The organism is Acanthopleuribacter pedis (assembly GCF_017377855.1).
GTDB lineage: Bacteria > Acidobacteriota > Holophagae > Acanthopleuribacterales > Acanthopleuribacteraceae > Acanthopleuribacter > Acanthopleuribacter pedis.
Genome location: NZ_JAFREP010000020.1, coordinates 173,015 through 230,685, shown reverse-complemented (window position 1 = coordinate 230,685; position 57,671 = coordinate 173,015). Strand labels below are relative to the sequence as shown.

General features: G+C 58.2%; 37 protein-coding genes and 1 pseudogene (1 of these 38 cut by a window edge). 13 read left to right on the top strand and 25 right to left on the bottom strand.

The features are described from left to right. The 6 genes from J3U88_RS21100 to J3U88_RS21075 all read right to left on the bottom strand — a co-directional run. Nucleotides 1-2,403: the 5' portion of a hypothetical protein gene (locus tag J3U88_RS21100; RefSeq protein WP_207860961.1), read on the bottom strand. The gene continues 477 nt to the left of window position 1, outside the view; only the first 2,403 of its 2,880 coding nucleotides appear in the window; the start codon lies at nucleotides 2,401-2,403; the stop codon falls past the left edge of the window. 412 nt (nucleotides 2,404-2,815) lie between these two features. Next, nucleotides 2,816-3,313 (bottom strand): 2-thiouracil desulfurase family protein, encoded by a 498-nt coding sequence (locus J3U88_RS21095; RefSeq protein WP_207860960.1) that lies wholly within the window; start codon nucleotides 3,311-3,313, stop codon nucleotides 2,816-2,818. Nucleotides 3,314-3,666: 353 nt separating this feature from the next. Further along, nucleotides 3,667-4,767, bottom strand: coding sequence for a 6-bladed beta-propeller (locus J3U88_RS21090; protein ID WP_207860959.1), 1,101 nt, complete (start codon nucleotides 4,765-4,767; stop codon nucleotides 3,667-3,669). 333 nt (nucleotides 4,768-5,100) lie between these two features. Further along, nucleotides 5,101-6,606: an outer membrane protein assembly factor BamB family protein gene (locus J3U88_RS21085; protein ID WP_207860958.1), complete on the bottom strand. Its 1,506-nt coding sequence runs from the start codon at nucleotides 6,604-6,606 to the stop codon at nucleotides 5,101-5,103. 173 nt (nucleotides 6,607-6,779) lie between these two features. Then, nucleotides 6,780-8,177: a class II fumarate hydratase gene (locus tag J3U88_RS21080; protein WP_207860957.1), complete on the bottom strand. Its 1,398-nt coding sequence runs from the start codon at nucleotides 8,175-8,177 to the stop codon at nucleotides 6,780-6,782. A gap of 1,221 nt (nucleotides 8,178-9,398) precedes the next feature. Continuing rightward, nucleotides 9,399-10,355 carry a histone deacetylase family protein gene (locus J3U88_RS21075; protein WP_207860956.1) on the bottom strand — a complete coding sequence of 319 codons (957 nt, stop codon included), beginning with the start codon at nucleotides 10,353-10,355 and terminating at the stop codon, nucleotides 9,399-9,401. A 747-nt stretch (nucleotides 10,356-11,102) separates the two neighbouring features. Here J3U88_RS21075 and J3U88_RS34725 point away from each other — a divergent pair. Beyond that, a complete protein-coding gene (locus J3U88_RS34725; protein WP_207860955.1) occupies nucleotides 11,103-16,013 on the top strand; it encodes an SUMF1/EgtB/PvdO family nonheme iron enzyme in 4,911 nt (1,636 codons plus the stop codon). A 274-nt stretch (nucleotides 16,014-16,287) separates the two neighbouring features. Beyond that, nucleotides 16,288-16,659 (top strand): YccF domain-containing protein, encoded by a 372-nt coding sequence (locus tag J3U88_RS21065; RefSeq protein ID WP_207860954.1) that lies wholly within the window; start codon nucleotides 16,288-16,290, stop codon nucleotides 16,657-16,659. 6 nt (nucleotides 16,660-16,665) lie between these two features. On the opposite strand, the gene J3U88_RS21060 is transcribed toward J3U88_RS21065, so the two are convergent. The 8 genes from J3U88_RS21060 to J3U88_RS21025 all read right to left on the bottom strand — a co-directional run bounded on the left by J3U88_RS21060 (nucleotide 16,666) and on the right by J3U88_RS21025 (nucleotide 25,107). Further along, nucleotides 16,666-17,544 carry a DUF72 domain-containing protein gene (locus J3U88_RS21060; protein ID WP_207860953.1) on the bottom strand — a complete coding sequence of 293 codons (879 nt, stop codon included), beginning with the start codon at nucleotides 17,542-17,544 and terminating at the stop codon, nucleotides 16,666-16,668. Further along, nucleotides 17,545-18,594 (bottom strand): tRNA (adenosine(37)-N6)-threonylcarbamoyltransferase complex transferase subunit TsaD, encoded by a 1,050-nt coding sequence (gene tsaD / locus J3U88_RS21055; protein ID WP_207860952.1) that lies wholly within the window; start codon nucleotides 18,592-18,594, stop codon nucleotides 17,545-17,547. Between the two features lie 188 nt (nucleotides 18,595-18,782). Continuing rightward, nucleotides 18,783-19,247: an acyl-CoA thioesterase gene (locus tag J3U88_RS21050; RefSeq protein ID WP_207860951.1), complete on the bottom strand. Its 465-nt coding sequence runs from the start codon at nucleotides 19,245-19,247 to the stop codon at nucleotides 18,783-18,785. Beyond that, on the bottom strand, nucleotides 19,244-19,663 hold the full coding sequence (locus tag J3U88_RS21045) for an MmcQ/YjbR family DNA-binding protein (RefSeq protein ID WP_207860950.1): 420 nt from the start codon (nucleotides 19,661-19,663) through the stop codon (nucleotides 19,244-19,246). The genes J3U88_RS21050 and J3U88_RS21045 overlap by 4 nt, the downstream gene beginning before the upstream one ends. Nucleotides 19,664-19,683: 20 nt before the next feature. Further along, nucleotides 19,684-20,796 carry a potassium channel family protein gene (locus tag J3U88_RS21040; RefSeq protein WP_207860949.1) on the bottom strand — a complete coding sequence of 371 codons (1,113 nt, stop codon included), beginning with the start codon at nucleotides 20,794-20,796 and terminating at the stop codon, nucleotides 19,684-19,686. 89 nt (nucleotides 20,797-20,885) lie between these two features. Beyond that, nucleotides 20,886-23,273, bottom strand: coding sequence for a penicillin-binding protein 1C (gene pbpC, locus J3U88_RS21035; protein ID WP_207860948.1), 2,388 nt, complete (start codon nucleotides 23,271-23,273; stop codon nucleotides 20,886-20,888). A gap of 89 nt (nucleotides 23,274-23,362) precedes the next feature. Further along, nucleotides 23,363-24,220: a cupin-like domain-containing protein gene (locus J3U88_RS21030; protein ID WP_207860947.1), complete on the bottom strand. Its 858-nt coding sequence runs from the start codon at nucleotides 24,218-24,220 to the stop codon at nucleotides 23,363-23,365. 2 nt (nucleotides 24,221-24,222) lie between these two features. Continuing rightward, entirely contained in the window at nucleotides 24,223-25,107 is an 885-nt protein-coding gene (locus J3U88_RS21025; RefSeq protein WP_207860946.1) for an alpha/beta fold hydrolase, read from the bottom strand. 321 nt (nucleotides 25,108-25,428) lie between these two features. Here J3U88_RS21025 and J3U88_RS21020 point away from each other — a divergent pair, with 321 nt between their 5' ends. Genes J3U88_RS21020 through J3U88_RS21010 form a run of 3 tightly spaced genes read left to right on the top strand, consistent with a single transcriptional unit; the run spans nucleotide 25,429 to nucleotide 27,632 of the window. Beyond that, complete coding sequence (locus J3U88_RS21020; RefSeq protein WP_207860945.1) at nucleotides 25,429-25,977, top strand: RNA polymerase sigma factor; 549 nt, start codon at nucleotides 25,429-25,431, stop codon at nucleotides 25,975-25,977. After that, nucleotides 25,970-26,662: a hypothetical protein gene (locus J3U88_RS21015; RefSeq protein ID WP_207860944.1), complete on the top strand. Its 693-nt coding sequence runs from the start codon at nucleotides 25,970-25,972 to the stop codon at nucleotides 26,660-26,662. The genes J3U88_RS21020 and J3U88_RS21015 overlap by 8 nt, the downstream gene beginning before the upstream one ends. A 22-nt stretch (nucleotides 26,663-26,684) precedes the next feature. Continuing rightward, on the top strand, nucleotides 26,685-27,632 hold the full coding sequence (locus J3U88_RS21010; protein ID WP_207860943.1) for a hypothetical protein: 948 nt from the start codon (nucleotides 26,685-26,687) through the stop codon (nucleotides 27,630-27,632). Nucleotides 27,633-28,043: 411 nt separating this feature from the next. On the opposite strand, the gene J3U88_RS21005 is transcribed toward J3U88_RS21010, so the two are convergent. Continuing rightward, a complete protein-coding gene (locus J3U88_RS21005; RefSeq protein ID WP_207860942.1) occupies nucleotides 28,044-29,786 on the bottom strand; it encodes a DNA polymerase in 1,743 nt (580 codons plus the stop codon). A gap of 253 nt (nucleotides 29,787-30,039) precedes the next feature. Here J3U88_RS21005 and J3U88_RS21000 point away from each other — a divergent pair, with 253 nt between their 5' ends. Beyond that, nucleotides 30,040-32,523: a PDC sensor domain-containing protein gene (locus J3U88_RS21000; RefSeq protein ID WP_207860941.1), complete on the top strand. Its 2,484-nt coding sequence runs from the start codon at nucleotides 30,040-30,042 to the stop codon at nucleotides 32,521-32,523. A gap of 64 nt (nucleotides 32,524-32,587) precedes the next feature. On the opposite strand, the gene J3U88_RS20995 is transcribed toward J3U88_RS21000, so the two are convergent. After that, on the bottom strand, nucleotides 32,588-33,880 hold the full coding sequence (locus tag J3U88_RS20995; RefSeq protein WP_207860940.1) for an amidohydrolase family protein: 1,293 nt from the start codon (nucleotides 33,878-33,880) through the stop codon (nucleotides 32,588-32,590). Between the two features lie 500 nt (nucleotides 33,881-34,380). Here J3U88_RS20995 and J3U88_RS20990 point away from each other — a divergent pair, with 500 nt between their 5' ends. The 4 genes and pseudogenes from J3U88_RS20990 to J3U88_RS35380 form a co-directional block, all read left to right on the top strand. After that, entirely contained in the window at nucleotides 34,381-35,541 is a 1,161-nt protein-coding gene (locus tag J3U88_RS20990) for a hypothetical protein (protein WP_207860939.1), read from the top strand. A gap of 60 nt (nucleotides 35,542-35,601) precedes the next feature. Further along, on the top strand, nucleotides 35,602-36,696 hold the full coding sequence (locus J3U88_RS20985; protein WP_207860938.1) for an Ig-like domain-containing domain: 1,095 nt from the start codon (nucleotides 35,602-35,604) through the stop codon (nucleotides 36,694-36,696). Between the two features lie 123 nt (nucleotides 36,697-36,819). After that, nucleotides 36,820-40,044, top strand: coding sequence for a diguanylate cyclase (locus tag J3U88_RS20980; RefSeq protein WP_207860937.1), 3,225 nt, complete (start codon nucleotides 36,820-36,822; stop codon nucleotides 40,042-40,044). Between the two features lie 101 nt (nucleotides 40,045-40,145). Next, a pseudogene (locus J3U88_RS35380) lies at nucleotides 40,146-40,217 on the top strand (pentapeptide repeat-containing protein); the annotation flags it as partial. Nucleotides 40,218-40,310: 93 nt separating this feature from the next. Here the strand turns inward: J3U88_RS35380 and J3U88_RS20975 are convergent. From J3U88_RS20975 to J3U88_RS20965, 3 genes are read right to left on the bottom strand one after another with little or no spacing between them, the layout of a single operon-like run. Continuing rightward, nucleotides 40,311-41,528, bottom strand: coding sequence for an ATP-grasp domain-containing protein (locus J3U88_RS20975; protein WP_207860936.1), 1,218 nt, complete (start codon nucleotides 41,526-41,528; stop codon nucleotides 40,311-40,313). A gap of 4 nt (nucleotides 41,529-41,532) precedes the next feature. Further along, complete coding sequence (locus J3U88_RS20970; RefSeq protein WP_207860935.1) at nucleotides 41,533-42,099, bottom strand: HupE/UreJ family protein; 567 nt, start codon at nucleotides 42,097-42,099, stop codon at nucleotides 41,533-41,535. 8 nt (nucleotides 42,100-42,107) lie between these two features. Further along, the gene (locus J3U88_RS20965) at nucleotides 42,108-42,545 is read right to left on the bottom strand and encodes a DUF695 domain-containing protein (protein ID WP_207860934.1); all 438 of its coding nucleotides are present in this window, start codon (nucleotides 42,543-42,545) and stop codon (nucleotides 42,108-42,110) included. A gap of 342 nt (nucleotides 42,546-42,887) precedes the next feature. Between J3U88_RS20965 and J3U88_RS20960 the strand changes: the two genes are divergently transcribed. Next, a complete protein-coding gene (locus tag J3U88_RS20960; RefSeq protein ID WP_207860933.1) occupies nucleotides 42,888-44,018 on the top strand; it encodes an alpha-hydroxy acid oxidase in 1,131 nt (376 codons plus the stop codon). Nucleotides 44,019-44,395: 377 nt separating this feature from the next. On the opposite strand, the gene J3U88_RS20955 is transcribed toward J3U88_RS20960, so the two are convergent. After that, entirely contained in the window at nucleotides 44,396-47,017 is a 2,622-nt protein-coding gene (locus J3U88_RS20955) for a DUF6600 domain-containing protein (RefSeq protein ID WP_207860932.1), read from the bottom strand. A 387-nt stretch (nucleotides 47,018-47,404) separates the two neighbouring features. Then, nucleotides 47,405-47,941: a 2-amino-4-hydroxy-6-hydroxymethyldihydropteridine diphosphokinase gene (gene folK, locus J3U88_RS20950; protein WP_207860931.1), complete on the bottom strand. Its 537-nt coding sequence runs from the start codon at nucleotides 47,939-47,941 to the stop codon at nucleotides 47,405-47,407. A 226-nt stretch (nucleotides 47,942-48,167) separates the two neighbouring features. Here folK and mazG point away from each other — a divergent pair, with 226 nt between their 5' ends. Continuing rightward, a complete protein-coding gene (gene mazG, locus J3U88_RS20945; protein WP_207860930.1) occupies nucleotides 48,168-49,037 on the top strand; it encodes a nucleoside triphosphate pyrophosphohydrolase in 870 nt (289 codons plus the stop codon). 81 nt (nucleotides 49,038-49,118) lie between these two features. Here mazG and J3U88_RS20940 read toward each other — a convergent pair whose 3' ends face one another. Beyond that, nucleotides 49,119-51,233 carry a VWA domain-containing protein gene (locus tag J3U88_RS20940; RefSeq protein WP_207860929.1) on the bottom strand — a complete coding sequence of 705 codons (2,115 nt, stop codon included), beginning with the start codon at nucleotides 51,231-51,233 and terminating at the stop codon, nucleotides 49,119-49,121. A 564-nt stretch (nucleotides 51,234-51,797) separates the two neighbouring features. Between J3U88_RS20940 and J3U88_RS20935 the strand changes: the two genes are divergently transcribed. Further along, a complete protein-coding gene (locus J3U88_RS20935; RefSeq protein WP_207860928.1) occupies nucleotides 51,798-52,211 on the top strand; it encodes an RNA chaperone Hfq in 414 nt (137 codons plus the stop codon). 782 nt (nucleotides 52,212-52,993) lie between these two features. Here J3U88_RS20935 and J3U88_RS20930 read toward each other — a convergent pair. The 3 genes from J3U88_RS20930 to J3U88_RS20920 all read right to left on the bottom strand — a co-directional run bounded on the left by J3U88_RS20930 (nucleotide 52,994) and on the right by J3U88_RS20920 (nucleotide 57,312). Next, a complete protein-coding gene (locus J3U88_RS20930; protein WP_207860927.1) occupies nucleotides 52,994-53,869 on the bottom strand; it encodes a sulfotransferase family protein in 876 nt (291 codons plus the stop codon). A gap of 432 nt (nucleotides 53,870-54,301) precedes the next feature. Further along, complete coding sequence (locus J3U88_RS20925) at nucleotides 54,302-55,687, bottom strand: alkaline phosphatase D family protein (RefSeq protein WP_243436067.1); 1,386 nt, start codon at nucleotides 55,685-55,687, stop codon at nucleotides 54,302-54,304. A gap of 38 nt (nucleotides 55,688-55,725) precedes the next feature. Then, entirely contained in the window at nucleotides 55,726-57,312 is a 1,587-nt protein-coding gene (locus J3U88_RS20920) for a bifunctional metallophosphatase/5'-nucleotidase (protein ID WP_207860925.1), read from the bottom strand. Nucleotides 57,313-57,671: the final 359 nt, after the last annotated feature.

Below are 57,671 nucleotides of genomic sequence, written 5' to 3'. Positions count from 1 at the left end.
GGCGTCCTCGGGGAAGGCGGTCAGCGGTGCGAAGTCCGCGGCGCTGCCGTCGCCGACGGTGATTGCACCTGCCGCCACGGGGTTGGTGACGGCGGCGGTGCTGTAGCTCTGGAAGGCGTTGCCGCCGGCCGCGGCGGCGGCGCCGTCGGGAACATAATCGGTTGCGTCGACGCCGTTGGGCAGCGCGATGCTGTTGCCCACAAAGACGGCGCGCAGTTCGGCGGGATTGCCGAGTGCGGCCAAGGGCAGCGACAGCTCAACGTGGGGATCGGTGCCGACCTGAACGTCGGCCCCGGTGGCCACCCAAGCTTCGTTTTCACGACGGTACAAGCTACCGCTTTGCACCAGGTAATCGGCGCCGATTGCGAAGTTCCCGTAGTTGGTGAAACCGGTTGAAAGGTCGTTGTCGGTATCGAGGTAGAGGTTGAAACCCCAGGTGTTGAAGGTGGTGAAGGACTCGAGTTCGTAGGCGACAAACAGGCGTTCGGCGTCGTGGGCGAAACGCAGGTCGAGCAGGTCGATTTGCGCGCCCGCGACCGGGTGGTCAATGTCGGCGCTGTCACCAATGAACCCGGTGAAGTCGGCCCACTCGGACAGGTCGCCGTCAAGCACGATGCGCCGCGTCGGATGGCTGGGAACGGCGCCGAGGGTTAAGCGCTGCACGTTGGTGTTGGTATCCTCGTGGCCGTGGGCGTCGCGGGCGCGGATCCAGAAATACCAAGTACCGTCGCCCAATTCAGAAACGGTGGTTTGGTAGGGGAAGGCGTTGCGCGGGTTGTGGTTGTAACCCTCGCCGCGATCGATGTCCGCGGCGTCGAGCACGCGTGATTGGGCGGTACTGATGGTGTCGGCGGTGCCGTAATAAAGCACGTATTGAACGGGCAGGGAGGCATCCTGAGCCACATCCCAACGAATGATCGCGGTACCGGCTGCATCACCGGCGACGGCGGCCTGGGCGCCGACGCGGACGGCCTCGTCCACGGCACCGTCACCGGTCAAATACAACCGCGCGGTGCTGTTCCAAACGGGGGCCTCGGTGTCTTGAGCAACCACTTGGTCCAGGGCATTCACCATGGTCAGGTTGACGGTGTTGAGGTTGCCGTCGTCGGCGAGGTAGGTGGTGGCGCCGAAGGCGGCGCGGGTTTGCGCGATGACGGCGTCGGGAACGGCCTCACCGTATGTGGTGGCGCGGCCGGAATCGTATTCAAGGGTGAAGACGGTAAAACCCTCGGGTCGGGCCGCCTCGGCCAGGATTTTGGGCAACTGCACCAAGCGGTTGTCCGTGTAGAACTCGCTTTCGCCCAGGGGCCCTTCGTTGGTGCCGGGTGCGCTGTCGTAGAGGTAACTCTCGAACAAAAAGGCGTTGATGTAAGGGGCGATGGAATCATCGATGGGGAAGGCGCCGGTGGCCGGGCTTTGCAGGCCGGCTTGGAAGTAGAAACCGCCGCGGTTGGCGAAGATCTTGTCGTCCGCGAAGTCGGGATCCTCGGCGATGTTTTTGATGAGGGTTTTCATGGCGGCCTGGGTCCAGGGGTACCAGTTGATGTCCTGATAGGGACCGGCGGTGTCGATGGTGTCGAAGAAAAAGCCGTCCATACCGAAGTTTTGGGTGCGGTCGGTGAGCAGGTTTGCGTCCGCGGGTCGGTCACCGACGATTTGTAACAGACCGGCTTTGGTAACGCGATCCGAGAAGGGGGCGCCGCCGCCGATGCGCATGGTTTTCAGCATTTCCAACCAAAGGTCGTCGGGATAAACCATGTAGCCGAGGAAGTTGGTGTTGAGGTCGGCGACGTTGTCTTCCAGCGGGTTGCAGGTGGCCAAGACCAGGTCGGGATTGGTACAGGTACGGGTGCCGCAGTCGCGTTCGACTTCGAGGTAGGGCGCGGCGCAATCGGTGGTGTTCCAGCGTTGCGTTTCCACGTCGATGTAGTACGAGGCCATGGGGCCGCCGCCCTCGGGGTGGGACGGTACCAGGCGGCCGTCGCGCAAAACCCGCGGGCCGGTGTTGTCCTCGGGGCGAGGGCTGACCCAGGGCGCGGTGCCCAGGGCCAAGAAATCTTCGCCGATGCTGATGTAACCGAACACGTAGGCGACACCGGGATCCGCGCCGCCGTTGCGTGATTCCTTCAGCTTGGCCACGATTTCGGGGGTGAAGTTGGGTTGATTGGGTTGTAAGACGACGACGTCGAAACGGCGTAAGTCGTTGATCAGTGCTTGGTTAACAACCTTGTTGTGCGCGGCGTCGCGGGTGTAGTAGTCATCCCCGTAGTAAACGATGAATTTGCTGTCGGCATCGATATTTGCCAACGGGCCTTTGCCAAGAAGGGGGTGTGAGAACGATAAGAAAAAGGTGGTGACGATCAGATAGGACCAAACCCTGGGAAGGGTGGCGAAGCCATTCATAATGTGGACTCCTCAAAATTGCTCGGTTCGGCTGAACCGGGAACGCATGCAGCGCGGGTGAGGCCGAGTGCGGCGGCTTGGTTGCCGGTTCCGCGGAAGTGCAAAGCGGCGCGGAGCCGTTAGGCCGCAATCCTTACGCCTGTTGCGCGTGAAGCAGAACAGGCGCGGTAGCTGGGCCGATGCCAAGGTCGCCGGTGTAGATGGTGAACCGCGTTTGGATCCGTGCTGAGCATCCCGTTTTTAGAAAACGGGAAAGGAGCGTTTCCGGCGAAAAAACGCTTTAAGGCGGCACGAATTGAAGGGCAAGCTCCGCGCGTTCACTGCTAACACGATCCAAGTTAATGGATGCGCCGATGCAATGTGTTTCTTTTGAGGAGAATGTGGTCAGATTCACGTTCGGCGGGTGAGCCGCCTAACGTTCGCCGTTTAATTCGGCGAAAAAGGCTCCGGCTTCATCGAGCTGGTTCTCGTGGAAGACGCGAATACCGTTTTGTTCAAGCAGGGTCGCGGTGACCCCGGAGCCGGGAATTTGGGTGCCGTTAAAACCGCCGTCGTAAATCATACCGACCCCGCAGGACGGGCTTTTGGCCTTGAGCACGGCCATGGTGACCCCTTCTTTTTTGGCGAGGGCCAAGGCCTGCTCGGCACCGCTGACGAAGGCTGCCGTGACATTGTTGCCGGCGTTGGTTTCAACCACGGCGTCACCGCGCAGCACCGCGGCGCCGTCACCGCCCTGGATCTCGGCCGGGGGACGGGGGATGGGCAAACCGCCCGCGATCTCGGGGCAAAAAGGGACCAAACGGCCTTCGTTTTGCCAGCGGATCAGGTGGGGGTGTCCGTTTAATTTATCGCGACCGTCATGGCGTACTTTTTCGCCAACCAAACAGGATGAAATCAAAATCCGTTGCATGAGGACCTCCAGGTGCAGCGCGCATTATGTCAGATTCAATCCCAAAAGGAAAACCGCACGCGATGGATCGCGTGCGCTCGCGGGTTGGCGGATGGTTAGCATCGGTGACACCCGTTGTTGCAGTTCCATGGTTTTTTCCTTCATCGGGTTTGGCTAGCCCGCATTGCGCCCTGTTGTGAGCAATGCGGGTGAAGTGCATCCACATGTGCTGCACCTTGGGCAGGCCGCGGAGGGGGCGCCGACCCATAATCCAAAAGCCAAAAAACAAAGCCGCCCGTGGTTTCCCACGAACGGCTTTTCGAAGACCCAAAGTTACGTTGTATCAATGCGGCCGACCCGGCCGCCGCCGCACCTTAGCGCGAGATGCTGATCGAACGGGAACGGCTCCAGTCCTCAATCGGGTGGCCTTCCAAAAAGGCTTTGACCTCGGCTTGCGGAACACGGGCCAGACCCGCTTCGTCACCGTCGTAGGTCACCACGTAACCGTGGCTGCCGACAAACCCGGCAATGCGCTGCAGTTCGCGCCAGCTGTAGGGGTTGTCACCCTCGTTGCCGTCGCGGTCCAGGGTAATAGAGTAATCGTTGTCGTCGGGACGACCGCGCCAACGATTGACGACCAAATTGCCCTTGGGATCCGTGCGAATCTCACGGATAATCGGGAAAAAGTCGGGAAAGTTCTTTTTGATTTTACCTTCGCCAATCCCCTCGCGTTTCAGGAATTGCGCCGAGTCGGCGAACTGCTCTTGGGCCCATTCGGTATCGAAGGGAACCGGCTTGGCGTCTTTGCGAATGGTGCCGGTGATCTTGCCGGTAGCGCCGTCGATGACCTTGACTTCAAATTTGCGCGGGTCGGGGACCAGGTAGATGGTGTTGCCGTCGGGGGCGACCGCGAGCATGGGTGCCAGCGACAACGGGCTGTATTGGCCTTCGATTTCCCCGTTGTTGTTATTGATGCGCAGCCCTTGGTTGAACCAAACAACATCGGGCAGTTTGGCCGCGTTCTGTTCCGTGGCGAATTCGTCTTTGCTAAATGCGACCTGACCCGCTTTCCCATGGCCGGGTTCGGTGGTCCAGGTGAACCAACCACCACTGCCGCGAACCATGCGCAGACCACGCGCGGGCAGGGTCACTTGCTTGAGGAAGGTGCCTTCTTTGTCGAAGATGCTGATTTTGCCGCTTAACTCGTCGTAGATGAAGAGGTGGTTGTCGGCGAAGCGGAAGTAGGTGGGGAAGGTGAATTCACCGGGACCCTGTCCCCGCTTGCCGATGTTTTTGATGAGTTTGCCCTCGGCGTCGTAGTACTGAATGCGTGATTCATCAAAGTTGAGAATATAAACAGCGCCGTCCTCGCGAACGGCGATCTCGTCGACGTCCATGCGTTGAAAAATGTCGGTCGTCTCGATGTGAAGGTCGCCGCTAAAAAGGAGCGTGGCTGCTAAAAGGTAACTGATCAAGAGATCCTCGCTTGTGGTGAAAATAGGGCGGGTCAAAACCCCGCGGCCGGTTTGGAAACCACGTTAAATTCCGATGAACGGGTGGCGATATGGGTTCAGTCGTGGCGGCGGGTCAAAAAGTTTGAGCCGGTCCGCATTTTTGCCAAATGGCCGCTCGGGTCGTGGAAACCGCGGGGGTATGGCATTAAACCCGTGTGATTGACATCCGCGCTGCTTAACGCATGCCGGTCGGTGATCTCACAAAAAATTGGGACAAAGAACCAAGCCGCCTTTCTTGCCGGCGCCGAATGCCGGCAAGAAAGGCGGGGTTGGCTTGGGGCGGCGAGGCCGCGCTTATTGGAAACAGACGATTTTGCCTTTTTCGTTGACCGCCAGCACCGCGTTGCTGGTGACGGCCGGGCTGCTTTTAACGGCCGCCCCCGCGAGTGCGTTCGATTTGGCCACCTGTTTGCCGGTGAAGGCGTGCAGCAACAGGAGGTTACCTTCCTGGGTGCCGACCAAACATTTGTCCTTGAACAGGGCGGGCGAGGCGAAGATCGCTTGCTCACTGACCTTGGCCGCGAACATCGGGGCGCCGTCAATCAGGGAGCGGGCCTGCAGGCGACCTTCGTTGTCGCCAAAATAAAGTAGACCGTTGGCGAGGGCCAGGGACGAGGTGGGCGTGTTGTCGAGTTCTTTTTTCCAGATGATGGTGCCGTCGGTGACCTTCTGGGCGACCAACGTTTTGCCAAGCGCGCTGTAGATCACCCCGTTTTCCGCCGCAGGCGTGGGCGTCAGGAAAAAGTCGCGGTTGACGAAGCTCAGCGACATATCGCCGTCGCCGGTGAAGTCGGCTTTACCCGCGGCGGCCGATGCCGGCCAAATCCGTTTGCCGCTGTCCGTATCCAGTGCGACCAGACCGCTTTTTTCCGTCACGAAAATCGCTTTGCCGTCAACCAGGACCGGGGTTGCATTGGCCGCGCCCAGTTCGGGTAAATCGACCTTCCAGTTGACGCGCAGTGGCAGCTTGCCGAAAAACCCTTTTTTGGTTTTGATTGAAAGGACCTGGTGGTCGCGGGTTGTCGCCAAAAACGCTTCTTCCGAGATCAGGGCCAGCGCGACCGCGTAGCTTTCCAGCGAGGTTTCGCCTTTTTGCTTGCCGTTTTTGATCAGGTACCCGTTGAACAGACCCGCGTCGTTGCCCATGAACACATGGCTCGCATTGGCCACCGGGCTGACGGTGGAACCCATGCCCTCCGCTTGCCACAAGAGTTTGCCTTGCTTGAGATCGATTGCGTTGAGCAGGTGGTTGTTGGAGGAAATGTAGAAGCGGTCGCCGTAAATGACCGGCGAGGCTTTGATGCGGTCGGCCAGGTCCAATTCCCAGGCTTTGGTCAAGCTGGTGCGATCCACCGCATCGACCAAGCCGCGCCGAGAACCGTCGCCCTGGAAGGCTTCCCACACGGCGCTCGCCGACGTACTTTTTGGGGTCGGGCTGATCGTCGGCGCATCGGCACCGACCGCCACCGAGTGATGGCTGTAACGGCCGTCTTTGTAGCCCGTCACCACCCAATGGTCGCCTTTCACCTGGAGGTCGCCGCCCGCGGGAACCGGCTCACCGTTGACAAACCACGCCATCTCGCTGTCGGGTGCGGTGAAGGTTGGAGTTTTGGACGCCTTTGGTTTGGCCGGGGACGGCTTCGATTGGGTAGGCTCGCGCGTCGCGGGTTGGCTGTTGGTGGTTGGCTCGGCCGCGGGCGCCTTGCCCTGGAGTCGGTCGAGCGCGCTTGGGTCGACCATGAAAAAATAAGCGGCGGCGCCGGCCACCATCAGCACCAAAATAAGCACAACGTATTTCATAAAGGGCTCCGTCCTCGGCAGTCAAAGATTCCGGCCCGTGATCCAGACGGGCGCGGCCTACACGCAAATCCGAGCATCCTACCACAGTTACGCGATTTACCGTCGTACCGGAAGCCGATGGGCGGCACTGTTTGGGTGCCGCCCCACCCATGGGTGGATCCCTTTTGGGACGCTTAGCTGATAAAACCACCACGGGTCATTTTCATGGGATCCAGGTAGCTCTCCAAGTCCGCATCGCTCAAATCCGTCATTTCCTTGGCGACGTCTTTTAAGGCTCGGCGCTCTTTAAACGCCTTCTTCGCAATGGCTGCACCCAAATCGTAACCAATGACCGGGTTCAAGGCGGTCACCAGAATCGGGTTTTTCTCGACCAAGGATTTAATGTGTTCCTCGTTCACGGTCAACACTTCAACCGAACGTTCTGCCAAGTTGCCACTCACCTTGCCCAAAATCTCAATCGATTGCAGCAAGTTGAACGCAACCACGGGCAACATCACGTTTAACTCGAAGTTACCGGACTGCGCGGCAACGGTGATGGTCGCGTCGTTACCAATCACTTGTGCGCAAACCATCGCCGTCGACTCCTCAATCACCGGATTCACCTTTCCTGGCATAATTGAGCTACCTGGCTGGATCGGCTGGAGTTGTATCTCGCCGAGGCCGTTGTAGGGGCCCGAATTCATCCAACGCAGGTCGTTGGCGATCTTGAGCAGGCTACACGCGTAGGTTTTCAACTGCGCACTGGTTTCGGCCGGGGCGTCGACCGTTGATTGCGCTTCGAAATGGTCGGGGGCTTCGATGAAGCTGTAACCTGTCACCTCGGACATGCGCGCGGCAAACTTGAAACCGAATTCGGTGTGGGTGTTAATGCCGGTTCCCACCGCGGTGCCGCCCTGGGGCAACTCGCTCAGACGGACCATGGTCGACTCAACCCGCTTGCGACCCGCGCGAACCATGGATGCGTAACCACCGAACTGCTGGGCGAAGGTGATCGGCATGGCGTCCATCAAGTGGGTACGGCCCGTTTTCACTACACCGGCCAATGCTTCACCCTTGGAACGGAACGCTTCTTCCAAACGCTTCAGGCCGGGCATCAAGGTTTCGTGGATCGCCAACACCGCGGAAACACGAATCGCGGTGGGTATCACGTCGTTGGAACTCTGACCATAATTGACATGGTCGTTGGGGTGCACATCCACATCTTTTCCGTCGCTTTTGGCCAACTCGGTCGCGCGGTGGGCAATAATTTCGTTGGCGTTCATGTTGGTGCTGGTACCGGAACCTGTCTGGAAAATGTCGATCACGAAATGGCTGTCGTGGGTTCCGTCAATTACCTCTTGGGCTGCTTTACTGATGTAATCGGCAACCTCGCCGTCCAAACAACCCAACTCGGCGTTCACAACGGCCGCCGTTTGTTTAATCAAACCCAGTGCTTTAATGAAATCGCGGTTGAAACGAATCCCGCTGATGGGAAAGTTGTTGTGGGCGCGTTGCGTCTGTGCGCCGTACAGTGCGTCGCGTGGCACCTCGACCTCGCCCATAGAGTCTTTTTCGATTCTCGTTTCGCTCATGATGTGCCTCTTTAATGAAGTGTTGTACAAACAGGAAGCCGCGGAGGGGCGCCTCATTATACATTTAGGAAGCTGGGATGTGCGCAAAGCGGTGCACCGTTGCTTGGTATTCCTTATTTCGCAGGACAAGAGGCTGCAATGAGGATGGCGAGGGTTTGTTGTGCCTTTGCGGGGTGGATGGTGCATGCGGATAAGGCCGTGGCTTCGGCTTTTCGAATGTGCGATGCATGACTGATGCTGTGTAAAACCATTAAAATCAGGCTATTTTGCATGACTGTCACCGGGTCGTCTTCAGCGCGTTGTTTTTGATGGGTTGGGCGTCCCTTTTTGCAGCAAGGCTGGAAACGTGATCTTGGCTTGCGTACTTTACTTCCGCGGCGTCGGGCTTTCTCGGTACAAGCGCAAGAGGCTCTGGATCGAGTCCCATCAACAGGGAAGAAGCCTATTCAGGGTTCCAGCAGAGGCGGAAAACCGCGGGCAGGAACGCGAAGCAAACGGAGGGAAAAACGCACCATGAATGGCTTTTCGCCCCAGGTTCAGCGCGTTGTTTTTGATGGGTTGGGTGTCCCTTTTTGCGTCAAGGCTGGAACGCGACCCTGGGTTCCCTATTTTCTTCCGAGGCCGCGGTCTTTTCAGGCACAAGCGCATCAGACTCTGGATCGAGCCCCATCAACAGGGAAGAAGCCTATTCAGGGTTCCAGCAGAGGCGGAAAACCGCGGGCATAAACGCGAAGCAAACGGAAGGAAAAATGGGAGGGACCCGCCGCTGCGAAGCGGCGGTGGGAGGGGCCGGGTTTTCCTGGAGTGGTCCTTGAGGAATCGGCGTTGGCGCTATCATGAAAGCAGCCGACGGGCATCCTGTGTCGGATATTCAGTAATTCCCCGTCGGCGTAAGCTCGAATCAGCGCCATAAGGCGATTGGTCAAGGATGCGGATGATCCCGTGGGAAAAACGCACCACCAATGGAATTTAGCTTTGTCTCTGTCCCATTCCCTGTCGCCAAAAAATACAAAGAATCCAAACAACAGTCGGCTGGAACCTTACTACCTAAGAAGCGCTGACGCGGTGATTTTAGCTAAACTTCTGGGCTCCAACGGCCTGTAAAAATGCTCACCGCACCCACTGGGTGCGCGTCGTGCGCGACCCCGGCCCGCTTTTTCCAAACCATTTCGCTCCAGATTTTTAGCCAAAATCCCTTGCTCTTATCGCGCTTCTTAGGTATTACCCCTGCATCGCGATCAGGTGTTGCTCTACCGATTTTGCCAGTGCGTCCAGGTCGTAGCCGCCTTCCAGCACCGAAAGGACCCGGCCTTGGGCGTGGGTTTCCGCCGCGCTGCACACCATTTTGGTCATCTCCGCGAATCCTGCTTCCGTGACGTGCATCGAGCCCAGTGGATCGTCGTGGTGCGCATCGAAACCCGCCGAAATAATGAACAGGTCCGGTTTGAACTGGTCGCAAACCGTTTGCAGATCCGCCTCCAACGCGTGCAGGTACTCGCGGTCACCGCTGCCCGCTTTCATCGGCCGGTTCAGCGTGAAACCGTCGCCGTCCTTCAAACCCCGCTCGCTCGCTTTGCCCGTGCCCGGATAAAAGGGAAATTGATGGCAACTATAATAAAAGACGCTGGGGTCCTCGTCGAAAATGTGCTGCGTGCCGTTGCCGTGGTGGACGTCCCAATCGAGGATCAACACCCGTTCCGCCAAACCCTTTTCCTGGGCGTACCGCGCCGCCACCGCCACGTTGTTGAAAATACAGAAACCCATCGCGTGGGAAACTTCCGCGTGGTGGCCCGGGGGGCGCACCCCGCAAAACACCTTCTGGTGGCTGCCCGCCTGCATCAAGTCGAGCCCGATAAGGGTCGCGCCCGCCGCCAGCTTGGCCGCTTTCAGCGAGTCCTCCGAAACCGCGGTATCCCCGTCCAGGTAGCGGCCGCCCGTGCGAATGGTGTTGGTCACGAACTCCACGTAACCCAAAGGGTGGACCCGGGTCAGATCCTCGTCGTCGGCCAAACGGGCGTGATGTTCCGACAAGTCTTGGATTAAACCGGTTTTGGTCAGGCGGCGGTCGATTGCGCCCAAGCGCTGGCTTCGTTCGGGATGGCCCAGGCCGGTGTCGTGCTTTTGGCACTCGGTTGGTGAAATATAAGCGATGGTTTTTACCGAACTTTTGGTCGTCATCCGCGAACTCCCCCGACACGCGGCCCCGAACCGTTGCGCCTCATGCTGCTTGCACGAAACCGACCGCCGCGTTTTGGAAACAGGATTTTTCGAAAATCAAGGCCGGCCACCCATCGGGTGGATCGCGTTTTTGGCGATCAATGCGCCCGCGTTCCCGCACTTGAATTTTCGATCTTCATACTAACCGAAAATCGGGGGAATTGTGAGCTGTTCCACACTTTTTGTGGCCGCCCCGGTGAGGGCGTTGCTCCGCCGCCCGCGCTTCTTTATCATGGGTGTTTTCGCTCTTGACGGTAATTTGACGAACCATGGTTTGGTTTCTGCCGACAGTTCGCCCGCATTTCTCACCAGGAATTCGGCTTCGTAGCAGAATTCCTGGTGAGAAATGCGGGGTAGCCGCTGTTTTCGGTTTTTATGTGGGCAGGGGCTCCCCGTGCTTTCGGGTTAGGCTTCCTGTTTTCACATGCTTCGCGAAATTGTCACCCTGCCGGCCCGATGGTAGAATAAGGGCCTCTTGCAGTAAACCAACCAAGGCGTCCGACCTGTTCGGGGGTTTCGTTGGAGCGGGCGGTTTCCCGAGGTGCTCGGGTGCAACCTGTCACGGTCTCCAATTCACCCCGCCGCGTAGGTTTTTCGCCCCTCGTGCTTTAGTGTCACCGTCCCGGCTCGATAACATAACTAGCTCGGTTCTTCGCCGACCGAACCCGGGAAACAACGCCATTTAATCAATCTTACGTGGGAGCCTACATGATCGGTGCAACGATTGATCAGTTCAAAATTGTACAAATGCTGGGGAACAATGCCGCCGGCGAGACTTTTTTGGCTGTACATGTCTCAGACGGTGCCAAGTTCGTGCTCAAGGGAATCTCACCTCGGCTGCTTGCGGACGAAACCTTTCGGCGCACCCTCAATGACGATGCCGTCGAGGTCATCAAGTTTGAACATCCCAATGTGATTGCACTCATTAATGTGATCGAGGGCGAGGGCCGTACCTTTTTGGTGCGCGAGTATGTCGAGGGCCAAACCCTGGACAGCATGATGCGCACCCACGGCCGCTTCCCGCTGAAACAAAGCGTTGACATTCTCAAAGGTATTCTGAAAGGTATCGGGTACACCCATTCCGAGGGGAACCTTCACCGCTTCCTCAACCCCTCCAATGTGATTGTGACACCCGAGGGCGATGTCCGTGTTTGGGGTTTTGGCTCGGTGCTCCAGCATGCTCGCGAACAGATGTTCACCCCGCTGGAGAAACTTTATTACGGCCGCTACTTCTCAGCCGAGCGCATCCGTCAGCCTGAAACTACCGACATTCGCGCCAATATTTATTCCGCCGGCGCCATCCTCTACGAACTGGTTACCGGGGAACCACCCTTTAAAGGCAACGACTGGCCCCATTTGCAAGAGGCCGTGCAGCGCGATCCACTGGTGCCGCCGAGCGAGCTAAACCCCAGTGTTCCGCCCGAGCTGAATCAAGCGATTCTCCGCGCCCTGGCCAGACAACCGGAGGGGCGCTTCCAAAACGCCATCGAGTTTTATAAAGACATCGCCAAGACCCAAGCCGCTTTGCCCCATGAGGCGTCGGTGGTGGCTATGCCCAGCGGGGTCGACGCTTTTGCCAACGGGTCCGGGGACGATAACGAGGACACGGCCTCCGACCTGGCTTTTAACCTCCCCAGCGAAAAAGACGCCCTCGCCGCCTTTGACGAACCCGGTGACAACTTGGCCGGCTTTGATATGGAACAAACGGTTCGCGCCCAATCTCTAAGCGGGCTTCAAGCCCAAGCGCGGGAGGGCGGTTTGGCGGTGGGTAACGAATGGTCCGGTGAAACGCGGCCCGTCGACGCCTTCGGCAATCCCGAACCGCCCCAAAACGACCCCTTCCAAACCACCAATGATCTCGATCACCTCAACTTCGGTGCGGCCGGCGGTAGTATGGACGACGGTGGCGCCGACTTCGGCCAAATGGGCGAAGCCGATTTTGGGTTGGAAACCTCGGACGGTGGTCAGATGGGCGGGGATAGCTCGATTTCCGCATCCGGGAGTCTCGATTTCGGGGGCGTGGCCGAGGAGAAAAGCGACGACCTGTTCGACGCCGGCGAATTAACCGCCGGGCTGGATTTCGGCGAAGAAGACCTGAGTAGTTTTAGCCTCGGTGATGCCGCCGATTCACAGACTTTTGGAAGTGAACCGGATTCGGACTTGGGCGGGCAGGACTTTGGCTTCGCCTCGGCCTCTGAAGCCGCCGCGGATCCAACTCAGTCACAGGGTGGTGTCGGCGACTTTGGCGGCGGGGACCTCGCCCAACAAGCCGGCGGGAATGAGATTGCCGACAACGGCGGTTTTGATTTCGGCAATGACGGCGCATTTGATTTCGGTGGCGACGCGCCACCTGCCACGGAGAACGCAAGCATGGGTGGGCAAAAAGATTTTGGTGGTGGATCCGGGAACAACGATGGATTCGATTTTGGCAGTGATCAAGCAAAAGACGAACCCTTTGGCGGTGGCCCCACGGATAACCCGGCCGGGTCCGATCCTTTTGGCGGTGATCAAGCCGGTGGTGATCCCTTTGGGGGCGACACCATCGCCGGCGATCCCTTTGGCGGTGACCCTTTTGGCGGAAACCCCGCCGGCGGCAACTCAGGTGGTGACGGCTTCGATTTCGGCGGCGGCAATGAAGCCGGCGGCGGAGACGGGTTTGACTTCGGTGGCGGCAATGAAGCGGCGGGCGGAGACGGATTTGACTTCGGCGGCGGCAATGAAGCGGCCGGTGGTGGCAACGATCTCGGCGGCGATTTTGGCGGTGGCAATGATTTAGGCGGCGACTTCGGCGTCGGCGGCAACGATCCCGTGGGCGGAGACGGATTTGACTTCGGCGGCGGTGGCAACGAGCCGGCGGGCGGAGACGGATTGGATTTCGGCGGCGGCAATGATCTCGGCGGCGATTTTGGCGGTGGCCCCGGCGGCAACGATCTCGGTGGCGATTTCGGTGCCGGTAATTCAGGCGGCTTTGATTTCGGCGCTGACGACGGTGGCAGTTTCGACCTTGGCGGTGACGATGCCGATTTCGGTCTCGGCGGGGGTTCTTCCGTTCCCATGGATTTCGCCAATGATCCCGCCTTTGACCAAACCATCGGCGGTGGTGAACCTCCCGCGATGGACCCCACTCCCGATCCTGCGATTACCCACGGCGGTTCTGATCTCGGTTCGGTTAATAACCAGGTCGGCGGTTTTGATTTTGCCGAGGGCTCGGCCGGCACGGCCGGCGCAGATGGTGATGATCCGTTCGGCTTTGGGAGCGACGCCGGCGGTGGTGACTTTGATTTTGGTGGCGACAACGCTGTTGCCGATTCCTTTGAGTTTGGTAGCGAAGCGGCCGGTGCCGGTGGGGGAGATGCCTTCGATTTCGGTGGTGACCCCGGCGGTGCCGCCGGCAGCTTTGATTTCGGCGCCGAGGAAGCCCCCCCGGCCGACGCGGGCGATTTTTCTTTTGATGACGCGGGCGGCGCATTTGACTTTGATGCGGTTGATGAAAAACCCGCCGCTCCGGCGAGCGCGGCACCTGCCGAAGACTTTAGTGATTTTGGCGAGGGTGGTTTCGATGATCCCTTCGCCGGCGACACCGGCACGGGTGGTTCGGCTGAACGCGTGACCACCGATGACGGCGCCTTTAGCTTTGAAGCCGTTGAGGAAGACGGCGGCGCGGCGCAGGGTTTGGCTGAGAACCTTGCCAAGGCGGAAAAGGACCCCGCGGAAAGCGGCGAGCAAAAGGTCGTCAAGGCGCGTCGTGTCTTTCGGTTTGATCCCAAAATGTTGGCAATTACCGTGGGCCTGGCGGTTGTCGCCGTTGGCGGCATCATCCTCTGGTTGTCCGGCAATGCAAGCAAGAAACGCGAAGAGGCGATGATTGCCGAGGTGCAAAACCTGATCGATACGCGCGAGTACCGTCAGGCCCTGGGCCGTATCGACACCCTGTTGGGCGACGATCCCGGTTCCCGGGTGACGCAACGGTTGCGCTCGTTGCGGGGCAAGGCCGAAACCAAAATTTCCGAACAATCGGCTCAGGTAGCCGAGTTGCTCAGCCGCGCCAATGCCTACCGCGAGGAAGGTAATGGTTTGGTTGACGGCAACAACGACGCGTACGGTACCTATTACCGGGTTCTCGGTCTCGAGCCTCAGAATGGGGTTGCCAAGGGCGCCGCGGACGAAATTCGCCAAGAGGGCTTGAAACGTGTTGACAGCTTGCTGGGGCGCAACGAAGAACTGAACGCGCTGAAAATACTCGCCGCCTTGTTTAACGCCAACAAAGGCGACGTCGAGGTGCGCGACCAGTACAACCAGCTCAAGCAGAAACTTAAGGACGAGCAGTCCGGTGTGTTGCAGGAAAAAATTGAGACGCTCTACGCGCGCAATGATTTCCTAAAAGCCGTGCCTTTTTTAAACGAACTGGAGCAAATTGATCCGGCCTCCAAGTATTTGAAGAAAACCAAACCCTTGGTGTTACAAGGTTTGGTGGCTGCCGGTCAAGACGCGGTTTCTCGCAAGCAATTCGACTTGGCGCGGGATTCCTACGCCGGCGCCCTGTTGCTGGCCCCCGGCGACGCGAAAATCGAGCGGCTCGCCAAAGAGGTCCGCGAGGAAGAGTTGAGCTTGGAGATCACCACGGTCCAGCGCAACCTTGAACGCGCCATCGCCAACAAACAATACGACCGTCAATTCAATTTAGCTAATAAACTCAGTGAGTTAGAGCCAGGGCACCAGTTGGCCACGGATGCGATGGACAGAATCACCAAGGAGATCGCGCGCCTGGAATCCGTGATTGAAGAGAAAAAAGCCGCCGGCCGTTTCAAAGAAGTGGCCGACACCTACGAGGAGATCTACCGAATCAACAGCTCGGAGGCGACGCGGGCGCAGTGGCAAAAATACCGCGCCTGGGCGCCACCCGCGGGGATGTCCTACGTACCGCTTGGCTCTTTCATCATGGGCAACAATCGTTTTAGCGCGACCAAACCCAAGCGTCGGGTTTATCTGGGTTCTTACTACATTGACAAGCACGAGGTGACCAACGGCGAGTTTTTGGCCTTTGTACAGGCCAACCCACAATGGGCACCTGGCCGCATTGCCGCGGACAAACACGACGGCAATTATTTGGCCCACTGGCGCGGCGGCCGTCCCAGCGACGACATGATGAATCGACCCGTGCGTTTTGTGTCCTGGTACGCCGCCGAGGCTTACGCCCGTTGGAAAGGCAAGCGTTTGCCGACCGAGGCCGAATGGGAAAAAGCAGCGACCGGCAACACCAAAGGCCTGAAGTACTGGTGGGGTGACTATTCTGACGCCAAGCAGGCGGTTTACGAGTTTTATCCCGAAAAGCGCCCCGCCAAGGTGGGCTCCTTCCCCGAGAACGGTTACGGGGTTTTTGAAATTCTCGGCAATGTGGAAGAGTGGGTGGCCGACACCTACGATGAAACCTTCTATCGGCGCGCGGGTGAAGAGAATCCGGTGAACATGGATGAAGGTTCCTTGAAAACCTACCGCGGTGGTTCGTTCCGCAGCCGGGGGCGCGACCTGACCGTATTCTCGCGCAATGGCGCCGATCCTCGTACATGCAATGACTTTACCGGCTTCCGCTGTGCCCAGGATGCGCGCGCCATGGAATAAATTCGGCCCTTGTTGCGCGCCCTTGCGCCTTGCAGGGTGGGTCTCTTTTGGCGGGTTGTTTGTAGCCGGCGCCGTTTTTTACGGCTGCCGGCCGGCAACTTTTTCGCGCTTTGTGCCGATAAACCAAATAGCGGCCTCGCCCGTTAGACCGTCCGACTGTTTGTCGGCGGGATCGACAGGCGGATCATAGGAACTGCACCAAGGGTGGTTGGTGCGGTTCGCCGCGCGTCTCTTTTTGAACCGCGGATGTTCAACCCGGCATCAGGAGGAAGCCATGTTGATTTTGCAGTTACTCTACTTTTTAACCATTGGCTGGTGGTTCGGCGGATTGGCCGCCATTTTGGGTTACCTGCTCTGTTCCACCATTATTGGATTACCCTTTGGCGTGGTCCTGCTCAACCGATTACCGACTTTTGTGTTCCTGCGCGAACCCGGTGAGGAAGTGTACAGCGACCACACCCATCCTTCCGAGGAATTGCCGCTTTTGTTGCGCATCGTCTGGTTTTTTGTGATTGGCTGGACGCTGGGCATGGCCGCTTTGGTCGTGGGTTACGCGCTGGTTTTGACCGTGATCTTCTTGCCTTTCGGCTTGTGGGTGCTGAATCGGGTTCCCAAGATGCTGACCCTCAGCATGCACTACGGCTAACCCTTTCTAAAACAAAGACAACTGCTCTTCTTGCGGCGGTTCGCTCTCGACCGGCCATTCCGGCTCGGGTGCGACCGCCGCGAGTTGTTTGCGCAGGATTTGGTGAAAGCGGCGCCCCAATTCCGGGGCGCGTTCGTCGTCGGGCGCTTGGTGCAGGAACACAAACGGCCGTCGCCCCTGCCTGATCCAGGCGGCCACGTGCGCGGCCCAATCCGCGACCACCGCGTCGTCGTTTTCGATGTGGGGATCGCCGACAAAACGCAGGATCGGCGTCGAACCCACCGGGTGCGTTCGGCGCGGCACCGTGGGTTTTTTGCGTTGGGCCGTGGCAATGGCCGCGTCCACATCGCGCAACGCCATCAAACGATGGGTATCAAAAAAGACGCGGCTCACACCTTGACCGATCAACATCTGGTCGAGGGCACGTTCCCAGTCAGGCTGGAACCATTGGGGATGGCGTACTTCCACCGCGTACTCAAAGTCGCGCGGCAGGCGCGAGAGGAAGGTGAACAGCCGTTCGCCGTCGCAAAACGAGGGCGGCAACTGCAAAAAAAACGGTCCCAGCTTGCGGCCCAAGGGCAGCAGGCGCGTGAAAAAGGCATCGCATTCGGCATCGGTCTCGAGCAGTTGCAGGTCGTGGGAAACGATGCGCGGAAATTTGAAGCAGAACCGGAAATGGGCCGGTACCGCATCGCGCCACTGCAACACCGTGTCGGCCTTGGGCAAGGCGTAGAAGGTGGTGTTGCCCTCGACACTGTTAAAGACCGAGGCGTACTGGCGCAGGTAATCGCGGGGTTTGCAGTCGGAACGGAAAAATCGCCCGACCCAATCGCGGTTGGCCCACATCGGGCAGCCGGAATAAAAAAGCGGGTTGGAATCGGCCATTTAACGACCCGTTAACAGGCGCACTTCATCGAAGGCGTTGAGGCGTACCTCGGGGTTGAGGTCGAGGCTGCCGGTGATCCCTTGCTGAAAGAGGTGACGGCCTTCCGCCGCGATCATGGCCGCGTTGTCGGTACTGAGCTTGGGGGCTGTGATGTAGGTCGGCAGGCGATATTTGTCGCCCAATTCGCGGAAGGACTGGCGCAAATGACTGTTGCAGGCGACCCCGCCGCCCAGTGAGAGCGAGGCGACCTTTTCGACTTTTAGTGCTTGGCGCACGCGTTGCAGTAGGTGGCGTACCACCGCCGATTGGAACGAGGCGCACAGATCGCGGATCGCCTGACCCTCTGGTTCGGAGAAGCGTTGTGGATCGCGGCGTAATTGGTGGGCCGCCGCGGTTTTGAGACCGCTAAAACTGTAGTCCAGCGCGCCGTCGCTAAAACGCGGCATGTTGAAGGGGAACGCCTTGGGGTCGCCGCTTTGGGCCAGCTTGTCGACAATGGCGCCGCCGGGAAAGCCGAGATCCAGCATTTTTGCCAATTTGTCAAACGCTTCGCCCGCCGCGTCGTCGCGGGTTTTGGCGAGCAACACAAAATGGTCCGGGGTTTCCACCAGGAACAGGTGGGTGTGGCCGCCGGAAACGATCAGGGTCAGCGCGGGCAGGGGCAGGTCGCCATGCTCCAAAAACAAGGCGCGAATATGGCCGCGGATGTGGTTGACCGGGACCAGCGGCAGGTTGCGCCCGAAGGCCAGTGATTTGGCGAAGTTGACCCCGACGAGCAGGGACCCAATCAGACCGGGCCCGTGGGTCACCGCGACCACATCGATGTCGTCCAGGCCGATTTGGGCTTGGTCCATGGCTTGTTGGAACACCACGGGGATGTTGCGAAGGTGGGCGCGGCTCGCCAATTCGGGGACCACCCCGCCGAAGGGCGCGTGTTCTTTGATTTGCGAGGAAACCACGTTGGCGAGAATGGTGCCCTCGTTGTTGATCACCGCAATGGAGGTATCGTCACAGGACGATTCAACGCCCAAAAAAATCGTTGCTGCCAAGGCTTGGTACACTCCCGGTTTTGCGACCCGCGGGCCGCGAAAGTGCCGTTATTCTAGCGTAGATTGCCGTAAAGCGAGAGTATCCTTGACCCATTCGGGTCGACACCTCAATAACGCAAGTGGCGCTTGCGCTTCGCGCTTTTCTCGTGGGAACCGTGAGGCATATGCTGATGAAATCCGAACCACGGTTACCGTGCTTGTTTGGCGGGTAGCCATTGGAAAGATTCAGCGCGCGGCATCCATTTCATCGCGTCGGCGAGTTCTTCCGGGGGGACGCGGGTTTTGCGTGCTTTGAGGTCCAGCCAGGCGCCGTCGCTTTGGAGTTGGGCCAGGGGTTCACCGGATTCATTGAAGAAGCGGTTGAGCAGGGAGAAACGGCGCGCGTCTTCGCTGAGGGCGGCGATTTGCAGGTGGACGCGATAGCTATCCATCAGGTGGGATTCCTTAAAATACTGCATGGTGTCTTGGAACACGACCGGGCCGATACGGAGCTGGGCGAAGCGTTCGGCTGAAAAGCCGTGTTCGCTGAGGAAACACACGCGCAAGTGGCTCGCCCGTTCAAAGTAGGCCGTGTTGCGCATGTGCCCGTTGAAATCGATGTCTTGCCATTCAACTTGGTAGGTGCGGCTAAAAGAATCGTGGGGTTCATTCATGGGAGAGACCTCTTTTGTCCTGATGGGTGGCCGGCCAGCAGTTCTTTTTGTTTCTTTTTGCTCAGTTTCTCGAGGGTCAGCCGGTGGGCCATACGCAACATATCGCAAAGCTGATCGGGTTGGAGCACATCGATACGCTCGAGCAGCACCCATTTGTAGCGGGCGAGGTAGGGCGCGGGTTGGATGCCCTCTTTTTGGGTGAGGATATCGAACAGGCCGGGTTCGGTTTTAAAAGAGAGGCGGGGGACGCCGTCCTCGCCGTCGACCACCGGCGCCTCGGCGCTACAGGTTTTGGTCACCCGCGTGACGGCAAACATTTTATCGCCCACGCTGTACACCAAATTGTTTTCCCATTTGATGTCAACCGTAACGGCGGGTAGGTCGCGCAAGAACGAATCGAGTTGTTTAAATTCCATGGAACGTCCTCCAAGTGGGGTCAGGTTTTGATGTGCCATTGGCCTTTGAGGTAGTGTTCGTATTCGCGGGTGGGCGGGGTGAGTTGGGCCAGCTTGTTGAGGGTTTCAATCGTGGCCGAAACCACAAAACTACAGCCTGCCAACAACATTACCTCGTCGCGTGGGTGGAGTTGGAACTCGCCTTTGCGGCTGAGCGCGAGGACCGCGACTTCGAATTCGTCTTCCAACTGACCAACGGTGCAGCCGACCAGGCTGGATTCGGGGACCAGGTTGAATTCGGTGATGGTGATCAGGTTGCGGTTTTGGCCCACATCGAAGGCGATGGCGTGGTCCAGTGGCGCTTTGGTCGAGGCGGCGGCAAAGGCCGGGGCCGCGATGTCGGGGATGCTGAAGGCGGTGTGGATGTCGAACCCGGTGCGCACGTTTTCGGCCAAACGGGTGTCGGCCATGCGCAGGACGATCTTGAGTTCGGGCACCATGCGCCGTGCTTCCAGCGCGATGCTCAGGTTGGTCATGTCGTCGCTGGTGCAGGGCACAATCGATTCGGCATCTTGGATGTTGGCTTGGGCGAGGATCTCCGGTTTGTGGGCGTCGCCGATGATGACCGGAATCTTTTGATTGCGAAAGTGTTCGATGTACTCGTTGTCGGGATCAGACTCAATCACGACCACCTCGTGATCGAGGTCGCGGACGCGTTCAATCACGCGCTGGCTGATGCGACCCAAGCCGCAAATAATGATGTGATCGTTGTACGTTGACGCCATGGCAGCTTCCCATAAATCTCGTTTTAATAAAGTGTTGCCCAATCGAAAGATACCTTGGCCCAGCACCAAAAAGCCGGAGATCGGCACCAGGAAAAAGGCCAAACGTGCCAAACCCGCCTTGGGGAAAGGCAACGGGGATTCAAACACAAGCAACATGAACACGGTGTAGACGGAACTGACCCAATCGAGACCGGCGCCCGTACCTGGGTCGCGGTAATTGAGTTTGAGGTCGACCACCGCCCCGACAAAAATCATCAGAAAGGTGAAGATCAAGGCGCCGAACCCGCGCGAACCGGGCATGCGGAAAAAGGCCAGCACCGGACGGCTAAGGCGATTGGTAATGCGGCGAACGTTGGGCGTAATCTGCATGGCGCCTCTGCGAAAGGTGGGTGTGGGTTGTGACAACCACGCGCCGATTTTAGCCTTTTGCGGCGCGGACGGGAAGAAAAGTGGGCCGGCTAGCGTGCTACCGTGAATTCCTGTTCCAATCGTTCGCCGTGTTCGTCGAGCAGGACCAGTCGGTGGCGGCCCTGTTCCGGCTGGACCGGCATTTGGTGGAACGAACTGGTGACGCCCAGGTACCGTTCGTTGAGATGCCAGAAAATGCGGGTTTCCGGGCGGCGATGCACGGCTTTGAGCACCGCGGTTCCGCGGGTCCCGTCCAGTCGGATCGGGATTTGGATGCGCGTTTGTTTGCGCGGGTAAACCAGGGCCATGTTGGCCCCGCCCGTACCGGCCTCGGCGCAGTCGGGGTGCAAGGGCGGTAAGGGGCGGTAATCGCTGTGTTCCTGCTGGTAGTAAAACGCCTCGACCGGCGGCAGCACGAAGCGGGTTTCTTGTTTTAGGTCACTGGGCGAGAAACAGGCGCTGTCGGCGCGGTAGCGTCCGGTGGGGTCGAGGTGAATACGGTGGTGGTACCGGCAGCTTGGTACCCGTAATCCGCCGCGCGCCACATCCCGTCGCGTTGTGGTCGGGCAGACCGTGGCCGCGCGGTAACCGCTCGTGTTGCACACGGCAATGGAAACCATGGCGTCGTGGGGTTTTGCGAACCAAGTATTTTCGCGCGGCAACAAGTGGAATAACTCAAACATAATCGGTGCGGCGGTGCTGACCCCGGTCAAACCCGGCCGACCTTCGCCGTCCGCGTTCCCCACCCAAACGGCCACGGTATACCGCGGCGTGTAGCCGATGGACCAGGCATCGCGGAACCCGAAGCTGGTGCCGGTTTTCCACGCCACCTTGCGTGCCGAGCTGAAATAGCGCCACAGGCCGTGGCTTTCCGGCCGGTCCACCTGGGTCAGGGCCTCGGTGACCTGCCACAGCGCCGCTCGGCTCAACGCGGCCTGTTCGCTCGTGCCGGTTTCGGCCGGGGAGGACGCGTCGCGCTGGAGGTGCGGCGCGCGCCACGCGGCCTTTTGGCTGGGTCGCCGCACCTCCTGATTGAGTGTCCAGGCGATGCCCGCGTACATCCCGGCCAGCTCCCACAAACTGCTCTCGGCGCCGCCTAGGCTGAGGGTGAGCCCGTAGTGTTGCGGGGGTTTGGTTAGGTGGGTCATGCCCACCGCGCGTAAGGTTTCGTGAAAACGCAGGCTGGTGAGTTGGTTCTGCAAGCGCACCGCGGGGATGTTGAGTGAGCGGGCCAGGGCGCGATCCGCCGGTACCGCCCCGCTGTATTCGCTGTCGAAATTTTCGGGTTGGTAACTGCCGAAATGGCTGGGGACATCGCGCACCAGGCTCCAGGGCAGGATCAAGCCGGCGTCCAACGCCTCCGCGTACAAGAAGGGTTTCAAGGTGCTGCCGGTGCTGCGCGGGGCGGGCACAACATCGACGGCGCGGCCGTGGTTGCCCCGCTCCCTCGGCCGTAGCGGGGTGGTGCTGTTGCCGATGTAGGCCTGCACGGATTTGTCCCGGTTATCGAGGATCAAGGCCGCCGCATTGTACACCCCGTTTTCCTCCAACTTCTTTTGGAAACGGTTGATCACGGCTTGTGCGTTGCGCTGCAGCGGGGTTTGCAGCGTGGTCGCCACGCGCCCGCCGTTGGGCAGCCGCCCGTGGTAACCGTCCACCAAATGCTCGGCCAAGCGGGGCAGGGGATAGGGTTTCTCGGGCAGCGGCTCGCTTTTGGCCAGGCTCAAGGTGACCGTGTCAAACAGGCCACGTTCGTGCAGGCGGGTTAACAGACGGTTGCGTTTGGCCAAAAGCGCATCGCGGTTACGGCCCGGGTGAATCAGGGCCGGGTTGTTGGGCAACACCGCCAAGGTGGCCGATTCGGCCCAGGATAATTGCGCGGGCGCGCGCTTAAAATAGCGCCACGCGGCTGCTTCGAGCCCGACCACGTTGCCACCGAACGGCGCGTGGGCCGCGTACAGCCCCAGGATTTCTGCTTTGTCGACGGCCAGTTCCAGCCGGGTCGCCCAAATCGCTTCGATCAGTTTTTCGCTGAGGCGACGCGGTTGGCCGTCGCGCGCGAGACGAATGACCTGCATGGTCAGGGTACTGGCGCCGCTGACCACCCGTCCCCGGCCGAGGTTGAGGCGGACCGCGCGGGCCACGGCGAGCGGGTCGACGCCGGGATGCGCGTAAAAACGTTTGTCTTCAAAGGTAATCAACGCGGCGGCGAATTTTTCGGGGACGACCTGAGCGCGCGGGAACCGCCATTGCTGGTCGCCGGCAATGCGTGCGCCGAGCAAGCGGCCGTCCCGATCCTCGACCACGGTTGCGTAGGGTTTGCGAAAAAGCGGATCGGGTAAGCAGCGCCAAAAGAGAAACAAGGCGAGCGCGGTCGTCAAACCGAGGAGCCACAGGGTTTTGCGGAAATGAGGGTGCCGAACCAGGGAGCGTATCAAACCAACACCTCAGCGGTTGCGTTGCCATTCAAGATGACCGAGGCCGGCGAACATGTCAAAAAAAATCGAAGCAGATTGCCGCGGCGAGGCTAGCCGGCGGCTTGCGTGCGGGTGACGCGCGCGGCGAAGGCTCGCAGGCGCAAGTAGCGCAGCCAGGCTTTGATCGGGGAGACGCGTTGCCATTCGCGGCGGCAGTCGGCGGCGAAACCTTTGAAATTGGTGTGGTTGAGCATGTTCAGCGAAAGCGAAATCGACAGGTCCTCCATGTAGGTTGCATGCCACCAGTTATCGGGCACAAACAAGGTTTCGCCCGGCGCCAGGGTGGCCGTTAAGGGTTTGGCCTTGGCGAAGTCAGGGTATCGGGTCCTGTCCAGTTGGTGGGGGGCCTCGATGGTCGAGTGGCAGGGGATTAAGGGATGGACATAGAGGAATTCGCTTTGATTGGGATGGTAGAGCCACACCCTTTTGGTGCCGTAGATCTGGAAAATGAAGGCATGGGTGTGAAAGTTATCGCGATGGAGCACGGGAAACGCGCTGCCCGGTCCGCCGATAAACAAGCCGATCCGTCCCTTGCGGCTCAGCGGATGGCGCGGTAGGCGGGGATGCCACAACCAGTTGTCCCTGAGCAGTTCCGGCATCGGCGTGACGTCGGCGGGTAAGTGCGGTAGCTGTTCTTCCAAATAATGGTTGTGGAGGTAGGGCGTGGGTGCTTCGCCGGGTTGGGTCAAACGGGTGAACAGGGTTTCGGCGGTGAAGTTTTGGTTGTCGAGGTTGAAGCGGTGGTCGCCGCAGCGTTCAATCAGGTACTCGGGATTCCAATCGTGCCGTGCCGGCCAGGCTTCGATCAAATCCGTGATGATCAACGGCCGGCCCACTTCCGCGTATTCTTCGAGGAACACGTCCTTGTCCAAGGTGCCGACGCGTTCAATGGGATCCCCCGTGCGCATGGTTACGCCGGCGCCGTGGGTTGGTGAAGGGCTAGGAAGGTTCGCAGCAACGTAATGAAGGCCAAGGGCTGATCCAACAATAAATGATGGTGAGCGCGCGGAATCGAAATCACCGGAACCGCCGCCAACCCCAGTTCGCGTACCGCCTGCTCAATATCGGGTTTCACCACCCGTGATTGTTCGCCGCGCACCAGCCACCAGGGACAACGGATATGGTTCAGCAGCGGGGCGGTTGGGCGACGGTCGGAGGTTTCAAAAACATGGGGATCGAATTTCCAGGTCCAGCCTTCCTCCTGACGCCGCAAGCTCGACGCGGCGATGAACCCCATGAGTTCGGCGCTTTCGCAGGGCTGGTGCGGCAACAGGCGAAAGCGTTTGACACCGGCCTCCAGTGAATCGTAACAGCGACGGCGCGGGCCGCCTCGTGGTGAATCGCTCCGGTCGTTTTTGTCGCTAAACCCGGTGATTGGTGAATCGACGATCAGGGTGGCGCGCCATGCGTCTGGGTAAAAGGCGCTCACGCCGACGGACAACAAGCCGCCCATGCTGTGGCCGACCAGGACCGGCGGTCCGTTGAACCCGGCGGTGTGCCGCACGGTGATGATTTCTTCCAGCCAATGGGCGTCGTAGCTGTCGCGGTGTCCGCTGTCGCCGTGTCCGCTCAAATCCAAGGCGACCACATAATAATGTTCGCTGAGCAGCGGTGCGATGAAGCGCCACCACTGGGCATGGGCCAATCCGCCGTGGACCAGCAGCACGCCGGGATGGTCGGGGTTACCCCAGCGCAGGGTGTTGATGGGGCAGCCGGTGACCGTCACCGTCTCCTGTTGGTAAGGAGTGTGCCACGCGCGTGCGATCCAGGTTTCGGTTGCTTGCGAGGGTTGCATGGGGAACTCCTTGTTCGGGTTGAATGGGGGACATCCAAATGAAAGTGGGGGAATAATTAGTCATCGGCCGTTGCCGGTTGTTTTTTTAGTCCGGTGTGCAAACGGGGGCCGGACGTCGAACCGCACCACCTTAGCAATGGATCGTCGGGTTGGACAAGCTTTTCGGTTTTCGCGCTAGCGTCTTGAACCAAAAGGGTTTAATGTTGAATCAACGATCCCGGAATCCAATCCTTACCCATTTTTTTTATTTTTTTTCAACCGGTCGCAAACTATTTGCGGACACCCTGCGACTTACCCAGCGAGAACAAAACGGGAGCAAGGATGTTTGGCTCACCTTCAGACATGACGCTCGTGAAACAAGCCCTTCAGGGGAAAAACGAATCCTGGGATCGCCTGATTCGCCGCTACGAAAGCAAAATTTACAACTTCGCCCTCCGCATGACGGGCAATCGAGAAGACGCATTGGATTTGGTTCAAGAAGTATTTTTGTCGGTTTATCGCAACCTCGACCGGTACGGGCAACAAGCCAAATTCTCATCCTGGATCTTCACCATCGCCTCGCATCGCGCCACCGATTTTTACCGCCGCAAAAAAGCCGTTGATTCGCTGGATGAACCCGAGTTACTCGACGCCGGCGGGGGCAACAGCCCCTACGATCAAGTTTTGCGGCGCCAATCCAACCAAGAGGTTTTGCGCCTCCTTCACCAACTCACACCGGAACAGCGTCTGGTGGTCGAACTGAAGTATTTCCAAGAGCAAACCTTTGAAGAGATGTCTACCCATACTGGTATTCCTACCAATACACTTAAGTCTCGTTTATATGCTGCTTTGCGTAAGCTGAAATCGCTTCCGGAGGTGGTCAGTGCTTGATCCCGAAGTTCAAAAAGTTGTGGAAGAGGAGGCGCGTCGGAACGGTGACGATCCGGCCGAATTGGAACAAATCAGCGCGCGGCTTCGCGACGCGGCCCAGGCCTGGCAAGACGAAGGTACGCCGCCCTGGCCACGTTTGCCGATGGCGACGAGCACCAACCCGTCGACCCCGCGTTGGTTTACCCAATGGTTGCCCGCCTTTTTGTGTATCCTCATGTTTGCCCTGCTTGTCGGTCAGAGTCGCGTGATCAGCGACGCCGGCGGTTGGCGCATCGAGTTTGGGGCCCCGGCCGCTGCAACCGAAACCGCCACCACCACCACCCCGGAGCAAACCACCGACCCCGATACCATTACCCTGACGCGTGCCGAGCTGGCCGACTACCTCGACCAACGTTTCGCCGAGCAAAATAAACGCATGCTGGTCGAGTTCCGCAAAGGGCTTTCCGATTACCACGAAAACCAAGAAACCTACCTGACCTCGCTGTTTGAATTTCAAAAAAACGAAATTTCCAATGATCGGGCACGCGATATGGAAAGGCTGGTGAACAACTGGCAACGCCAACGCCTGACCGATCTCGACAACATCGAGGACCGCATGGCGTTCTTGGTAGACCAACAGTCGTTGAACAACGACACCCTTTACGACTTGGCGAACGCGGTACAGCGCGCCCCGTCCGATGATTGATCCCACCGACAGGAGTTTGTGAATGAAGAAGTTCGTTTGTTTTGTGATGATTGCCGCGCTTTTGGTGCCCCTGGCCCCGGCCGCGGACCATGATCGCATCGCCAAGGATATTCGTATCCTTTATAAAATTCTCAAATCGTCCTTCGGTGATGACGACCGCCATCATCGCCGCCATCATGATGACGGCGAATTGCGCCCCCACCGTATCAACCACACCTACCTCGACGGTCAAGGCGTTGTGTTTATCTTTGACATGGGCGGTAGTCGCCACCACTACCGCCACTTTTCACGAATCAATGTCAATGTGCCGCCCATGGTGATTCCACCGGTGCCCCCCATCTACGTGCCCAACGGCGAGGAAGATGAAGAAGCCTTGCGCGAACAGTACCGCGAGATGATGGAGTCCTACCAAGAAGTGGTGGAAGAAGTCGCGGAACATGCCGCCGAGGCGGTTGAAGACGCCGCCGAAACCTTGGGTGAAGTGGGCAACCTGCACGCCTCCCGCGAAATCGAAACCGAAATGCGCCGGATCCGTGAAGAGCAGCGCCGGGTGAGTAAGGAAATCCGTAGGGTCGCCCTGGAAACCCGTCGCCAGATGATCAACAAAAAGAAAATGACCGAACAGGAACGCAAAGAACTGATCGAGCGCCTGGAAGGGTTTAAGACCAAGGTCGAAACCGATGTGAAGCAGTACCTCGTCAAAGCCGAGAAACTGCGCGAGGTTCAGAGCAAAGAGTACTTGGCGAAGTACGCGGTGTTTGAAGGCCAATTGGCCGAAGCCATGTGCGAGTTCGGTGCCTCCGTCGACATTCCCGACAGCGAGTACATCAACATCATCGTTTCCCGCGCCGGTGAGCGTGGCAAAGACAAGATTTATGTTTTCCGCAAAACCGACCTGAACCAGTGCCGCAACGACCAAATCACCAAAAGCGGCCTGCTCGAAAAAGCCAAAGTGTACGAGTTCGAGTAAGGATTCTCGGGAAGCGAACTCTCTCGAGGAGTTTCCCACGAAGTTCTTCGAAACAACCGTTGTTCCTCACCCGAGCGACGGATGCGGGGGGCCCGCGAGGTTCCCCACTTTTTCCCTTTTTTCCTTTTTTTGACTAAACCGAATCGCGCCCCGGTCGTTTGGCAGGGGGAAGCAACAAAATAAGGGCCCACGGGCCGACTGTTACCGTCGTTTTGTCTAGCGCTAACAAAACCTTCTACCACCACACCAAACCTAGGTAAATGCGACGGTTCCTCTTTTCGTTTGTCCTTCGGGTTTCACCTCACGCACGCCAAAGGTCGCCACGAAGACAAACTTGCCCGAATCGGGGTTGTGACGTTCCCCGATTCGGGCCTTTTTCCGTTTAGGGACGGGGCCCGTTCGTGTGCGTGTTTATTTTCCGGCCCAGCTTTCGGTGACCGCCGCGTCCGCCACGAAGGGGACGTTGGGGACCAGCCAGGAAATGCCTTCGATCATGGCCTCGTTAAGAAGGGTTTTGGCCAGGTCGACTTGGTCCGCGTGGGCCTCGACGATGATCTCATCATGGATGATGGCGACGATTGCGGCGTCCACCGCTTGGGCGCGGGTCTTATCCCAAAACAAGCATAACGCACTTTTGAGGCCTTCCGCGGCCGTGCCCTGCACCGGGGTGTTGAACACTTCCGTGATGCGCATCGGCCCTTCTCCGTAGGCGCGGATGCGCCCGCCCGCGGTGCGTACGTGTTGGTACTTTTTCGCAAAAGCTTCCAGGCCGCGTTGCCAGCGGGCAATGCCGTGGTAGTTCTCAAAAAAACGACGGCGGAAGGTGGCCGCCTCGTTCTCGCTCAGGCTGACGCCGTAAGAGTTTTTGGCGGAGGCTTGCAGGCCGCCCGCGCCCATGGCGTAGATCAGCCCGAAATTAATCGCCTTGGCGGCTTGACGTTCATCGGCGGTAACGGCTTCGACGGCTTTGCCCATGGTTAGCGCGGCGGTGAGGCGGTGAAGATCCTGACCGTTGCGGTACGCTTCCATCATCACCGGGTCCTCCGCCAAACCCGCCGCCACGCGCAGCTCGACCTGGGAATAGTCGGCGACGATGTAGGTATAGCCTGCCTCCGGGCGAATCAGGGCGCGCACTTCTTTTTCGCGCGGAACCTGTTGAATGTTGGGATCGCTACAGGCGAAACGGCCGGAGGGCGAGGCGATTTGGTGGTAGGTCGCATGGACACGCCCGGATTGTGGATCGACCGCGTTTTCGAGTTGCTCGAACATCTGGAGAATGATGGATAGGTGGCGGTAATCGAGCAGACCTTGGAGCCAAGGATTTTGGTCAAGGTGCATTCGCAATTGATTTTCGGAGGTATCTTTTAGAGGAATGCCCGCTTCCTGCAGCGCTTTTAGAACTTGCTTGGGTGAGCTGAGATTCAGTTCCGCCTGCCCCAATAAATTTTTCTCTAAATTGGGAATTTGGTCGATTGCTGCTTGTTCTTGTTCCGCGCGTCGTTGTTGAAATTTCTTACGCAGGTTATTTAGATCGGGTATGTCGATGTAAATACCTTTAAGTTCCATGGCGGCGACGGGAAGAATGGTGCGGAATTCAAGGCGGGAAATCCGCTTGAGTTTATGCTCGAGAATTCGGGCTTGCATCGCTTTGTACAGTGCTGTCAGCAACTCAAGTTCTTCGACGGCATTCGGTACATCTTGCTGTGAAAAGGGACCCTTTCGTTGCCATAGGGTTTCCCAGGGGCAATCAGAATCGCGGCCGAGCTGGGCCCGACTCAAATCGACGAGGCGGTGGCGACGCCCAGGTGCGCCCATCGCCAAAATCTGGCTTGCGTGGTAGGTGCAGAAAACACCTTGGGTGGCTGTTTCCCAGTGGTGTAGGAAATGCTTGATTGCGAATTTGGCGCGATGGAACACCTTGATAATCGAAGGGTTTTCGAGAAGGGGCTGTAGGAATTCGCGGCAATCAACTTGTTCGGCGTCAATGACGGCCATTGTCTCGCCGTTTCCGATTTGGATGGTTGAAAGCTGAGCCTGCCGTGGGTTGTGGACCTGGCGGCCGGTCGTTTTTAGGGCGATTACAAGGAAGGTGCTTGCTGCAAAGTCTTGCAAGCTATCCCGGTGGCTATTGTTGGTAACGATGTGGGTTGGCATGGTGGTGGGGGTTTCCTGTGCGCGGGTGAGGTGGGACGAGGGTTGGCAGGGGGACTTTCGGAAGGCACGATTTTGGGATCAGTACTCAATATTCCGGCGCGGTGTGGCGATACGTTTTTACGAATCATGTTTCCAGATCATCTAGCCTTAGCCGCGGTTTGCACTATTTTGGCAATAAACCTTCTTGACGCAGACGATGTTTTTGGGTTGACGGAGGACCGCGAACAGGTTGCTGTGACCTTAGGACGTTGGGATGACGCCGGATACCTCGCCGCATAAGACCCAAACTAAAATTAACACCAAAGTTCCCTTTCGCCAAAGCATCGCCTTGCGGGTCTTGCTCGGTTTGTTGTTGTTTGACACGGTGTTGATCCTCGGCATTGTGAGTGTGATGGACACGGTCGGCACCCAACTCGTTGTGGATGAATCCACTAAATTGATCGAGGAAAACGGCAATTACGTCGTGAGTCGCATGGCGGCTCGGCTCGGTAAGATCGAGGCCTTGACCTCTGCCATGGCCAACGCCGGGGAGAACCTGCCGCGTGATCCGATGATGTTTCGTCAAACCATTCGTGCCATGCTCGACGCCGATGGGGATTATGATGTCGCCGGCGGCGGCATTTGGTTCGAGCCGGGCGTGTTTGAGGCCGACACCGACCGCTACAGCTTCTTTTGGGGTCGCGACACCCGCAACGAATTGGTTTTTTACGAGGGTTACAACGCGCCCGGTCCTACTTTTGACCCGGATCGTTTCGAGAACGACCCGGGCTTTCGCCGTGCTTTTCTGGATTCGCCCGGTTACCACAACGAGGAATGGTACGTGGTCGTGCGGCATCTCAGCGAATCCGGGCGCGGCATGTGGTCGGGTTCTTACATGGACCCTTACTCCTACCAGCCGATGGTTACCGTAACCGTGGCCCTGCATGACGCGGATCAGCAGTTCATCGGGGTGGCGACCGTGGACCTCAAGCTGGAAGGTTTGCAGGCCATGGCCCACACCTGGGCGGAAAAAACCGGGGGCTACCTCTTCCTGCTGGACCGGAACAACCGCTTTATCACCTTTCCACGTCCCGAACTGGCAAAGGTCTACGCGCAAGACAGCCGCGGCAAACGGACGGAGGAATTTCATACGGTCGCCGGTTTTGCAGCCCAACATCCCGAATTCCAACCGATTGCCGCTGAACTGGAATCCCTAAACCAACAACTTATCCAGACATCGCACGGGCGCCCTTATTACAGCCGGGCATTGGTGGAACACATTCATCGCGGCAGTTACCAAATCGATCCCGACTCCGCCGAACTCATTACCGCGGTTTTGCTGGACCCCTATCGCGAATCTCTTGTGCGCAGCAACCTATTGCATTCCGTCCACTTGGATAACGACATGTTGCTGAGCGAACCGGTCACGGTTTCCGTGTTCCACGTTCCCGGCGCCTACTGGAAAGCGGTCATTGTCAAACCCCGTTCAGAATATTCGATGGTGGCGAACCAAATTCAAACCACCATCTTGCGTTACATTTTGGTGATCGGCCTGATTATTTTTGTGCTGGGGTTCAGCTATCAATACTCGACCGTGGTCCGTCCGATCCAGGGGATTACCGATAAAGCGGCGGCGATTGGTTCCGAGTTACAGCAGGGCCGTATGATCACGGATATGGCTGAACCCCTGGTCGAGGTACGCGCCCAGGGAGAAATTCGGCGTTTGAGCAAGGTTTTTAACCAAATGACCTTGGAACTCATTGCCGCTCAGCGCAATTTACAGGAAATCAACCGCGATTTGGAAGCCAAGGTGATGGAGCGAACCCGCGAATTGGAGGCCAGTCAGGCGATCGCGCTGCAAAACGCCCATGCGGCCGGGATGGCCGAAATCGCCACCGGCGTGTTGCACAACATCGGCAACGTGTTGAACAGCCTCAATGTTTCGGTGGAAGAACTGCACGGCGAACTGTCTTCCAACCACCTCAACGGCTATCTGCAAGCCTGCGAGATGCTGGAAAAAGAACAGCACCAAATCGGCAGGTTTCTCGAGGAAAGCGAGCGCGGCCGCATGCTGTTGAAATACCTAATGCGCTTCGGGGTGGTTTATGAAAAAGAGGTAAATCGCTTTGGTGGCGTGCTCGCTGAATTGCGTGAGAAAGTAGAAGCGATTAAACAAATTATCAGTACCCAGCATATCTATGCCAAGGGTGTCGATCTCTATGAGGATGTTAATTTAGAGGTCGTGATCGAGGACGCCTTGAACCTCGAAGCGCCTTCCCTGAAAGCCAAACACATTCGCGTTGTACGCGATTTTCAGGCCGTTCCCGATCTGCGTACATCGAAAGTGAAGTTGATGCACATCTTCATTAATCTGATCAAAAACGGACGTGAGGCCTTAATGGCCGACGATCTCAATGAAGATAAAACCTTAACCATGACCTTGGGCTTCACGGATGCCGGGCTGATCGAGGCAACCGTGGTTGACAACGGCGTTGGCATTCGGCGCGAAAACCTCAACAAAATTTTCTGCCATGGGTTTACCACCAAAAATACCGGAAACGGGTTTGGGCTTCACTTTTGTGCCAACGCGGCCCGTGAGCTCGGCGGTGAACTGACGGTTCTCAGCAGCGGTCCCGGCGGCGGTGCCGTCTTTCGTTTGGTGTTCGGACTGCACAAACCTTTTGTCGATCAACTCCAGGAAGAAATAAAACAAGCGCAAGGGCATTCCGCCCCGGGAAGCGGCGGCTTGCTTTTGTGACAGGGCCCGCTCCGGTTTTGCCGGAACGGACCCGGTTAGCGTTGTTGCGGAACCGAGACGGGAATTAGTGACGGTGTGGGTGGTGCTCCATCGGCACCTCGTTCAGGTGAACGTCCAAATCCTCGCTGGGCACTTGCGCCGCCTTCAGCGGGGCCAGTTGGAAGCTAGGATCTTGGTCCAAACCGGTGACCGCCAGGAAGTTTTCCGCCATGACCAAACGGACTTCCGCGGGGGTGTAGCCCACGCGTCCCATACTCGCCAGGGTTTTGTCCTTGTATTTTTCGGTGGCGCCCGCGAATCCCGGACCGTCCGAGCCGTAGATCACGCGGTCGATGAGGTTGAATTCCTTGGCTTTGCCGAGGATGTCGTCCATCACGGTGCCGTCCGGGTCATGGCTGTCGGTACCGAATGCCGATATTTCCAGGTAGACGTTGGGGTATTGGCGAGCCAGGCGGAACACCTCGTCGATGCCGTCAATGCCCGAATCGACGAAGTCGAAACCCATGTGGCCGAGGATGAAGCGCACGCGAGGGAACCGTTGCAGGATGCTTTCCACATAGGTGGGGTAGAAGCTGCGAATGTACCTTTCTCGAGCCGCGTCGTCGGGGAACTGATCGAGGGGGCGCAGGGGGCTGGGGCCGATGTGGTGGTAAACCGGGGCGTCGTGGCGTTCGGCCAGTTGGTAGATGGAATCGAAGGCGGGGTTGTCGAGGGGTTCGACGTTGTGGGCAAAAGCGAGTTTGACGCCGACCATTTTCGGGTGGGCCATCGCCCGGTCCAAGTCGGCCAGGGCATTGCTTTCGTTGTTTTGCCAGTTTTCCTGGCTAATGCTAGCAAATCCGTAGAAAAACGGTTTGCCGCGGTAGATGTTGCGGGGATCGTCGAGGTGCCCAATCACCGTGGCGTTGTCCTCAACGCCCCAGGCCTCGGGTGTGTAAACCGCGAACAGCACCGCCGCCGACAAGCCCGCTTTGCGGCACTCGTTGCGGATGCCGACAAAGGGCGTGTAGGGGTGGCGCGTGAGGTCGGCGATGAGGCGGGCCAAACCTTCTTTGAGGTTGTCCGGCAGGGGCAGGGGGATGGCGCCCAAAACAAATTCACGGCCGAGGGGGCCCATGTTGTCGAAGGTCCCGGAATGCATGTGCATGTCGATGACCGGAATCGCCTCGTCCTTGTACAGGGTGATGATGTCTTGTCGGTCGCTAATATAAGCTTCGCCCTTAAACAGTTTTTTAATATCAAAATCGGCGGGATCGCCGTGGGCCGCGAGTGGGGCGGCCACGAGAAACCAAAACAAACAAATCAGGCTCAGCGCGGTGCAGGCTTGGCGTGGTGAGACGCGAAATGAAGGAAACATCGAGTATTCTCCTCGTAAGCTCTTTTAACAATGAATGGGATTGCCGGTCGCCAAATGGCGGAACCGAACAAACGGGGGCGGTCCTGTCGGACCGAGCGCCGTTGGGCTTCCAGTATTTCAAAGCGCTTTCCTGCCGGGTCTTAAACTGGGCTTAAGGTTTTTAAAGTGGTTGAAATATGTTATTTAGGGTGCTCGCTGAAGGGGACAATGAAAACAGGCGCGCCCCATTTTGTAGCTTTTGTAAAAACTGAAATGGTTTTTTTGAATCATTCGCGTGCCCATGACGTATGCTTTGACAGGAAACACCGTCCAAAACACCGGGTCTTTGATCAGAAGACGACCCCCGAACGTCACAACCGGTCGGGTCGTACGCGCGGACCGTTCCATGTAACCGCGCCGGCTGTCTCGGTTGGGCGGTGCCGCTTTTGAGAGACAATCGATTTTTTGAAGGCTGCAAGCTCTGTTACAGCCTGCGCCTGTTGATGGATTAGGAGGAAGCTTTGCGCTCTATCCCGTTAAAAGTCATGCTCGTTCTTGTGGCGACCGTTTTGTTGGTTGCCGACCTGACCGGCGCCACCCTCTTGGCGCGCGCCGAATTTAATGAAGGCACCATGGAGCCCAAGTCCATGAGTGCATTAACCTTCGGTCCCGAAGGCATCTTGTTCATCGGCGATTCGGTCGGCGCCCAGATTTTCGCGTTGGATACCGGGGACCGCACCCCTGCCGCCAACATGGATCCCGTCGCCCAAGAAGCCGATCTCGAGGGGAAAATCGGGGCGAAATTGGGTATCCCGGCCGGTGATGTGTTGATCCACGACATGGCCGTCAACCCGATTTCCCAGGCGATTTATCTAACTGTTTCGCGCGGACGTGGTGAATGGAATTCGCCCTTCCTATTGCCGAACGATCTTGGCAACGCCTCCATTTTGTTGCGCATGGACAAAAGCGGCGATTTCAGTGAAGTAAAACTGAACAAGGCGCGTTTTTCAGTCGTCGCCGTACCCAATCCCGTGGCGGCCGAGAAGGAACACCGCTGGAAAAAAACCAAATTGCGGGTCGACGCCGTGACCGATTTGGCCTTCCACGATAACAAATTGTACGTTGCGGGTTTGTCCAACGAGGAATTTGCCTCGACCATGCGCGTGTTTGATTTTCCATTCAAGAAACAAAATTCTGCAACCCAACTCGAGATTTACCACGGTGCCCACGGTAAATGGGAAACCAATTCACCGGTGCGCACCTTCTTGCCGCTTGAAATTGAAGGCAAGCAACACATGCTGGCCGCCTACCTGTGTACCCCGCTGGTATCCTTCACGATGGATCAGTTTGAAGACGGCAAGGCGGTACGCGGCAAGACCCTGGCCGAGCTGGGATCGCGCAACCAACCCCTGGACATGATCGCCTACACCCACAAGGGCAAAACCAAAATCATTCTCAGCAACTCCAACCGCACCATCATGATTTTTGATCCCGCCGACATTGCCGCTCAAAAAGAGGGCATTACCACCGAAGTCGACCACAAGGCCGGGGTGCCCTACAAGGATTTATCCGGCGTGCAGGTGCAACAGCTTGCCGACTTCAACGAAAAATTCGTCGTGTTGATGCAGCGTTTGCCCGGGGGAAAACTCGGCCTGTACTGCTACAACAAAGACTGGCTCTAATTTTGATTCGGCGGGTCGCCTCGGCCCGCCTTTAATCCATGAATCGTTGGGAGTTACACGGTGTTTTGGTGTTGTCTCGCCCTGTTGCTGCAGCCACCCGCAACAGGTGAAATCCAACTGGACGTGACCGAGCAAACTGTTACGGTAACCGGTCTCTCCGACGCCGATTTGGCGCTTTTACGCGCGCCCGCTCCCGGGCACGAAGCCGTTCGCGTTTATTTTGATCGCGCTTCGTTGGCGGAACGGGGGGATCAGCCGACCATGATGGGTCGTTGGCGTGTGGTGGAACAGCGTTTGGTGTTTCAGGGCCGTTTCCCGTTTAGTCGCGGCTACGATCATTTGCTGGTGGTCCAGCCGCGCGCTGACCAAGCGCCGTCTACCTGGGTTTTTTCCCTGCCGGACCTGCCCAAACCGCCCGCCGCGAAGTTTGTCGGTCTTTTTCCCGACAGCGACCAGGTTCCCGAAAACCTGTTGCGCTGGTATCTGTTTTTCGACCAACCCATGGCCCATGGTTACGCCTATCAGAACATTCGGCTGGAGGATGAACAAGGGCGCTTGATGGGTTCGCCTTTTGTGGTCGTGCCCGAGGAGTTATGGGACCCGGCCCGGCGCCGCCTCACCCTCTTCCTGGATCCCGGCCGCATCAAACGCGGGGTGGGGCCCCATCTGGAACACGGGTCGCCCTTGCAGGCAGGCCGCGCCTACGTTTTGGTGATTGACGGTACTTGGCCGGATCGGCACGGTTCGCCACTTGGCGCGGATGTCCGTCACCGTTTCCGCGTAACCGAGGCGGATCGTCGTTCGCCGCAACGGGCTGATTGGGTGTTGAACCCGCCGCCCGCGGGGGGACAAACGCCGTTGCGGGTGGTTTTTGACGAGCCGTTGGATCGCGAGCAGGTTCCCCGTTTTTTGGATGTGGCCGATGCCTCGGGTACCTTTTTACCCGGGGATTGGTGGGTTCAACCCGACGGTCGCGCCGCGACGTTTGTGCCGCACCGTCTCTGGCGGACGGGAACCTATGCGCTGCACATTAGTTCGCGGTTGGAGGACTGGGCCGGCAACCATTTGATTGCCCTTTTTGACCATGCGCTTGAAGAAAACAACGTGGGGGTTGCGCCGCACCAGACATTTACCCGTGTCTTCCGCGTTGATTAACCTGAATCATGGCATAATATTCCTCTCCGTTTTTATTTCCGAATCACGGGTGATCGGCCCGGCGTCCTTTGCGAGGCAAGGTGGTTCACCGAGCGTTCATCGTTGCGAGAGGTTGATTTCATCGTGTGGTTCCGCTTTTTTTTGTTGGTTGCCTTTCTTCTAGCGGGTTCCGGTTGGGCGTTACGCGCCGTTCAAGCGCCAAGCCTAGCCGATGCGGACCTGGAATCTACCTTGGACGAAGCCGAGGCGCTGGTTTTCAACCACCCGCGGGCCGCCTTGCGGTTGCTGGAGGCACAGCCCGCCGAGGTTGCGGGTGGGGCGAGCACTTTGCATCTGCGTCGTCAGTTGGTGACCGTCGAGGCCGAGTTACGCATCGGTCGTTTGGAAGCCGCCGAGGAGGCACTGCGTTGGGCGGAACCCTTGGCTCAAAATCACGAGGATCCCGGTTATGCCGCCCGATTGACCTTGCTAAAGGCCGAAATGGCCGCCGCGCGAGGCCGCCCGGATCAGGCGTTGCCTCTAATCGAACGCGCGTTCCTCGGGTTGGATGAAGCCCAACATCGCATTGCCGTGGTTGATTTGCGCAACCGCGCGGGCATGCTGCTGTTGTCGTTGTCTCGTCCGCGTAAGGCCCTTCAGATGCTCAAACAGGCGCGCGATCAAAGTACCTTCTCCGGGCGGGAAGCTTTGCGTGCGGTGACCTTTCACCATTTGGGCCGCGTCTATCAGGAACTTGGCGAGGCGACCCTTGCCCAAGACGCGTTTCAAAAGAGTTTGGCTTTTTACAAGCAGGCCGGTCGGCGTACCGGCCTTTGGTTCTTGCTTGGTGACCTCGGTCGTTTTTACCTGGAACGCAACGAGCCCGACCGTGCCGCGGCCGCTTTTGAGGAGGCGCTCGGCTTGGCGGTAGCCAAGGAACCTCGTACTTTATGTACCGTGCTAACCGACTATGCCGAGGTTTTGTTGAAATCGGGTTCACCCGACGGTGCCCTGGCGCCGCTTACCGCTGCATTGGATCAAGCCCGTGACCGGGGGTATTCCGACTTGGAACGCCGCGGTTGGTCCCTGAAAGCGCGGGTGTTGGCCGGCCTGGATCGCTTTGAAGAAGCCCTTGAGGCGCAACAACGTTTCGGGGCGTTGCTCGAGCTAGACGGTGCGCTGGCACGGCAAGCCTTGGCCGATCAATTGGAGAAACGTTTGGTGACCGAGCGCAATCAATCCGGCAGCCGCGCGTCGAAAATGCGCGGGCGCATTGAGGAACTGGAGCGGCAACGCACCTTTTCCCGTTACGTTTCGCTGGTGGTCGGCATCGCCCTGATTACCGCGCTGATTATGTTGCGTCACTACCGAAACTCGCAACAGAACTTGCTTAGACAAGAACGGATTACCGTCGAGAAGTTACGCCAGGTGGATCGACTGAAAGATGAATTCTTGGCCAATACCAGCCACGAGTTGCGTACCCCGTTGAACGGGATCATTGGTTTGACGGAATCGCTGCTCGCGGGGGCGGCCGGCAAACTAAACCACGGCTTGGCCCACAACCTCTCCATGATTTCCTACAGTGGGCGCCGTCTCGCCAACCTCATCAACGACATCCTCGATTTTTCCCAGCTACGCAACGCGGACCTCGTTCTGGTGCGGAAAGGGGTTGATGTTAAGGTGATCGCCGATCTGGTGTTGACGCTGTCGCGGCCACTTGCCAAGAACAAAGCATTGCACCTGATTAACACCATGGATGAGGAAACTTTTTTTGTGGACGCCGATGAAAACCGTCTGCAACAAATCTTTTACAACTTGATCGGCAACGCGGTGAAATTCACCGAACGGGGTGTGGTCAAGGTTTCGGCACGCCACGAGGAAGACATGGTTTTAATTCGTGTCGACGATACCGGCGTGGGCATTCCCGCCAAGGATTACGAGCGGGTATTCCATTCTTTCGAACAACTGGACGGGGCCACCAATCGCGGTCACAGCGGTGCGGGTCTCGGTTTGGCCGTGACTCGGCGTTTGGTGCAGCTGCACGGCGGCGGGATCAACGTGGTGCCGAAGGAGGGGCCGGGTGCCTGTTTGGAATTTAGCCTGCCCGTGTGGCGTGGCACCGTTGAACCCGAGTCGATGGAGGCTAAAAGCGTCATTACCCAAATCAAAATGCCCTCCGTCAGCGAACCCATTTTGCCGCCGGTTGCCGAAACGGAAACCGGCGGTGATCGTTTCCGTATTTTGATTGTCGACGACGATCCGGTGAACCGTCAGGTGCTTGCCAACCATCTGTCGCTGGAAAATTTCAGGCTGGGTGAGATGGCCGACGGGGGCGCGGTGCTCGAGGCGTTTGCCGAGGAAAAACCCTGGGACTTGATCATGCTCGACATCATGATGCCCAAGGTGTCCGGTTACGAGGTGTGCCGCAAGTTGCGTGAAAAGTACAGCGTCAGCGAGTTGCCGATTATTTTTATCACCGCGCGTAACCAGTTGCCGAACTTGGAAAACGGCTTTCTGGCCGGCGGCAACGATTATGTCATTAAACCCGTCTCCAAAAATGAGTTGGTTCTGCGGGTGCGCACCCATCTCAACCTGCTGCGCAGCAACCGTTATTTGGAGCGCGAGGTCGCCGCCCGCACCCGTGAATTGGACGAAAAAAACCAGGCGCTCCAAGAAGCGAACCAACGCTTGAAACGGATTTCGACCACCGATTCTTTAACCGGCATGGGGAACCGTCGCTTCCTGAGCCTGTTTTTGGAGAAAGAACTGAGTCGTTTGAACCGGGGCCGCAAAAATGCCGAGAGCAGGCCGCGTTTCCATTCGCTGAGCTTCGTTCTCATCGACCTCGACCATTTCAAACAGGTGAACGACCAGCACGGTCACGAGGCCGGTGATCGGGTGTTGGCTCAAATGAAACCCTTGATGGAGAAAGCCGCCCGAGAGGAAGACTTGCTAATTCGTTGGGGCGGCGAGGAATTTCTGATTGTCGGTCGAGAGTCGGCGGGGGAAGGGGCGGCCGCCATCGCCGAGCGCATGTGCACCCTCGTCGCCGAGCATCCGTTTGACGTGGGCGACAAAGTGTTGCGGCTGACCTGTTCTATCGGTTTTGCCGACTACCCCTTCTTAACGGCCGCGGCAGACGGGCTTGATTGGGAGCAGGTGGTGCGGATCGCCGACGCCGGTTTGTACGCCGCCAAGAACTCGGGTCGCAATGGCTGGGTCGGCCTGCAGGCGGGGCCGGCGCTTGAGCCGGCGATGCTGGAAACACTGGGGACAGACCTGGCTGAGGACCCAGTCGCCCTCGTTCACGAGGGGCGGATTACCGTGCAAACCTCGTTCCCCGATCCCGAAAAGTTGACGTGGCTCTAGTCCGCGGTTCTCATCAGGATTCGTCACGAGAAGCTTTAAACCTTGGCGTACGAAGATGACGTCCGAAAGACGGAACAGGGTCCGCCCGATCGGGGTCCGACCGATCGGGGTCCGACCTATCGGGGTCCGACCGATCGGGGTCCGACCTATCGGGGTCCGACCTATCGGCGTAGCGGCTGAGGCGAAGGCGGCTCGACCGAGTAACACCGCCCCCTCAAAAATCCATGGGATGGCCCGGAGCAGAATTCCTTGTGAGAAACGCGGGCCTAAGCGTACAAGGTGATGTGATCGGCCACGTCTCCCGCGATTTCCAGGGTGGTAGCCAAATCGGGGTGGCGCAACATGATGTACCCGTCCGAAAGCAAGGTTTGTCGCCAGTTGCGGCGTTTGGCACCCACGGGCAATAGGTCTTCCTTGAGAATGTGGGCGCCCCATTTTTGGCGGAAGGGAACCAGCCCTTCAATTCTGCTGATACGGCCGTTGCCCTTGGCGCGTTTGAAGATGACCGCCACGTTGTACTTGCGTTCGATGTTTTGGTTAATTCGGCCGTGGACCATCGCCTCCGCGTAGGCGTTGTACACATCGAAATCGCAGGTGTAGTTCATCAACATGCCCGCGTCGCCGCCCGGCGGTCGCGCCGCGATTTCGCCAAAAACCACCTCGCCCTTGTCCGTGTGGAACCATTCCATGTGGGCGAAGCCGCGTTCCAGGCCCAGGGTATCCAAGGCCGTTTCGCACATTTTGCGCGCTTCTTGGAAGTGGGGTGCGCTTAGGTCGCGCAGTGAAATGGTCATTGGGCTGATGTGTTCTTGGCTGCGTGCCAGCAACATGGTGGGCACGTAGCGTTCGACATTGGCGAACAGAATGCGGCCGTTTACCGAAATGGTGTCAAAGGTGTATTCCGTGCCGGTGACGAATTCTTCAACCACCACGGATTGAATCTTCTTTAGGGCCGGTTTCACTTTTTCGAAGTCCTCTGGGCTGTTGAGGCGGTAGGTGTCGGCCGAGCCTGCGCCCGCGACGGGTTTGACAATCGCTGGGTAACCGGTGTGGGCCAACGCCTGTTCTATTTGGGCATAGGACTCCGCCTTGGCCTGGCGTGGATTGCGCACACCGGCTTGGTTTAGCAGTTGCCGCATGACGTGTTTGTCGCGGAAGCCGCGTGTCTTTTTAGGGGAAAGGCCGGGGATTTTAAAGGCCTCACGCAGGTCGGCCGCCAGTTCCATGGCCGCCTCCCAAAAACATTCGATGCGGTGAATTTTGAGGTCGGGCCGCCATTGGCGCAGGGCCGGGATGACCGCCTCTCGTTTCCAGAGGTTGGGAACCTGTAGGTAATCGCGTAACGCCGCGCGGGCCGGTTCGGGAATGGCTTGGGGCGGTTGGTCGCCGATGCCGTAAACCGCGGCGCCCTGACGGGCCAAGCCGCGCACAAAATAAGGAACTTCATTGGGGAAGCCAGGTTGGATAACAAGTATATTGACCAAGGGTTTAACTCCAGGCGTAAAGGGTGACTTGGAGGAACAGCACGCCCGCGGCCGTGGCGATGTATTGGAAACGCAACGAGCGACCGGCGTGTTTGGCTGCTTTGATCATGGCGGCGAAAGCGCCGATCAGCAGCAGGGAGGTGCAGAACATGCCCAGCAAAAAGCCGGGTTGCGGGCCGGTTGCGGCCGCATGTCCATAGCCGTGGGCCGCGCCGATCATCACCAGGCAGCAGCTTAGCCAGGTGGAAAGATCGCGAACGTCAAGCGCCGGCAGGGAAAACAGGATGAGCAGGGACAGGACAACCAGGGCCCCTGTCAAGGGGAGACCCGGTAACAACAGGGTCAATGCCAAGCCCGCGGCGAGGCCGCCCGCGAACATGAGGGGCGCGGGCCAGATGTTTTTTAAACGGCCCGCGAGGAGCCCGACCAAGGCGCAAGCCGCGAGGTGATCCCACCCGCTAAAAGGATGGAGCAGGCCGGTGGTGAAGTGGTCCTCGGCATGGCCGCCGTGGCCAAAAAGGAAAAGACCGGAGCAGGCCGCCCAAATCAGGAGTGCAGCGATGGGTTTCATGGATCACCTCAGCAGGAAGGGGGTTGTCCGTCGTCGACGGGGAAGTATTGCAAGGTCAGTGACCAGTCCGGGTCGTGCGTTTTGGTAACTTTTAATTCTTTATAGGGAATTTTTTCCATGGCCAGGGTGATTTTTTGAAGAACCCCGTCGGGTTGGCCCACGTAGAGCATGCAATCGCGGGAACCGTTCCAAGAAACGTGGCCGAGGTAGCAGTATTCATCGCTGCTCAATTGTTCGAGCAGCAGGTCTTCGCAGTCGTATAGCCGATCTGATTCCTCTTTGCTGCACAGGCCCCATTCGTTGGGCGCGGTAAAAGGAAACGAAACCGTGAGTAGCCAAGGGTATGCGCTTGCATGGCTGCGATCCCGCAGGGCGATATTGACCAAGAGATGGGCGGGCAGCCCTTCCTTAGACGCTTCGATAAATTGATAGCGTTCGGCGAGCAAAGTGGTACCTCGATCCAGAGCGTGCGGACAACCGATCAGAAGATCGGCGTGGGTCGCCGCGGGGGCGTCCGTCCGCGAGCGTTTCTCCACGGTTACTTGGGGGTTGACTTAAGCGTCGGGTTAATGACGGTTCAACTTAACACGACCCCGAGGTGTTGCCAAGCGGACAGCGTTTTGGTGTTGCTTCCTTCACTTTGCCCCTGCTCCCGTTGATAAAGGGTGGTCAAGCGGCAGCTTATGCGAGAAAATAAGCTGTTTCCCGAAATTAACCCAACTGAACAACGCCGTCGCTGTGTGCCACAACAGGCTCGTGACCGGCTCGAAAAGAATTTGGATGTTGCCATGACGGATCTCCAACCTTCGCATGCGGACCACTATCTGCGCCAATGCCTCAACGTGAACGACCTCAAAAACCTCGCGCAAAAGTTGCTCGAACCCTCCGCCTTTAGCTATTTCGCCGGTGGCGCGGAGGACGAAGCCGCCCTGGCCCGCAACCTGCGTGCTTTGGCGGAAATTGCGTTACACTACCGGGTTTTGCGGGGGGTGGGTGAACGCGATATGACGACCACCTTGCTCGACCATCGTTTATCGATGCCGGTTATCGCCGCGCCGACCGCCTTCCACCAATTGGCGCACCCTGACGGAGAATTGGCGACCGCCAGGGCTGTAAAAGCTGAAAAGTCGCTGTTCGTCCTGAGTACCTTGTCGAATAAGTCTGTCGAAGAGGTGGCCGCGACCAAGTGTCCTTTCTGGTTCCAGCTTTACATGTACAAGGACCGCGGCATTACCCGTGCCTTGCTGGAGCGGGTTGTTGCTTCCGGCTGCAGCGGCCTCGTGTTTACCGTTGATGCGCCGGTACTCGGCAAACGCGAGGGCGATGAACGCTGTGGCTTTCGGTTACCCCCTGATTTCTCCATGGACAACCTGTTGCCGCGGGACGCCGAAAGCGAGCGGCGCAAACTGGCTACTTCCGGGTTGACCCGCTACTTCTCCGAATTGATCGAACCCAATATCACTTGGGAAGACATTCGCTGGTTGGCCGGTGAAACGGGTTTGCCGGTGATGGTGAAAGGGATTGTGCGCTGCGACGACGCGGTGACCGCCCTGGACAACGGTGCGCGCGGCGTGATCGTGTCCAACCACGGCGGGCGTCAGTTGGACAGCGCCCCCGCCACCATCGACGTGTTGCCGCGCATTGCCCAGGTTCTTGCCGGTCGCAGCAACGCGGCGGGTCAATTGCCGTGCTTGCTGGTCGACGGTGGTATTCGCCGCGGCAGCGATGTGATGAAGGCTTTGGCCGCGGGTGCCGACGCGGTGCTGATCGGTCGTCCCGTTTTGTGGGGGTTGGCCGCCGGTGGCGAAGCGGGCGTGCGTCACACGTTCGCGATCCTCCGCGATGAACTTGACCGAACCTTGGCCTTGTGTGGTTGTCGTTCCATCATGGAAATCACACCCGACCTTTTTCACGCCTAACCCGCATTTCTCACAAGAAATTCTGCTACGGGGCAACCCATGCGATTACGAGGGGGCGGCCATCCGCGGGGCGGCCTTCCGCATTACTTGGTCGAGCCGCCTTCGCCTCAGCTGCTACGCCGAAAGGTCGGCCCCGCGAAAGGTCGGCCCCGAGAAAGGTCGGCCCCGCGAAAGGTCGGCCCCGCGAAAGGTCGGCCCCGCGAAAGGTCGGACCCCTGCGCCGACTCTCGGTCGTAATCCTCGTACTCACAAGGCTTTCTGCTTCTCGCGACGAATCCTTGTGAGAAATGCGGGTTAACCCGTATCTTTCAGGGATGGGTCCACAAAAAAAGGCGGCCTCGAACGGCCGCCTTTGCTTCTTTTAATGAGGCTGGGGTTTATTGATTACGACGAACGGGGGCGCGTTGACCGGCGCCGCTTGAGGCATTGTTCGAACGAACCGAACCGCGATCCCGACTTGAGGTCGCGCGGGTGTTGGTGCTTCGCGACGGTTGCCGGTTGCTCCGTGTCGCCGTACTGTTGGAAGGGCGCTGTACCTGGGTGGGTTGCGAGCGCTGGACCGTACGCTGACGACTCGGGGCGCTGCGCGTGGCTTGCGACCGGTTGGTGCTCGTTGACCGGGAGCGGGTTGCGCTTTGAGAACGGTTGCTGTTGCCGGTGTTGCGCTGTGCCGTGGCGGAGCGGTTGCGCTGGGTGGTGGTGCGGCTGTTGCTCGCCGCGGGGCTGCTGCTGTTTCGCGAACGGTTTACCGAGCGACTGGTGTTGCGCTGTGCCGTGCTCCGCGATGAGGTTTGGGGACGGGTCGCGGAAGAGCGCTCGCTGCTCCGTGTGTTGGTACTTCGCGTGGTGTCGGTGCTCCGCGAGGTGTTGGTAGTGCGGCTGCCGGGGCGGTACGGATTGGGGATGGCCCGTGAGCCGCGTTCGCGTTGTTGGATGCGGCTGTCGTTGTCGTTACGGTAGGTGCGGCGAATGCCGGAACTTGCGCGTTCGTTGCCTTTGGAGGTGGTGCGTGAGCGGTTGATTGATGTACCGCCGTTTTCACGGGTTGTCGGCTGAGAGCGGTTGGCCGAAGGACCCTCGTTCTCGCGCGTTGTGGTGCGTGAGCGGTTGACCGAGGTCCCACCGTTTTCGCGGGTGGTGGTACGGGAGCGGTTGACCGAGGTCCCGCCGTTTTCGCGGGTGGTGGTGCGTGAGCGGTTGACCGAGGTCCCGCCGTTTTCGCGGGTGGTGGTGCGTGAGCGATTGACCGAGGTCCCGCCGTTCTCGCGGGTGGTGGTGCGTGAGCGATTGACCGAGGTCCCGCCGTTCTCACGGGTGGTGGTACGGGAACGATTGACCGAGGTACCGTTTCCGGTGGTGGTACGGGAACGATTGACCGAGGTACCGTTTCCGGTGGTGGTACGGGAACGATTGACGGTTGTCCTGTTGCCGTCGTCCACGGTGCGCCGGCCGGTGGTGGTTACACTGGAACCGCCCCGGTCGACGGTGGTGCGGGTCGTGCGTTTGATTTCCACGTTGCCCCGTTCGCGACGGACGATGTTGCCGCGGCGGCTGCCGCTATCGACCTGACGGGTGTAGCGTGATACGGCGCGGGTGCCGGTGTCGCGGCTGTTGATGTTCACCGTTGAACGGGAGACAACGCTTCGACTTGGGCCGCGATTAACCCGCACCGCCTCGCCGCGGTTGACGCGAATGCTGCCGCGATTGACGGCGACCCGGGTTGCGCGGTCACGGTTGATCGTGGGTTGGCGAATGGCGCGGGTCAGGCGGGTGGGGCTACGGAAGTCGTCGCGTTCCACGTAGATGTGGCGGGTCGTGATGACGCGGCGGTCGTAGCGGGGCAGGTTGCGAACGTAAGCGCGACGATGGCCGCGGTAGAAGAATTGGTCCGTGTGGACGTAGTGCCAGTTAAACGAATGGCGTTTGTAAATGTTGATGTTGAAACCAATGCTGGTGTAGTAGTACGGGCGGTTGGTGTAACCCAAGGGGCACCAGCCGATGTAATTGTCGTAGCTGTTAAAGGCAACCCAAGCGGGTGAGTAGTAGCGGCCTGGTTTCCAATACCAGCCGAAATCAACACTCCAACTCCAGCGACCGTAGTGGTGGGTGACGTAGCCGAAGGTGTCGTAGGAAACCCAGGTCAGGCGCCCGTGGCGACGGGTCCAGTAGCCGTTGTAGTAGGGGCGCCAGGACGTGGCGACCGTGGGACACCACACGTAATCGTCGATTTCAGGTAAGTAGCGCCAGTCGCCGTGGCCGTCCAAATCACGGGCGTAGTAAACCAGGTGGGGTTGGACGTATTTGGCCGCGCTGTTGCGGCGCCAGGGACGACGATCATAAGCCCAGCGCGCGAAGCGATCACTGCTGAAGGTGTTGAAAGAGCGGGCGTTACTCGGGGCGTACAGGTCGCGAATGGATGCGTACTCGCCGCTGTAAACGACCTCGGAATCTTCTTCCCCGGAAAGTTCGGCGTAACCCCGGTAGACCTTTAAGGTCGTGCGTTGGCCCTGCTGGTCGATGCGGTAAATGCCGGGGCCTTCGATGTAGGACGAACCGTCCTTGGTATCAATGCGGAAGACCTGTTTGCTTTGGCTGTGTTCGTCGTCGTTGACGTGCAGGAACACGCTGCCGCGGTGGACCTTGATCACGGTCAGGCTTTCTTCACGATACACTTCGTTAACTGCTTGGAACTCGATCAGGGCCTCGTGATCCAGTTGCAACAGGCTGCCGTCGATAAATTCAACCTCGGCGAAATCGCGCCGACCGGTGGTTAAGGCGTCACCCGCGACAATGGAAAGGTTGCGAACGGCTTTTTCTTCATAACCGTCCTCGTGAACCAGGTTCACATCTTTCCCGACAAAGGTAAGACGGGCGAGGTTTTCTCCCTGGGTCGTGTCCTCTTGGGTGACATCGTCGACAAACTCCTCTTGGGGGGGATAATTACCGGCCCAAGCGGTCATGCTCAGAGAAATAAGAAGCAAAAAAACAGTGTGACGCATGGGAACCTCCTTTCGTCGCCCCTTATTAAGGCAAAGAGTGTGCCAAGAAAGTGGTCTTTTGTTTTCAGTGGTTTACGGTTTAGCGCTGGTTTTGGCCGGCCCCTTTGAATGACGTCCCTGTCCGCAAATAGGGGATCTGTCCTCTTTCTTACACTTTTTTCGGCCTTTTGTGTTGGTTTGTTCCATGCCCCGAGGCTGGTTTAGCCCTCATTTCTCACAAGGATTCGTCGCGAGAAGCTGAACGCCTTGTGAGTACGACGATTACGACCGAGAGACAGGGGTCCGACCTATCGGCGTAGCGGCTGAGGCGAAGGCGGCTCGACCGAATAATTGAAGTAATCGCGCGGGTTTCGGCTTCGTAGCAGAAGTCCTTGTGAGAAATGCGGGTTAGTGGAAGGTGCGCGACCACTGGCGGGTGTGCAGGGTGGGGGAGGGATTCGCGTCCTGTTGGGTTTGGCGCAAATGCTGATCGAGCTCCGCGAGCGTGCAATTCAGGTCGGGGTGGCGCCGGTCGGGTGCGATCTGGGCCAGCGGGGTGGTTACAAACAAACGCAGGTGAAAACGAGGATGGGGGACTTGGAGCCGAGGGGTTTCGATTTTGCGGTTACCGAACAGCAGCAGGTCGAGGTCAATGGTGCGCGGCGCATTGCGATAGGGTCGCCGGCGGTCCAGTTGTTGTTCGATACCCTGAAGCGCGGTCAGCAAAACCTCGGGATGTTCGTGGCATAGGAAACAGGCGGCCGCGTTGAGGAAGGGACGCGGGTCGGGGCAATCGACCGCCGCTGTTTCATAGATTGGTGAGAACTGGGGTTCGCGCAAGAAAGGTAGGGCGCACAGGGCTTCCGCGGCCTGGACCAGGAAATCGAACCGGTTGTGGAGGTTGCTGCCGAGGCCGACGGCGACTTGGTTTTGGTTGGGTGCCATGGGTGAAATCCTTGTGCAGGAAGCAATCGCGGGTTGCAATCGCCGGGGGTGAGCCTCAGTTTAGGCCGGCGGCTTGGATGCGGACAGCTCTTTTTACCGTTGCGAAAAGGTGGCGCATCCGACCCGCCCGTGAGAAAACCATGAAAGCGCTTGTGCCTCGGCTCGCCCCGCGCGCGACCCTGTGTTACAAAGGTCGTTGAATTGGAACCAAGAAGGAGCTTTGCCCGTGGAATCGCCAAACAATGTCCAGCCCCAAGAACCCGTCGTCGATGTGACCCGAGACCAAGAAGGTCGGCCGCTGTATGACGCCGAACGTGAGGTTCTAATTAAGCAGCGTTTTTACGCCCTGGTGTGCATGATGCGGCGGTTGCGGCGCGGTTGCCCCTGGGATCGCGAACAAACCCCGGAAAGCTTGAAAAAGTACGTGCTTGAAGAAAGCTACGAGGTCCTGGAAGCGATTGAGAACCGCGATTGGCGCGCGCTTGAAGACGAACTCGGCGACTTTATTTTGCAAGTCGTGTTTCAGGCCGAGATCCAGGAGGAACGGGGCGAGTTCGCCATTGAAGACGTGCTCGAGGGCATTGTTTCAAAAATGGTGGGACGTCATCCCCACGTCTTCGGTGACCTTTCGTTGGCCGAGGCCAAAGACGTCGAGGCCAATTGGGATCAGTTCAAGCAGCGGGAAAAAGGGGAGGCGGCGCCGGTCTCTGTATTTGCTACCCTGACCAAAGGGTTGCCCGCCTTGTTGGAAAGCTACAAAATTGGCAAAAAAGCGGCCAAGGTCGGTTTCGATTGGGACGACCCGCAACGTGTCCTGGATAAGATTGAGGAAGAAATCGGCGAGGTTCGCCAGGCCTTCCAAGCCGACGACCGCACCCACCAGCAGGAAGAGTTGGGCGATTTATTGTTCGCCGTCAGCAACCTGGTGCGCAAGGCCGGCTTTGAGCCGGAAGAAACCTTGCGCCAGGCCAATGCCAAATTCGTGCGTCGTTTCAAGGCGATGGAAACCATGGCCGGCGAGCAAGGCCGTGATTTTAACGCCCTGGACCTAGACGAACAAGAAGCCTTGTGGAACGCGGTTAAAAAGAAAAGCTAAAGCCGGTTTCGGAGCATGATCCCATCGCCACCCGTCGGGCGTTGTTTTTCCGACGGGGGGCCGGGCGAACGCCCCGATTCCTCAATTCAGCGTGCGGAAACGCACCCGGGTGCCGCCTTTTTTCAGGTTGAGGCGCAAGTCGCGTTTGTTGGGATTGAATTCGGTACTGTAGTAGTCGATGTAGTAAAACGACTTAAAATCCTGGTAAATCCGGTCGAACTTTTCGTCCAGGTTATCCACCCGACGGACGCGCGTATAAATGGACCCGGTTAAACGCGCCATGCTTTCCAAAAACATCGCGGCCTCCTGGGGTTCGGGAAACACGCCGCCTGGCAAAATGATGGGGTACACCATCACCGGCGAGTTGCGCAGCGCGCCGGCCACGTGAATGTCGGTGGTGGCCGAATCGCTGTCGTCTCCGTCCGATACCACAATCATGACCTTGGTTCCGTTCTGGCCGACCAGGGCGTCGTTGGCTACCAACATGGCGTCGTACAAACGCGTCGCACCAAGCGGGCTAAGGGTCATCACGCGCGGTACCAGTTCGTCGAACTCGTTGGTGAAATCGGTCATCTTCAAGACTTTGCTGTCGAAGGTGTAAATCGCGACCGCGTCTTCCGGGGACAGCTTGCTCAGAAAGGTTTTCACCGCGTACATGGCGCGGTACAACTTGTCACCGAACATCGAGATCGACGTGTCCAAAATAATCGCGATGCGCAGCGGCGCCGTGTCCTTGCGGAAGTGGGCGATCTCTTTGACCTTTTTGTTCTCTTTCAGCACGAAATCTTCTTTGGTTAATTCGCGCTCCCCATTGGCGCGCAGGTTAAACACCGAAGCGTGCAGCGGCACCAACTGAACCCGCTCTTCCTCATCAACCCGCAAGGTGTCTACCACGATTTCGTCCTCGGAAAAGGTTTCGTCCTCAAAATAGGCCGAAACCCGCAGGCTCAACTTGCCAAAGTTTCCGTCGACGGTAAAAGGTACTTTGTAGGGCGGTTTGGTCAAACGCGCGATGCGCTGTTCTTCCAAATAACACTCAATCACCAACACCGGCGCCTCATTGCCCGCCAGACTAAAGGTCAAATCGGTGGTGCCGGTTACCAGGTCGTTGGGTTCGGGCGAGGTGATTTTAAGCTTGACCTGTTTGTTGCGGGCGAAACGGCCCAAACGGCCCATCAAACGGTTGCGACGGCTTTCCGCCTTGCCGGCCAAATCCCGTTGGTTGGACAAACCCTCGCGAATGGTGGCAAACATCGGTTGGAAGCGTGAAATCAAACTAAAGGCCTCGTCGTCCATGCCGACCGCCAAATAACTTTCCATCAAGCGTTTCAGGGCTTTTTTGTCGTCGGGAATCACGCTGACGTAATCCTCCAGGGTCGGCACCGCTTCGCTTGCACCTTTCTTCAAGTCTTCCAGCGCTTTACCGTATAGGGCAATGGCCTGTTGGTAGACCTTGAGTTGGTAATCCTGGGTTTGGTTGATCAGGTTGTCTTTTTGGTGGACGTAGGTGGAACCCAGGTTGATTTTGATTTTGGTGATCAGGTCGCGGTCCCAGAGGATCAGTGAGGGGAAGAGGTCAAACACGTTGAAGTCTTTTTTGGCGACCTCGACCTGGGGCCAGCGGAAATAAAGGTCTACCAAAAATTCTTCCTGGGAGGGCATTGGGAAACCGGCTTTGCCAAAGGGCATCACCGTATTGATGAGGAACTCGCGGTAGGTGGTGGGATTGCTGAGTTGGTTGATCGGGAAGGTGATGGGTTCCTCAAGGCAGTCGCAAACGATCACGCCTTCACCGGCGGTTTTGTTGAGACCGAGGATCACCTTGTAATTTTTGTCGCTGATGATTTCGCCGCGCACATCGCGGACCGCCAACTCAAACCGGTAACTGATGACGGGCAGGTAATCGCTTTTGCCGTCGTAAATGGTGCCGCGGTTGCGCTCAAGGGTGCGCAACAAAAAGGCCGTTTGGCGCAGGGGGTTGTCCAGTACGGCGGTGAAGTCGTTTTGGTTGATCGCGTAGTTGTCGTCTTTGAGCAGATTGAAGGCGATCAGCGGTTCGGGTGCGGCGCGAACCACCATGTTCTCGCCGTCCGGCTGAACTTCAAGGGTAAAGAAGTGGATGTCCTTGGTAGCCCAGGCCGAGGCGGGGGCGAAAAGCAACAAAAGCAAAACCAGGGCTCGCCTGAATGGGTTCATAGGGTAACTCCTCAAATCTTTGGTGGATCATCTGCCGCCACCTGCATGCAAGAACGGGACACAACCGAGCTTTATGCCGGCCGACGCGAAAAAAGGAGCGTTTGGGGGCGCGGTCACAAAGGGTTTTGGATTAAAAGACGCGTGAAACGGGCATCACACCCAACCGAAATCGATCAGGGACGGGAACGAGGCGCTGCTCGCGTTTTGAAACCGGAAGGGGGTGATTCGGGTGAAACAATGCCCCAAGCCTACCGTTAAGCGCTGGGATAAAAAAGCCCTTTTGTGGTGAGCCGGGATGAAGGAGCGGGCCCAGGGGGATGGAGCGGGCCGGCGATCCGGCACGACCGGTCGGGGAAAAGGCGTGTGGTTTGCTGCACAAAGATGATCAAATACGCGTAAAAGTTGGCTAATTTACGCGTTGTAGGCGAGCCCGACATTGAATTAGCGGCTTGGCTTTTGGTATGATACCGCCAACTTTTGTGAAGCCCACGAGTTTGAAAGTTTGTTTAGATCGTGTTTGCGATCCTATACTGTTTGATTCAACCTATTGCTTGAGGACTGTTTATGTCGATTCACCGCAAGTTAATTCGGCCTAGCTTGAAGAATGTCAAAGACACGGCCGGCCAGGCTCCTGAAATGCAAAATCAGGCGCTAACGCCCGGCGTAAGCCAGGGACGTGATACGGCGGGCGCACGACGCAAGCACATCCCCGCCGAGCAAACCAATGCCGAAAGCTTTTATTACCTCAAGCAGATGCAGACCAAAACGCCGATGGTGATCATTTTGCAGGACGGCGAACAGATTCGCGGCGTGATTGAGTGGTACGACCGTCACACCCTCAAGGTAAACCGCCACAAAGAACCGAATCTTATGATAATGAAACACTGCATCAAGTATATGTACAAACAAGAGGACGAAGTGAAGACCCACCGTCGCCGCAAGCGGTCGGTGGATGTCGAGCACAAAGAAGGCAGCTGAAACCGCCGAGGTTCAAGGCTGTTACAAAACGGGTCCCGCATAGCTTGAGCAAAGAGGGCGACCGCACGCGTGTGGCTGGGGGTATGATCCGAACCCGACCGCGTGTGGCTGGGGGCATGATCCGAACCCAACCGCGTGTGGCTGGGGGCATGATCCGAACCCGACCGCGTGTGGCTGGGGGCATGATCCGAACCCAACCGCGTGTGGCTGGGGGTATGATCCGAACCCAACCGCGTGTGGCTGGGGGTATGATCCGAACCCGACCGCGTGTGGCTGGGGGCATGATCCGAACCCAACCCCATGTGGCTGGGGGCATGATCCGAACCCGACCGCGTGTGGCTGGGGGCATGATCCGAACCCGACCCCATGTGGCTGGGGGCATAATCCGGCGCGGCACTTGAGCACACGCATCTGTGCATGCGAGCCCCTGAGCGGGCCGCACAACCCCCCGTGGGGACCATGCTTTGAATAAACGCCGGGCTCGGCCCGGCCACTCTGGACGCACCCCGGAGGGGTGCCATAGGTTAGCCCCGGGTACGACCATTGAAAATGGTCGCACCCTGGGTGCTGGGCGTTCACGGACGGTAAAACGCTGAAGGCGTTGACATCAGAGGCGTTTCGAATCCCACACCCGCCAATATGCGTCTCACCCCGATGGGTACGCATTTCGGGTGTTTTCTGTCATGCCGACCCATGCACCCCGCCGGCTTTAAAAAAAACCGCGGCTGCATGACCGCCTTCCCTGAATCTTGGGCCATGCAACCGGGAGGAGATGTGCTCGGTTAATCGACCAAGGCCGCATCCGGTTGTGGGCAGCGATAGCCAAAGGCCGCCGCCAGTTGCTGGGATTCGCTGCTAATCGGCTGATTGGGTACACGTTCTTGCCAGATATCGGCCAAACCGGCGTCGATGGTTTTGTGGTTGTGGAAATTGACGTCGCCGATGGCGATGCCCGCCGTCATGCGGTCTCCTTGGTAAGGATGCACCATCGCCTCTTCGTAAGGAACGTCCAGGAAGGTACACACGCGGCCCATGCTGTTTTCGGGGTCGCGAACCAAGTCCTCGTAGCGCAGACTGAGGTGTTGTTCCGCGGGTAACGCGCCCAGGAAGCGCACGCAGTTTTGGTTGGCTTGGCGCCACACCTGTTCCGCGTGTTGTTGACCGTGGATTTCGTCGCGGAACACAAATTGCCGTACCAGCGGTTTCTGGTTCAAGCGCATGACCGAGTCCATGACGGCATAGGGATGCCGAATCAAGTGAATGAACTTGGCGTTGGGGAAGAGGGTGTAAATGCGTTCTAGGGTCGCGGGTTCTTCGCTGTAGGTCGGGGTTTTGTCGACCAAAACGCGCGGGGCACAGCGTTGGATGAGTTGGGCGTAAACCTCGCCGCTCGACAAACCCTGGTCACACCATGCGCGGACCTGTTTTTGGGCCGCTTTCATGGTGATGTCGTCCAGACCGGCCAAGGCTTTGACCAGGCCGACCGCCATAAACTTGCCGGCGTCCATTTGCTGGTCGCGTTCGGCTAGGTTGTCGTATTGCATGAGATGGAGTTCGGGGGGCGCAAACAGAAAACGGTTGCCCGCCAGCATGACGCGCAACAGGGTGGAGCCGCAACGCGGACTGCACAGGACAAAAACAGGTGTTGATGAATCCATAACGTAACCTCTGACCAATTCAGGATGACAGCCATTCAAAATTTGTCCGCATTTCTCACAAGGCTTTCTGCTTCTCGCGATGAATCCTTGTGAGAAATGCGGGCTAGGCCTGTGCTGCCTCTGTCGTTATGAAACGCGGAAGGCCGCGCGGGGTCAAAGGAAAGCCCGGTTTTCAGCCACCATTTTCAGTTTTCACACCCTGCTTTCATTTAGGAAGCCGCCAGAGAGGGGGCCGGCCGATGCGTTTTGCCTGGGAACAAGGGTGGCCCGGTGAATTGGGTTGAACCAAGCCGCGGCTTGATCCCCATGCGCGATCCATCAGCCAAGGGAAAGCCGCACTTCGCGATCCTCTATGTATCCTGCCTAAGCAATAACCTATACCGAGCCCCGCCCAGTTTTCGCCACCGATTGCTACCAAGAACCCAAACCCGCCTATTTTTTCTTTTTATCCTTGGCCGGGAATTTGGGTTTGTTTGGTTTGGGTCTCGGCTTGCGTAATTCCGCGCTTTCGATGGTGTGTTCCCAGCGGACTTTGCCGTCCGCGTCGACCGCCTTCAGGGTCAAGGTGCGCTTGCGGCGATCATTGCCGGTCACCTCGATCAGGCCGAAGTTGCGTTCTTCGGTCAACAAGGTGCCGGGCACGCGCATCGGGTTGTCCGCTTCCGAACCCATGTCGCTGATTAGACCGCTGGTTAACGGCGAACTGGTGAACTCGTACAAGGGGTAGTTCTTGGCGCGTTGGCGGCGCAACAACTCGGTGTAGTGGCGGTCACCGGACAAGATCACCACACCGGGGATCTCGCTGCCGTCCAACCAGTTGATGAAATCGTGGTACTCGCTGCTAAAGCCCGCGTAGGCTTCGTGGCGGCAGTAGGTGTTGATCATCTGGTTGCCGTTGACAATAAATTTGAAGTTGGCGCGGCTGCGGCTTAACTGATCTTTCAACCACTGCAACTGGGCTTTGCCGTAATAGGGTTTATGGGGATCTTTTAAGCGGTTGGGCGCGCGATGGTAGCGGCAGTCCATGAGGAAGAAATCGCAATCGGCCCAGCTCACCTTGCCGAAAATCCCTTTGGTATCGGGCATGCCCCAGTGTGGGTTGGCATAGTAGAGCTTAAACAGTTTCAGGGCCGCATCTTTATAGGGGTAGGAGCGGTCGGAATCGTTGGGGCCGTAGTCGTGGTCGTCCCATATGGCGTAGTGGGCCGTTGCGGCGAGCAGGCGCTGCATTTCCGGCAAGGCGCGGTCGCGCCTGTGGCGGTAATTGAGGCGCGTTTCCGAGTTGAAGTCGCCTTCGCGAAAGTAAACATTGTCGCCCAACCAAATCATGAAATCCGGTTTCTGGTCCGCGATGGTGTTGAAAATGTCGTGCCGCGCGCCGTAGGGGCGGCCGGGGCGGTCGAAGGTTTCGTCGTTGACGAAATTACACGAGCCGATTGCGAAGCGAATCTCCGGTGGCGGCGTGCGCCATTTCCAAAGCTTTTGCGTGGTGAACCCAAAGGGCCCCGCCGCCTTTTTGCCGTTTACCCACACCGTATAGCTGTAGGTGGCGCCGTCGGCCAAATCCGTGAGCAGGACATGCGCGGTGAAGTAGGTTTCTTGCGTGGCGTGGAACACCCGGCTTTCCTGCCGCGCTTCGCCCTGGCGTTCGTACTTCACCACTACCTCGGCCGTGTCGTGGGTTTGCACCCAAATAGTGGCTTCGACGTGGTCGACATGACCCAACATTGGGCCGGAGACCAAGCCGGTTTTTTGTGCGGCCAGCCATCCTTGGCTCAACATCAAACACACAAAAACGGTCTGAAAAGCATGTCGCATGAATGTCACGATAGCACTCCGTAGGCAAGATAAAGGATTTATTCGATGGTGTTAACGCGGCCTTCAACCTTGGGGGCGATGCCGGTTTCGCCTGCCTGTTTCAGGCGTTCCAGCAGCAGTTCTTCCAGGTCGACGCCTTGGGCGAGGCGGGTTGCGTCTTTTAAATAGGGATAGCCGTCCCCGCCGCCGGCGATATAGCTTGAGATCGCCACCGCATAAGTTTTCTGTTCGTCTAGGGGTGCCGCTTGGTCGCCGTCGCCGACGCGAATGTCGGACACCGTTTGCGCTTTGGCGTTGTGGGTGAAACGAATGCCGCTGACCTGCAAGTAGTGGCCGCTGCCGGTCCAGTCCTCAATGCTTCGGTTTAATGCGCGCTTGACGTCCGCGCCGCTGAGTTCGACCACAAATACCCCGGTTTGGTAGGGCAGCAATTCATCAATATGGCCTTTGCGAACGGCGCCCACGGGAATCACATCGTTAAGGCGCAGAGAACCCGAATTGATCAAGGCCAGGTCGACCTTTTGGTTGGGATAGGCCGTGCGCATTTGGTCCGCGATCCAGTTGCCGATGTTGGTTTCGTACTTGCGGATCGTCAGTTCCTCCGCGGTGAGCACGACTTGGGTGGTGCCGACTGGTTCAAGGCGTTTGCCCTCGGGATCGAACTTTTTCATCCAATCCACCACCGCCGCTTCAACGGTTTCGTCTTTTTCGGCCAGAGCGCCCTCGCCCAACTTCACCAGGTTTTGTTTCACTTGCAAGGTGCCGCCGTCTTTTTCGATGGTGACCACGCGGGCCGAGAGTGCGTCGGCGTCTGCCTTAACCAACCAGCGGCCGTCGATGTTGCGGGCGATTTCGGTGTGGTCGTGACCGCCGACAATCAGGTCCGGTCCCTTGGCCGCCAGTTTGCGCAGCAGTTCCTCGTCTTCCGAGGCGCGCAGGTGGGTCAGACCGACCACCACATCCGCGCCTTGTTCGCGCAACGCGGCGCAGACTTCAAGCGTGGTTTGTTCCAGGGCGCCGAAACCGTCGATGTAGTCCGGCTGGGTGTCGGGGGTGGTTAAACTGAAAACGCCGATCTTCATGTCGCCGACGGGAATGACCGTGGTTGCGAGTAGGTTGTCGGCTTGGACCAGCTCTTCTTTGCTGTCCGGCGTGTCGGCCCAATCGATGTTTGTGTCCAGCCAGGTAAATTCCGACTGCTCCACGCGGGCGTCGAGCATGTCAGCTTCTTTGATGTCAAACTCATGGTTGCCGAAGGTCATCACCATGTAGGGGTCGACCGTGTCGCGTGCGCCGTCCATCAAGTTGAGGATGTCAATCATTTGTTCGCCGCCGCTGAAGTGTTTGCTCATGGTGTTGGGCGAGAGTGCATCACCGGCGTGGAGCAGCAGCACGGGGGCGCCGTCGGCCTCCAGTTGTTTCCTCAAGGTGCGAACCCTGGCCAAACCGCCCAAGGTTCCGTTGGCGGCACCTTCAATACGGTACACATCGTTGATCGCAAGGATGATCGCTTTCTGGGTGGGTGGCGCCGTGGTGGGGGTTGGTTCGGGAGATTCCGTTTGGGTTTGACATGCCGCGAGCCATAGGAACGCCGTAACCAGAAAAACAGAGAACACACGCTTCATATAAAGACCTACCTTGAAGTCTGATCGTCGGACCAAATACGTATAAATTCGCTGATCAGCCTACCTTAGCAAATCCTAACCGGTTTTGAAATCGGGCAATGAGTTCGCTCACGATTCCGGTTGACGCTGCCCGACGGCCGTCGTCAAGCGACGCTGACAGGGGGGGCAAAGGCGGGCGTTTGCAAGCGCCGGCTAAGGCGTAGCAACCCGTTTTTTGTCAGGCGGTTATCTCGTGTTTTGAGCCTTGGGGCGAAGCAGGAGGAAGCTGCTAACTGTCGGTAAAAATGAGGTTTACGTGAGTTGCGGTTGGGGCCCTACCTGAAGCTGGCACCGCAACGCCGGATATGTCAGAATAAAGG

Bases quoted from the DNA above. Each gene is read 5' to 3' on its own strand.
- J3U88_RS21085 (WP_207860958.1), bottom strand. From the start codon at position 6,606: ATGAAATACGTTGTGCTTATTTTGGTGCTGATGGTGGCCGGCGCCGCC.
- J3U88_RS21005 (WP_207860942.1), bottom strand. From the start codon at position 29,786: ATGCCAACCCACATCGTTACCAACAATAGCCACCGGGATAGCTTGCAA.
- J3U88_RS21000 (WP_207860941.1), top strand. From the start codon at position 30,040: ATGACGCCGGATACCTCGCCGCATAAGACCCAAACTAAAATTAACACC.
- J3U88_RS20925 (WP_243436067.1), bottom strand. From the start codon at position 55,687: ATGCGACATGCTTTTCAGACCGTTTTTGTGTGTTTGATGTTGAGCCAA.
- J3U88_RS21030 (WP_207860947.1), bottom strand. From the start codon at position 24,220: ATGCGCACGGGGGATCCCATTGAACGCGTCGGCACCTTGGACAAGGAC.
- J3U88_RS21010 (WP_207860943.1), top strand. From the start codon at position 26,685: ATGAAGAAGTTCGTTTGTTTTGTGATGATTGCCGCGCTTTTGGTGCCC.
- J3U88_RS21075 (WP_207860956.1), bottom strand. From the start codon at position 10,355: ATGACGACCAAAAGTTCGGTAAAAACCATCGCTTATATTTCACCAACC.
- J3U88_RS20935 (WP_207860928.1), top strand. From the start codon at position 51,798: ATGTCGATTCACCGCAAGTTAATTCGGCCTAGCTTGAAGAATGTCAAA.
- J3U88_RS21050 (WP_207860951.1), bottom strand. From the start codon at position 19,247: ATGAATGAACCCCACGATTCTTTTAGCCGCACCTACCAAGTTGAATGG.
- J3U88_RS21065 (WP_207860954.1), top strand. From the start codon at position 16,288: ATGTTGATTTTGCAGTTACTCTACTTTTTAACCATTGGCTGGTGGTTC.
- J3U88_RS21095 (WP_207860960.1), bottom strand. From the start codon at position 3,313: ATGCAACGGATTTTGATTTCATCCTGTTTGGTTGGCGAAAAAGTACGC.
- J3U88_RS21040 (WP_207860949.1), bottom strand. From the start codon at position 20,796: ATGCAGATTACGCCCAACGTTCGCCGCATTACCAATCGCCTTAGCCGT.
- J3U88_RS21020 (WP_207860945.1), top strand. From the start codon at position 25,429: ATGTTTGGCTCACCTTCAGACATGACGCTCGTGAAACAAGCCCTTCAG.
- J3U88_RS21045 (WP_207860950.1), bottom strand. From the start codon at position 19,663: ATGGAATTTAAACAACTCGATTCGTTCTTGCGCGACCTACCCGCCGTT.
- J3U88_RS21060 (WP_207860953.1), bottom strand. From the start codon at position 17,544: ATGGCCGATTCCAACCCGCTTTTTTATTCCGGCTGCCCGATGTGGGCC.
- J3U88_RS34725 (WP_207860955.1), top strand. From the start codon at position 11,103: ATGATCGGTGCAACGATTGATCAGTTCAAAATTGTACAAATGCTGGGG.
- J3U88_RS20970 (WP_207860935.1), bottom strand. From the start codon at position 42,099: ATGAAACCCATCGCTGCACTCCTGATTTGGGCGGCCTGCTCCGGTCTT.
- J3U88_RS20960 (WP_207860933.1), top strand. From the start codon at position 42,888: ATGACGGATCTCCAACCTTCGCATGCGGACCACTATCTGCGCCAATGC.
- J3U88_RS21080 (WP_207860957.1), bottom strand. From the start codon at position 8,177: ATGAGCGAAACGAGAATCGAAAAAGACTCTATGGGCGAGGTCGAGGTG.
- J3U88_RS20920 (WP_207860925.1), bottom strand. From the start codon at position 57,312: ATGAAGCGTGTGTTCTCTGTTTTTCTGGTTACGGCGTTCCTATGGCTC.
- J3U88_RS20930 (WP_207860927.1), bottom strand. From the start codon at position 53,869: ATGGATTCATCAACACCTGTTTTTGTCCTGTGCAGTCCGCGTTGCGGC.
- J3U88_RS20955 (WP_207860932.1), bottom strand. From the start codon at position 47,017: ATGCGTCACACTGTTTTTTTGCTTCTTATTTCTCTGAGCATGACCGCT.
- J3U88_RS20940 (WP_207860929.1), bottom strand. From the start codon at position 51,233: ATGAACCCATTCAGGCGAGCCCTGGTTTTGCTTTTGTTGCTTTTCGCC.
- J3U88_RS21025 (WP_207860946.1), bottom strand. From the start codon at position 25,107: ATGCAACCCTCGCAAGCAACCGAAACCTGGATCGCACGCGCGTGGCAC.
- J3U88_RS20995 (WP_207860940.1), bottom strand. From the start codon at position 33,880: ATGTTTCCTTCATTTCGCGTCTCACCACGCCAAGCCTGCACCGCGCTG.
- folK (WP_207860931.1), bottom strand. From the start codon at position 47,941: ATGGCACCCAACCAAAACCAAGTCGCCGTCGGCCTCGGCAGCAACCTC.